The organism is Pseudoalteromonas sp. S1650, from assembly GCF_005887195.1.
Lineage (GTDB): Bacteria > Pseudomonadota > Gammaproteobacteria > Enterobacterales > Alteromonadaceae > Pseudoalteromonas > Pseudoalteromonas simplex.
This window is the reverse complement of the sequence record NZ_PNDF01000012.1, coordinates 1-57,671: the sequence shown is the minus strand read 5'-3', so window position 1 is coordinate 57,671 and position 57,671 is coordinate 1. Positions and strand designations below refer to the sequence as shown.

The window sequence follows — 57,671 nt, the reverse complement described above, 5'->3', positions numbered from 1 at the left end:
TTCGAAGAGCGTAAAAAGCGCGAGATAGACCCTACCCTTAGCCTGCTTCGCGATAACATTTTAGAAGAAGCCCACAATGATGATGAACGCTTTGCTCAGCAGCAAATGCAAGAAATTCATGACCTGCTCGAAACTGTAACCAAATGGTCTGCAGAGCTACAACGCTTAAGCCCTGAACAACTTCAAAGCCTAATGAAACTAGGCTCTGGTATTGGTAAGGTACTTGATTTTAAAGATAAGATTTTGAAAAAACCGGGGAAAGGGGAATAAGTTAGCGAGTTGCTAGGGGAAAGTTTGTAGGAGGCGTTTCAACGCCGAGTGTTTGAGGTTCACGGCTGAAGCCGTTCCTACGGGACTCACCGTAGGCGTGAAACTTGTTTCGCGCGCTCTCTTGTAGGCCGTGCTTTAGCGCGTTTTGAATGGATAGTCATAACTACTCTTGCCTTTGCTATACTAATAATTAAGCGTTTATTTACGTTCTGACTTAAATGGATATTAAGCTATGTATAAAGAGACAGAAATAAATTACTCGTTAATTATTATTTTATTAGTAATTAGTGCCTTTATAATTTTCTCGCCTGAACTGGCTGACCTCAAAATAATTATATTATCGATAAACCTGCTTGTTACTTTGTTGTTCTTTTCACTAACAATAGTCATCGATGAGCAAAAGCTTCGTTGGTATTTTGGGTTTGGGATTATTAGCAAAGATGTTGAATTATCTCAGATTGCACAGGCCTCAGCTTACAAAACAAAGTGGTATCAAGGAATTGGCATTCGTATGCTAAATGATGGCTGGTTATACAATGCATCAGTTGGACAAGCAGTTAAAATAACTTTAACTGACGGAAAAAACATATACCTCGGCTGTAAAGACGTAGAGGCACTGCAACAAGCACTCAAAGTAAAGGTTTAAAATTGTATCGAGGGGAAAGTTACAAGAGCAAAGTTAGCAAGTAAAGTTTAATAATTTTGTATTTTTCCTCTTAAGCGCAGCGCCTCTTGGCCTCTTTGTGAGTAATTCACTTAGAGATCTTTTGCAGTAGTAATATTTAACATAAAAAGCGCGAGATAAACTCGCGCTTTATGCAAATCCCCTAGTACCTAGTACCTAGTTACCTAGTTACCTAGTTACCTAGGCTCTAGTATCTAATTACTTAATCGCTGGGTAACCGATGCGGTCAGATAAGTAACCAACACTGGTTGCAAAGTAATACGAGCGATTCCAGTGCATAAGTGCTTTGTAGTTATCGTAGGCTAGGTACATACGGCCGTTTACGTCATCTGGCATTACCATTGCGGCGGTAACATCAACGTTTGGTAAGTCGCTACCATCCATTTTACGAACACCGATTGCTTGCCAATCAGCAAGGCTGCGCTCTGACTCTTTCCAATACTCTAACCATTGGCTGCGTGTTTTAGTGCCACGCTTAAGAATATTTGCGTTATCAAAGCCTTCAGGTAGTTTAACTTGGCGGCCCCAGGTTAAATCATCGTTCCAACCTGCTTGCTTAAGGTAGTTAGCAATTGAAGCAAAGGCGTCTTCTTCTGTAGTCCAAATGTCTTTGCGGCCATCACCATTGTAATCAACAGCGTAGGCGTTAAATGAGGTTGGCATAAACTGAGTTTGCCCCATTGCACCAGCCCATGAGCCTTTGAACTTATCTAGGGTAATGTGACCCTCTTTTAAGATATCAAGCGCTGCCCAAAGCTGGTTTTTATACATGGTTTCGCGGCGACCATCAAAAGCAAGTGTAACTAATGATGCAATGACACTGTGACCACCTTGGATTTTACCAAAGTTACTTTCAAGGCCCCAAAGTGCAACAATAAAGCGTGCTTGAACGCCGTATTCTTTAGCGACTTTTTCAAGAACGTCTTGATTTTCTTTGTATAGCTTACGCGCGCGGTCAATTTTCCATTGCGGCACACGTTTTGGTAAATAAGTTTCGAGGGTTTCTTTTACTTCAGGCTGATTTTTATCAGCTGAGATCACTTTCTTTTTGAATTTAGCTGTTGCAAGTGCTTGATCAACTAAGGCTTCATCATAGCCTTTTTCAAGTGCTTCTTTTTTTAATGCTGCAACGTAAACGTCAAAATCAGCTTGTGTCTTTTGTTCTGCCAATACTGAAGTACTTAGTGAAGCACTGAGTAAAATGACGGCAAGTTTTTTAATCACTCTCAACTCCCTTGTCTTTTTTAAATTGGGTTAACAAATTTTCTTCCGGCGGAGGTAATTGCAAGTAGAACCCTTGGTCAATTAACGCTTGCTTAACCGCGTCTAAGTCTGCCACACCTAACTTTTCACGGCTTGCTAGATTAATCATCATCACGTACTTAGGTTGACCAAACGTTTCTAGTAATGGTTCAGGTACGCGTGAGAAATCATCTCTTTTTTCTACAAAAAGGTATGTATCCGCTTTTTTAATACTTTTATACACCGCAGTTAGCATTATGGCCCTATAATATCTTGCTTAACGAAGGCGCACACTATAACATGAGTGATATAATAAGTTAGAAAAAATAGATTAGATTTTTAATGTATATGCCTTGTTCAGCCTGTGTTTATACTTAAATAATGCTAATCCAGACAATTCAATTGAGCGTGTATGTCGGAACAAATTTTTGAATTAAAAGGGAACCTTTTTACGTTATCTGTTTTACATTTATTTTCAGCAGATACAGCCCTTTTAAGTAAGCAGTTAGATGAGAAAATCGCCCAAGCACCTAAGTTCTTTGCCGGTGCGCCTATCGTAATCAACTTAAGCGACGTACAAGATGAAACGCTTGATTTCTCTTTCTTAAAATCAATGTTAAGCGGCCTTTCGTTAAACCCTGTTGGGGTTTGTAATGGCTCTCAAGAGCAAAACGAAAGCGCAAAAGCTGCGGGCCTGTCGGTGTTAAATTATTCACAAGACGTTAAGGGTGCAACCGCTAAACAACAAACAAATACATCTATCGTTGAAAAAACCGTTCACCTGCCTGCGCAAGTTATTCATGGCACTGTACGTTCGGGCCAGCAAGTGTATGCAAAAGACCGCGACCTAATCGTAATTGGTGCTGTAAGTCATGGCGCCGAAGTGATTAGCGATGGCAACGTGCACATTTATGGCACCCTTCGCGGCCGTGCAATTGCAGGGGCTAAAGGTTACAACGAAGCAAATATATTTTGCCAAAAATTAGAAGCAGAACTTGTTTCGATTAATGGTAGTTATTGGATCAGCGACTCTCTACAAGGTGAACACTGGGGTAGCGCAGTACAAATCCAACAAAAAAATGATTCATTAGAAATTTCAGCTTTGGTTAAAGGATAAATCTCATGGCAAAAGTGATTGTCGTTACTTCTGGTAAAGGTGGTGTTGGTAAAACCACATCGAGTGCTGCGATTGGCACAGGTTTAGCGCTTAAAGGCTTTAAAACCGTTATTATCGACTTTGATATTGGTCTACGTAATCTTGACCTTATCATGGGTTGTGAACGCCGTGTTGTTTATGATTTCGTAAACGTAATCAATGGCGAAGCTAACCTAAATCAAGCACTTATTAAAGATAAGCGCGTTGATAAGCTACATATTTTACCTGCCTCACAAACCCGTGATAAAGACGCCCTAACCCGTGACGGTGTTGAGCGCGTACTAAACGAGCTGAAAAAAGATTTTGATTACATTGTGTGTGATTCTCCAGCAGGTATCGAAGCTGGTGCAATGATGGCAATGTACTTCGCTGATGAAGCGATTGTAACAACGAACCCAGAAGTATCATCAGTACGCGACTCTGACCGTATTCTTGGCATTTTACACAGCAAATCAAAACGTGCTGAAGAAGGCCTTGAAAGCGTAAAAGAACATCTACTATTAACTCGCTATAATCCTGAGCGTGTTGAAAAAGGCGAAATGCTTTCGGTAGAAGACGTACAAGAAATCTTAGCGATTAAACTACTGGGCGTTATTCCTGAATCACAAGCTGTACTTAGTGCATCAAACTCTGGTCAACCGGTTATCCTTGATGGTGAATCGGATGCAGGCCAAGCATACACAGATGCAATCAATCGTTTATTAGGCGAAACTGTTGATTTTCGTTTCTTAGACGTAGAGAAAAAAGGCTTATTTAAACGGATTTTTGGAGGTTAATGTGTCTTTACTTGACTACTTCCGCTCAGAAAAGAAAAGCAGTGCGTCATTAGCAAAAGAGCGATTGCAGATCATTGTCGCGCACGAACGTTCACAGCGTGGTACACCAGATTACCTACCACAGCTAAAACAAGACATCCTTGATGTTATTCGTAAATACGTGAATGTAAACACTGATGCAGTTCAGGTGCAGTTTGACCAAAACGAAGATGACTTAGCCGTACTTGAGCTAAACGTCACCTTACCTGACGAAGAAAAGAAATAGTCAAAATTGGGCGCTTAGTTTTTTAACAGCGCCCTTTTTTATTTCTGCCACTGCATATGAAACTCATAGTCGTCTTCGCCTAGAGTTTTAAACCCTGCCCGTTGATAAAGCCCATAAGCTGGATTCGCTTTTAGCACCGTTAAATTTATCTCTGCTGTTTGCGCTTTAAGTGCATCTAACACCTTAGTGCCTAATCCTTTGCCCTGCTCTTTAGGTGCAATTTGTAGCTGTAATAAACTGATTGCTTGGTTACTCACGATGAACTTGGCAGCGCCTACACATTGCCCATCATTTAACACTAAATGACTGTGCTCAAAATGCTCTGCCACTCTTGCTTGATGTTGCTCAAGTGATAAAAATAACCCCTGATTTTCTAAGTGCTCAACCATGGTATTTAATCTTAAGTCGAGTAAATAGGCTTTGTCTTGCTCTGTAGCTGTTACAAATTCAATCATTATTGTCTTAAAAAAGAAAAAGGTACTTTAATAAAAGTACCTTTTTAGGTTGCAACAAACAACATGCCTATGGTTAAAAGTTATAATTTGCGCCTAAGTAAAAACGACGGCCTGAATATTGATTATAGGTAAAGCGATTACTTTGTTTCCAATAACCTTCTTCTAATTCTTCTGTTAGGTTTACAACTGACGCGGTAAACGAAAGATCCTCTGTTAAGTTATAAGAGGCATTCACATCAAGCTGACCATAGTCTTTGGTATAAAAGTTGTATCCTTTATGTATGCCATTAGCACGGTCATCTTTCCAGTTATACGACGCACGAACACTAAAGTCGTCATTCTCAAAATACACCGACACATTATATTGGTGCTTAGCGGTGCCTGGTATTTCGGCCTCTGTTTTTTGTCCGTCTGTCGAGACTTCGCTGGTGCTGGTATCTGTGTAGGTATAGTTAGTTAAAATACCAAAACCATTATCAAACGAGTGCTGGAAGAACAGCTCTAAGCCTTCTGATTTTGCATCACCGCCACCTACTTTGGTGTTCATTTCGACCTCAATTGGGCCGTTACAACAATCGTGTTCACGCTCTACAATTTCTACGGTCGAGATTGGTAAGTTAGAAATATCTTTAGAGAATAAAGTAGCACCCAGTGCAGAACCATCGCCGTAATACCATTCAATACCTAAATCGAATTGGTCAGATAACATAGGTTCAAGCCCTGTGTTTACTGAAGTTCCTCGACCCCGTCCTGTCCATGAATCAGGTGAGTTAATGTTAACAGGTGGACCATAAGTTTCAGACTGGCTTAAATCTGAATAGCTCACTCTTGCCATAGTACGCGCTGCAGCAAAACGAATAACAAGATCTTCGGTTGCATCCCATGCAAGGTTAAAGCTAGGTAATACTTCACTGCCATCGCTACTGCGTTCGTTTGGCTCAGTATCATTATCATCTTGACCAATTACTTCATCGTAGGTCAAGGTGCTCAGCTCTGTATTCACATAACGCACACCAACATTACCGCGAAAATCCTGCCATTCGAAATCAGCTTGTGTGTAAACAGACCAAATTTTCTCTTCAAGTGCATAGGTGCCCGATAGTGAAGGTACAACTGTCTTACTAAAGTTTTCTTTTAAGTAATTATCCAGCGCTCTGAAATCGAACGCTAAAAAGTTAAATGCGCCTGTATCACCCGCGCTGTTATCAACTACATGGTCGCTCACCAATGTTGGCGCATCTGGGTGAAAATCTGGATTATGGAACCACTCAGTTCCTGGTAAGTAACCGCGGTAACCGCCGTTATCAGCGATGCCGTCATCCCAACGAAAGTCGTTACGAATACCTTTAATTTCGTGGTCGCGGTATTTACCACCCACATAAACACGAGTGAAAAAGTTGCCATCGAGGTCAAATTTTACATCTGTTTGAATGTAATCTTCTGAGTCTTCATTTTCAGATGAATAAGAATCAAACCAATCATAATATTGGTACGCTTGTTTATCGGTGGCTAAATCAGTCGACACTTCGTAGCTTGGTTTCCCGCCTTTGGTTGACCAGTGCCAACTATTTACTGAACCTAAACGCGCATCTATATTGGCGTAGGTTTCTTTTGAAGTACCGCCTTCAGCTTCGGTATGACCCAGTTTTAATGTCACGCTGTAAGTATCGCCATAATAGGTGCCTTCAAAATCATAGGTATTTGATTTTGACTCGCCAAAACGCTCACGCCCTGTTAACTGCGGCGATAACAAACCTCGGCGAACAGCTACACCGCCATTTACATCGGCATCCCCCCAATTATTATCATTGAGTAGACCATTATCGCCATTACCGTAGGCAACCACGGTATCACCGTCTAGTTCAACACCAAAATAGGGGTTGTGATTATCATTCCACTCAGCAAAAAATACTTCTTGTCCAACTTGGTCATAACTTAATTTTGCGCCAAAATAATTAAAACTCAGATCTAAACGGTCTGTTGGCATCCATTGAATTGCAACTTGATAACCATCACGGTCACGGTCTTGGTCTGCATTTTTAACATGTATACCAGATGATGCCCATACATCGTCATATACCTCCCCTGTTGCTTGATCTACTATCGCAGGTTGATCTGCGTCTTCAGCTGTGTTCGAATAATATCGCCAACCAAAAGACTCGTTCGAAATAGTTACCACTTTCCTTTCCTGACGAGTATAGCCGGCAAGTACACCAAAGTTTTCGTCGTCATTTTTCCATGAATACAGCACGTTAACTTGCGGCTTAGTGTCTTCAGACACATCATCGTAAGTCACCTCTGCACTTAACGCCCCTGAATTTGCTTCCATCTCAAGCGGTTTACGGGTGTGTAAAATAACCGTACCACCAATACCGCCTTCATCGATGCGTGCTTCTGCACTTTTGTACACTTCTACACTTTTGATCATGCTTGAAGGCAATAACGTGTAATTAAAACTACGGGTAGGAGTACCAGAACCTGATGAAGCAATATAGTTACCGTTTAATTGGGTGAGAGTCCAATCCGGTGACGTACCACGAATACTAACGCGGCTACCTTCGCCACCGTCGCGGTCAATCAAAACGCCCGATACACGTTGCAAAGAATCAGCGACATTTTTATCAGGAAACTTACCAATATCCTCTGCGGTGATTGCATCAACGGTAGCCGTTGAAAGTCGTTTTATTGCTAAGTTTTCTGCAGTTGAAGAACGAATACCACGTACTTCAATCACTTCTACATCATCATTTGCTTGCTCTGCTGCATAGCTTGTATTAATTGCCGCCAGTAGCGAAATCAAAATTGCATTTCGCTTAAAATGCCTTCCCTGCCCTTTTGTTTTTATTACAGTTTGCTTGCCCATGCCTATCTCCAGTTGTGTGTTCTGTTTTGTTTAAGAGGCTTTAGCCTCTCAAAAAACGATTTATTGTTGTCGGTTTTTAAACTGATTATCGGTAGTTAACAGCTTGTTAAACTCAAACTCAGAATAGGGTGAGCGGTCAAAAAGTGATAATAAAAATTCGGTGAGAGATATGACAAAATCGGCGTTTGGAATATTTTATATTCATTTTTATAATTTCTGCTTTATAGTTAGGCCTGTCGTTGCAGAGCTAGTTCACTCATCAACACAGACTTAGTTAAAATAGTAACTAATTGATAGTAAACACCAAATTATTTTTCATTACAATTTTAAGTTTACGTTAAATTAATTAACAAATGAGTAGGTGTAATAGATATGGTAAAAACACGTCCATGAACAATGGTAAATTTCTTGAAGTATGCCTCAACGAAGGGTGCTTAAAGCAGCTTGTTAACAACATTTCAATGGCTAGTAACTTAGGTGCAAAACGCTTTGAGCTATGCAGTAATTTACACCTAGGTGGCTTAACACCAAGTGTTAATGCGATTGATTGTGCTGTAAAAAGCCTAACCAATAACGCAGAGTTAGTGGTGATGATACGCCCCAAAGCAGGTAATTTTTTTGTTAGTTCTGAATGTCACCAAGTTATGCAAAAACAAATAACAATGGCCGCTAATGCAGGAGCGCATGGCGTGGTATTTGGTGCAGTAAAACACGGCGAACTTGATTTAGAGGTGACCCGCTCTTTAGTTACCACCGCCAAACAACATGGCCTGATGGTGACTTTTCACCGTGCATTCGATACCCTTACAAACCCGTTAAGCGCACTTGAGAAACTGATTAGCTTAAAGGTTGACCGCATCTTAACAGCGGGCACGCCATGGCAAAGCGATCAAACTGCATTTGATGGTCTAAATCAGCTCAACACATACTTAGCACACAGCGCTAATCAGATAGAAATTGTTATGGGGGGTGGCGTTACTTTAGAAAACGCGGCAACACTTTGGCAATTAATAAAAAACCATTCAGCAAAGGCGGCTGTGCATGTACACTCATGCGTGCACAACGAAAATGGTGCAATTAATGCTGAGGCTATCAATAAGCTACTTTCAAAGGATTAAGCATGGCAACGTATTTTTTAGGTATTGATGGCGGTGGCAGTAAGTGTAAAGTTCGTTTAGAAAACGAAAACGGCTCATTGCTGAGTGAAGCCATAAGTGGTTCAGCAAATGTGGCCACCAGCTGTCAACAAAGCCAAGAGTCAATACTTCACGCTACTGAACTTGCATTTCTTGAGGCTGGGCTTGCATTAAGCGAGCTGAAAAACACTTATGTGCATGCAGGGCTTGCCGGAGCTAATATCGACTCTGCCTATCAAGCTATGACCAAGTGGCAGCACCCTTTTGCCAAGTTTACCCTGTCAACAGATATGCTGATTGCCTGTAAAGGCGCGCATCAACACCATGATGGCGCAGTGATTATTCTGGGCACGGGCTTTTGTGCGGGTTACCAGCAGCAAAACCAATTTAGCGAATTAGGTGGCTATGGTTTATTACTGAGCGATGGTGCCAGTGGGGGTTGGTTAGGCTTACAACTTTGCCGTAAAGCATTTGCAGTACTTGATGGTGTTGCGCAAAGTTCTGCAGCAATAAATACCCTACTCACCCAGCTTAACTGCGACTCAAGCCAAGCGTTAAGTCAGCGTTTAATATCAGCGCGCCCTGCAGAGCTTGCCAAATTTGCGCCACTCGTTTTTAGCCATTCTGACGATGCTTTTTGTCAGCAATTAATCAATGAAGCGTGCGCATACATTACCCGCTATATCACTTACTTTGAAAAACAAGGTATTGAAAAAGTCACCTTGATGGGCGGCATTGCCAGTGCCATCACGCCTTACTTAACTGATGCCAGTAAAGCGCATCTAACCCCCGCCCTTGCCAGTGCAGAGCAAGGGGCTATTTTAATGGCGAGAGAGGCAATTTAATCGCCTAATTGCGAGCGCATTTGTGAAGGGATTTCGCCAAACAAACGCCGAAATTGTTTGCTGAAGTAACTTGGCTCAGAAAACCCGCACTGGTAGGCCACTTGTGAAATGGGCAGTTGCGTTTCAATTAGCAGCTTACGGGCATTTTCAAGACGCACTTCGTTAATAAATTGATTAGGTGTTTTCGCTAAGTGCTTTTTAAAACGACGCTCTAAAGCACTTACCGACAAATGCGCAAGCTCTGCTAATTCATCAATGCTGATCTGACGATGGTAATGCTCGCGAATAAATTTTACCGGCTCTTCAATAGCCCTTACATGAGAAAGCGCTTTTGAGGTTTTTTGTAGATGTCGGGTCACTCCATAAGTGCCAATCACATTGCCATCGTGATCTTTTAAAGCATGCTTTGATGTAGAAAACCAACCAAGCTCACCTTGTTGGGTTTGGTTAAGCTCTAAACGGTCGGTTACTATGTAGCCTTCCATCACCCGTTTATCGTCATTGACGTACTGAAACGCAAGGTGCTTTGGTGAAAAATCGAAGTCTGTTTTTAGCAGTATTTGCTCCAGTGTTTTATAACCCTGATGCTCAATAAAATGCTGATTACAATGCAAGATTCTACTATCTGTGTCTTTTACCCAAAAGAGGATATCTGGCAGTAAATCAAATGCAGCAATTAGCTGATTTACGCCAGCTTTTTTTATTATATCTTGAATATCCATCGCTTAATTTTATCTCAATAAAGAACAGTCCCATATATTTTAAACGCCGATTTTGTTTCATTGTCAACCGAATTTTTATTAGCGCTTATTGGCTAAGCTTTCCTATTATCAATAACATGATATTAACAGTAGCAAACGCTATTTAAATTAGGAGCGCTTAAGATGAGCAAAGCTAAGATCCGCATGGCAATGGTAGGCGGTGGCGATGGTGCCTTCATTGGCGCTATTCATCGAATTGCAGCGCGATTAGACGGAATGATAGAGCTTGTTGCAGGCGCATTCAGTTCAGACGCAAACAAATGTAAAGCAACTGGCGAATTACTTGGGCTTGATAGCAGCCGCTGCTACGACAGTTACCATACGTTATTTACCGAAGAAGCAAAATTACCCGCTGATGAGCGTATTGATTTTGTGGCTATTGTTACGCCAAACCATTTGCATTTTCCGGTCGCGCAAATGGCGCTTGAACATGGTTTTCATGTGCTCTCAGATAAACCTGCAACGCTTACTCTCGCAGAAGCAGGGCAATTACAAAGCATTATTGCAAAGCAGCAGGTTTTATATGGGTTAACCCACACTTACACTGGTTACGCTATGGTCAAAGAAGCCAAGCATCGCGTAAAAGCTGGCGAGCTCGGCAGCATACGTAAAGTCATTGTTGAGTACACTCAAGGCTGGTTAGCACGCAGCGAAGACGAAGGTTCAAAACAAGCGAGCTGGCGTTTAGACACCAGTAAGTCTGGCATTAGTTGTTGTATGGGCGACATCGGCGTGCATGCAGCTAACTTAGCCGAGTATGTCTCTGATCTCGAAATCACTGAGCTTTGCGCCGATTTAAATCATGTGGTTGAAGGCCGAGCCCTTGATGATGATGGCACAGTGCTACTTAGATTCAATAATGGTTGTAAAGGCGTTTTACTGGCAAGCCAAATTGCTATTGGCGATGAAAACAACTTACGCCTGCGTATTTATGGCGATAAAGCCAGTCTTGAGTGGTCGCAACTTGAGCCTAATAGCTTATGGCTAAGAGGCCACAATCAAGCCGCCACATTACTTAGAGCGGGCGTGGGTGAATTACACCCTGACACGCAAAATGCCCTACGCGCCCCTGCCGGTCACCCAGAAGGCTACCTTGAAGCCTTTGCCAATATTTACCGCAATTTTGCAGCGCAGATCCACGCATTTAAGCAAGGCGATAACGCAACAAATTCAGCATTTGATGTGCCTGGCATCAATGAGGCTGTGCGGGGTATGGCGTTTATTGAGCATGTTGTTGCTTCATCGAAGCAAGATACTAAATGGCACAAATTACAGATTGGATAAAAAAGAATGAATAAAATCAAAGGGCCAGCAATATTTTTGGCGCAGTTTATTTCAGATCAAGCCCCTTTCAATAGCTTTCGTGGTTTATGTGAGTGGGTAAGTGGTTTAGGTTACAAAGCGATTCAAGTGCCAACCTCAAACCCAACTATTTTTGATTTAGAAAAAGCAGCTCAAAGCCAGCATTACTGCGATGAAGTCACTGGTATTGCCACAGAGTATGGACTTACAATTTCAGAGTTATCAACACATTTGCAAGGCCAGTTAATTGCTGTGCACCCTGCGTACGATGAAATGTTCGATAATTTTGCCGCAGAGCATGTAAAAGGTAACCCTGCAGCGCGAACAAAGTGGGCAACAGAGCAACTGATGATGGCTGCTAAAGCAAGTAAAAATCTTGGCTTAACAACCCATGCGACATTCTCGGGGTCTTTTTTATGGCATACCTTTTACCCGTGGCCACAGCGTCCACAAGGACTTGTTGAACAAGGCTTTAGTGAACTTGCTAAGCGCTGGCTACCCATTTTAGATTGCTTTGACGAGTATGGCGTGGACGTGTGTTATGAATTGCATCCGGGTGAAGACCTACATGATGGTGTTACATTTGAGCGCTTTTTAGCAGCAACCAATAATCACCCACGCGTTAATATTCTTTATGATCCGAGCCATTTTGTATTGCAACAGCTCGACTATTTAGCGTTTATCGATATCTATCATTCGCGCATTAAGGCGTTTCATGTCAAAGATGCCGAATTTATCGCAAATGGCCGTTCAGGTGTTTATGGCGGATTTCAAAACTGGCAAGACCGCCCGGGGCGTTTTCGTTCTTTAGGTGATGGCCAAGTAGATTTTAAGCAAATCTTTAGCAAGTTAACTCAATATGGTTTTGATGGTTGGGCTGTACTTGAATGGGAATGTTGCTTAAAGCACCCAGAAGATGGGGCAAGAGAAGGCGCTGAGTTTATTAAAGCACATTTAATAAACCCAACAGATAAAGCCTTTGACGATTTTGCCAGTGGGGCAACAAACACTGAGCGGAATAATCGAATTTTAGGTTTATAAAACCGACAACAATAGAACACAGGACACACAATATGGACAACAATAATTATAACCGCATTGTCTTTCGGCTTTGCTGTATAGCACTGATTGTGACCTCTATGACCTTTGCCATTCGTGCTGGCATTTTGGGTCAACTTGGCAGTGAGTTTGGCTTAACCGACACCGAATTAGGTTGGGTTAATGCCATGGCATTTTTAGGCTTTCCGGTTGCGACTATGGTCGGCGGTATTATTTATAATGCCATTGGCGCTAAGAAATTAGTGGCGTTAGCGTTTATCTGTCATTTACTTGGCCTTGTTTTGACGATAACAGCTGATGGTTTTTGGGGCTTACTGGTTTCTACCTTTTTAATTGGTTTTGCCAACGGCGCTGTTGAAGCTGGCTGTAACCCGCTGATTGCAGAAATGTACCCTAAAAACACCACCACTATGCTAAACCGTTTTCATGTTTGGTTCCCAGGTGGCATTGTGATTGGCGCACTTGCGTCGAACTTTATGTCGGGAGCGGGTTTAAACTGGCAATGGCAAGTAGCGTTAATTTTAGTTCCTACGGTTATCTATGGCGCTATGCTGATCAAAGCACAATTCCCACGCTTTGATACACGCTCTCACTCTACCAGCAGCAATATTCGCCACTTATTTACGCCGTTATACATCTTTTTAATTGCTTGTATGACGTTTACCGCAACCACTGAATTTGGCACACAACAATGGATTGAGCGTATTTTAGGTTCATCGGGTGCCTCTCCTATGGTGGTATTAGCCTTGATCACTGGCCTAATGGCGGTTGGTCGCTTCTTTGCAGGCCCTATAGTGCATAAGCTCAACCCTACCGGTGTATTACTTGGCTCTGCCATTTGTGCAAGCTTAGGTATCTTCATGATGAGCCAAGCCGAGGGCAGCATGATTTATATAGCGGCCATATTATTTGCTCTTGGGGTTACCTACTTTTGGCCGACCATGCTTGGCTGCGTTGCTGAATACATTCCAAAGTCAGGGGCGCTGGGTATGTCGTTAATGGGCGGTGCAGGCATGTTTGCAATGAGCATCTGGAACCCTGTAATTGGTAGTTGGATAGATACGGCACGCTCATCGGCACAGGCAAGTGGCGCAAGCGCTGAACAAATTGAAATTTTAGCCGGACAGGCTGTATTACAAAACCTACTGATCTTCCCAATTATTTTAATCGTCGCATTCATTGGGTTGCATTTGGTAATTAATAACAACAAACGCACCGAAAAATGTGCGTCTTAAGCAAGTAAATCGTCGAGGAACACACAATGTTTAAATCTCTTAAAGCACTGACTTTAATGCTCACCGTTAGTAGCTGTGCACTCGCTAATGCGGCTGACAATCAGCTTACACAACAAGAAAAGCAAGCTGGCTGGCAGTTGTTGTTTGACGGCAAAGATATGTCGCAATGGCGTAATTTTAAAAGCGAATCTTTAAATCCTGCATGGGTCGTTGAAGATGGCGCTATGACATTAACCAAAGGTGGTGGCGACCTGCTTACTAAAAAGCAGTACCAAAACTTTGAATTACAGATCGATTGGAAAATCTCTACCAAAGGCAATAGCGGTATTTTTGTATTAGCAGATGAAACCGGACAGATGATTTACTCTCATGCGCCTGAAATTCAAATTATCGATAACGAAGAACACCCAGATACCGAAATTGACTCGCACTTAGCGGGGTCAATTTACGATTTATTTGCAGCCCCAGTTGCGGCTCACAAACCAGCAAATAGCTGGAACCATGTACGCATTAAAATGCAAGACAACCACTTACAAGTTTGGCAAAACGGTATTAGCACCACCAGCATTGTAATTGGTAGCACAACATGGAACACCCTTGTTAAAGGCAGTAAGTTTGCAACTTGGAAAAACTTTGCAACGGCTGAACAAGGTCATATCGGGCTTCAAGACCATGGTGACAAAGTGTGGTTTAAAAATATAAAAATCAAGGAGCTATAAGATGTCTGATTTTAAACATAAGGTATTAGTTGTTGGCTCGGGTGCTGGCGGTGCAATGGCCGCTTATACGCTAACCAAACTTGGCCACAAAGTATTATTACTTGAAGCGGGCCGTAATTATGACCCGAAAACAGAAAGCCCGATGTTTCGTCGTAACAGTGAGGCTCCACTTATGGGGGCTGGTAACAAAGACAAAAACTTTGGCTTTTACGATGCAACCGTTGATGGCGGCTGGCAAGTGCCTGATGAGCCATACACCAGCGCCAAAGGAAGCGACTTTTATTGGTGGCGCGCACGTATGTTAGGTGGTCGAACAAATCACTGGGGCCGCTATTCATTACGCTTTAGTGAGCACGATTTTAAAGGCAAAAGCCGAGATGGTCACGGTGCCGACTGGCCATTTGAGTACGCTGATTTAGCACCTTGGTACGATAAAACTGAAGAACTTGTGGGTGTATGTGGCACCAATACAGGCCATGAAGATATGCCAGATTCGTCACCGGGTATTTTACAGCCACCACCAAAACCGCGTGTTCCTGAGCTTTTAATTGCCGCTTCGGCAAAGAAAATGGGCATTCAAGCAGTGCCTATGCATCGCGCGGTATTAACTCGACCTAAAGATGATCGCATGGCGTGTTTTTATGCAACACCATGTGGCTCTGGTTGTTCAATTGGTGCTGCTTTTCAAACTACGACATCGCTATTACCTATGGCAAAAGCCACTGGTAACTTAAAAGTTATTACTGATGCCATGGTTAAATCAGTCAAAGTTGATGAGCAAGGTAAAGTCACTGGCGTCACCTATGTTGATAAACACACTGTAACTGAACACGCTGTTGATGCCGATGTGGTTATCTTAGCCGCCAGCGCCTGTGAATCAGCGCGTATTTTATTAAATTCAAAGAATAAAAAGCACCCTAAAGGCCTTGCCAATTCAAGTGGCCAAGTAGGTCGAAACTTAATGGATTCGACGGGTGCATGGTTAGGTGCGCAAATTCCGGCACTTAAAGGTCGCCCACGTTATAACGAAGATGGACATACCGCTAATCACTTATTTATTCCTTGGTGGGGTCATCAAGCACAAGCTAACAATGAATTAGACTTCCCACGTGGTTATCACTTTGAAATTGGCAGTGGCTTTGGCCAGCCGGGTTCGGGTGTGTCAGGTGATAAACAAGGCTATGGCCCAGCTCTTAAACAGCAAGTTCGTGATGCATATGGCTCTTACGTTGGCTTTGCTCTGCGTGGCGAGATGTTACCGAACAAAGATACCTACATGGAAATTGACGAAAACGTTAAAGACAAATGGGGTATTCCGGTATCAAAGTTCCACTTTAAGTGGTCTGACAGAGAATTAAAGCAAATCGAGCATGGTTTAAAAACCGCGAAGCAAATCCTCGAAAACATGGGTGCGACTGTTGGCGAACTCCCGCCTGCTGAAAAAGCAATTTCAAAAGGTGGCGAAATCATTCACGAAGTGGGCACCACACGAATGGGCAGCTCAAAGAAAGACTCAGTCACCAATCAATGGGGCCAAACATGGGATTGTAATAACCTATTTGTAATGGATGCGGGGGTATTTGCTTCAAACCCTCATAAAAACTGTACGCTCACCATCATGACACTGGCAATGCGTAATTCAACTTGGCTTGCTCAACAAATTGATAACGGGGTACTTTAATTATGCATCATCGTAACGAACACGACTCATATAACTATGTTTCTAACATGAGCCGCCGTGAGTCTTTAAAATGGCTTGGTCTATTAGCTGCGGGCTCGGCGGTTAGTTTAACTGCAGGTTGCACAAAAGCACTTGAAGATGACGTTGCTGTCTCTGCAAAAGAGCATTGGCCTGATTTAGATATCAAGCCTGTAACCGCTAAAGGCTATGGTCAAGATCCTAATTTGGTGATGCCACCAGAATCACCTTGGCCACTGACCTTAACAGCAGACGAACTCACGTTAGTAGCGGTTTTAGCTGATTACATTGTGCCGCGCGAAGGTGCTATTCCTTCAGCCAGTGAGCTACAAGTACCAGCTGTTATTAATGAGTGGGTGAGCGCGCCTTATGAAGGTCAACAACGCGATAGAATTAAAATTTTAAATTCATTAGCGTGGCTTAACGATGAAGCACAGCTTCGTTTTAAAAAGCAATTTGTTGCACTTAACGAAAAGCAACATCGCGCGATTTTAGACGATATTGCGTTTTTAAACGAGCAAACACCTCTGCAATTTCAGCGTATTGGTAAAGCCTTTTTACGCTTTAAAGAGTTAGTGCTTGCTGCCTTTTTCTGTACGCCAGAGGGCTGTAAAGACATAGGTTACCTTGGTAATGTACCTATTGCAGGTGATTACCCTGGTCCTTCTGATGAAGCAAAAGCCCATTTAGATCAGGTTTTAGCTGAGCTTGGTTTAAGTGAGTACGCCTATACCGATTAACTTTCCCCCTTGTGTTATTTGTAACACAGTGCAGGGGGTCACTCCCCTGCTTTTTTAGGATTTAAGTATGTTTAAAACCCGCATTTTATTGCTCATTATTAGCCTTGTATTTAGTGGTCAATTATTCGCAAAACTGCCAGTGAGTGTGCAGCTATGGTCAGTCAAAGACACCTTAAAAAATGACTTTAATGGTACGCTTAAGTCTCTTGCCGAAATGGGGTTTGACGGCGTGGAGTTTGCCGGAGACTTTGGCCCATACTCACATAACCCAGCAGCCTTAAAAGCAAAGCTCAGTGAATTAGGCTTAGTTGCCAGTAGCGCCCATATCGGCTTTGATGCACTCAGTGAAAACACAATTGATAGCACCCTGCTGTTTTACAAGACCCTTGGCGTTACTACACTATATGTACCTTGGGATGAAAGAGCATGGCACCCTGAGGGAGTTAAGTCTCTGGTTAAAGAGCTTACTAAAGTCAGTGATTATGCGACCCGCTTTGATATGAAGATCGGTTTTCACAATCATAATAAAGAGTTTAATGCATTTAATAACGCAACGTTTTGGGATTACATTGCCAGTAATACCCCCAAGACCATGCCATTGCAGTTAGATATTGGCTGGGTCAATTACGCTGCTAAAGATCCAATCTACTTTATTAAAAAGTACCCTAACCGCACGCTTGCTACGCACATTAAAGTACGTACGATTGAGGGGAGCAACTTGAGCCCTATTATCGGCGAAAACGACATTGATTGGCCTGCCATCATCGATACTTTAGAGTCGCACGGCAACACCAAATGGTTAGTGCTTGAACAAGAAGAATACCCAAGCGGGTTAACCCCACTGCAAAGCGTTGCTAAATCAAAACAAAATTTAGATAAGATTTTACTTGGTTTGTAGGGTTATTTTAGGAATGAGCTCGCTTTAAACACGTGAGCTCATGGCTTGGCTTTAATTTAAATAGTCGTTCACTCACAGCTCTATATTAGGGTTCATCTTGCCAGGAGCTATTGCCTATAGAACGCTAGTTTGTTATGGATCAATAAGCTTTATGTACACAACTTGCCTAGGTTCTCCAACCTTAGTGCAATCTTCATCAATTTGATCAGCTAAAGCATCACCGTAGTTATCACGAATATATGACAATACTTCTGATCGACTAAATGTTGAAGAACCTTTTGACTCACCATAGTACACCTTTCCATAATCAAAATTTACTGCACCATGTTCTTGTAAAAGGGGTTTAATTTGATCTTTAAGTAATTTCTCTTGATAAAGTAGAGCCTTGATTTGACGCTTGATTCCAATTAAATCCTGAGCGAATTGCTCTATTTTATTATCGTTTTCCATAACCTAACCTTTTTATTTTTTAACACTGAAGTTTGAATGATTGTTAGCTTGGCGCGATTACTGAATATATTATTTGTAGCAGAGTCATTAACTAATTTCTAGCCAAAAGAAGTTTACCAAGCGAATATCTAAAATTCAGATAATTACGAAAAGCTTGATAAATAACATAAAAAACAAGCAGTATACTTTGATTAAAATTAGATAGATAACGTTCATTTTTTTGCTAACCAAAAATAGACACCCAAACACTTTTTCTATTTTAAATAGTCATTTCAATTCAAAAAGATAAACAAGCATTACAATACAAAATTAATAATAAAATATTAAGTACAGCGTTTACTTTCATTTTTTCGGCAGATTGTTTTATCTAAGTTGCGAAGTATTATATTAAAAAAGCCTCTCAAGGACTGAGAATGAAAGTATTGAATTTAAGAAAGACTTCTGAAAAAAGCATATGGTTGATGTTAGCTACCCTTGAGGCTGTTTTTGTATACCTTTTAAAAACCCTTTCACAGAAGCACTTTTTATATGAGCCGCTTCTTATACTATTCATGTTAATTTCGTTAGTTCTAACATTATTAATACTTAGTAGTAAAAGTGAACTCACAATCTGTCGCCACGGAGTATTTTATAGCTCGCCTTTTGGCAACGCGCATATAGAAGCAACTAAAACGAAGTTGATTAAACAATATTCTAAGTTTGGGTTTAATTGTGTAATTATTATAGGTGAAAAGTTTTTTATTTTTGCCCCTTTTTATAGTTTAACGTCTAGACAACTACAAAGATTAAAACGGTATGATTATAACTTGCTGCATTGGTTACAGGTAACTCATAAACGCAGCAAGTTTCAGGGCCTATAATGATAAGTAAATAGCAATAAAGGGCTTTATTAGTTTTGCCACTCTTTAAGTACGTCTTTCACATACTCATAGCGCCATGAGTTGAATAGATCTGGCTTTGATGCTGCTTTACGTTCATCGGCATCGAGCTTCCAATTCCAGCTGATCAGCTGGTTAATCTGTTTTTTAGAGGCCAATACATCTTCAGGAATGCCCCGCTCTTTTGCAGCTTTAGTAATTTTTTGTTTAATATCTTTTGCGGCTTTTTTATATGCCGGAAAATCAATTAATCGTTTTAATTGTGCAGGTTGTTCACTAACAGGAACGGCTTTACCACGCTCAATACATTTTAAAATTTCAACGCCCGAACGGTTAACTTCCATTGGCTCAACACCTGGCACTCTGCGTAACGCATTTAAACTTGCAGGCTTGCGCTTAGCAATTTCAACCATGTTGTGCTCTTTTACCACAAAGTTAAGCGCGAGGTTTTTGCGCTCTGCTTTTTCTCGGCGCCATGCGGCAAGTTCGCGTAATACCGCTAAGTCGTGCGGTCGTAATTGCCATGCATTTTTAATGTCTTTGTAGAGCTGCTCTGCGGGCGTTTGGTAAGCACGTTTTTGCGCGACTAACTCGCTTTCGCTGATAACAATGTCAAAAAAGCCAGCTTCATCAATTTGTTTTTTAATAATTTCAAAACAAGGCAATAAGTGATACGTATCTGCAGCGGCATAATCTAGCTGCTTTTCAGTGAGCGGGCGCTGTAACCAATTAGTACGCGATTCACTTTTATCAATTTCGATATCAAGTAACTCTTTAACCATGTGCGCAAAGCCCATGCAGTTACCATAGCCTAGTATTTGTAGTGCAAACTGGGTATCAAACAGTGGTGTTGGTACAAAGCCAGCGTATTTTTGAAACACTTCAATATCTTCTGACGGTGAATGTAGTACCTTTAACACCTCAGGGTTTTTAAGTACTTGCCAAAAATCAAAAAGCGACAGCTCAGCCAGAGGGTCGATTAACGCTAAATGCTCACCATCGTATACTTGAATAAGTGCAACTTCAGGGTAAAGCGTACGACGACGCATAAACTCGGTATCAATTGCCAGCACCGGTTTACCTGTAATTTTTTCTACAAAATCATTTAATTGATTTTGCGTTTCGATCAGTTGATATTGCACTTATACCCCTTTCTTTACCATAAAAAAGCCGGCTAATGCCGGCTTTAATTATTTTTCTTCGTCCTTTAAGGCTCTTCTTAGAATCTTACCAACGTTTGTTTTTGGTAGTTCATCTCTAAACTCAACGAGTTTAGGCACCTTATAGTTCGTTAAATTATCACGACAGTGCTTTATTATATCTTTTTCAGTTAAAGATTGATCTTTTTTCACGACAAAAACTTTAACTTGTTCGCCACTGACCTCATGAGGGATGCCGATAGCTGCTACTTCAAGCACGCCATCGTGCATAGCGACTACTTCTTCGATCTCATTAGGGAACACGTTGAAGCCAGATACGATAATCATGTCTTTCTTACGATCAACAATGTAGAAGAAGCCTTCATCATCGTAAGTAGCAATGTCACCTGTTGCAAACCAGCCATCTTTTAAGCATTCTGCTGTTGCATCTGGGCGGTTATAATAACCTTGCATAACTTGTGGGCCTTTAACCCAAAGCTCGCCCGGCTCACCTTTCGCTGCTTCTTCACCATTTTCAAGCATAAGCTTAATATCAGTGCTAGGAGCAGGTAAACCGATTGAACCGTTATAACCTTCAAGGTCGTAAGGGCTAACAGTTACAAGTGGCGCACATTCAGTTAAGCCATAACCTTCCATTAATTTTGTCTTCGTTACAGCTTGCCATTTTTCAGCAACTGGACGCTGTACCGCCATACCACCACCAAGTGACATTTTTAAGCTTGAGAAATCAAGTTCAGCAAAACCTGGGGTATTTAGTAAACCGTTAAATAGCGTATTTACACCCGTTACCGCCGTAAATTTGTGCTGTGCTAGCTCTTTAACAAAGCCCGGCATATCACGAGGGTTTGTGATAAGTACGTTTAAACCACCGTATTTCATAAATGTTAGGCAGTTCGCTGTCAGTGCAAAGATGTGATAAAGCGGCAGTGCTGTGATAACCACTTCTTTTCCGCGCTCTAATACTTTGTCTAGACAACCTGATACTTGCTCAAGGTTACCAACCATGTTGCCATGCGATAGCATTGCGCCTTTAGATACACCCGTTGTACCGCCTGTGTATTGCAAAAATGCTAAGTCGTTTAAATCAACTTCAGGTTTTTTGTAACCAGCTTCATCACCAGCAAGCGCATCTGCAAATTTGATCACATTTGGCAATGAGTAGCTAGGCACCATTTTCTTAACGTGCTTCACCACAAAATTAACGATGTGCTTTTTAAGGCCGCCAACCATGTCACCCACTTGAGTAACCACGATGTGCTTGACGTTAGTTTTTGGTAATGCTTTCTCTAGAGTATCGGCAAAGTTTGCAAGAATAAAAATTGCTGAAGACTCTGAGTCATTTAACTGATGCTCTAATTCACGCACGGTATAAAGTGGGTTTACATTCACCACTACACAGCCTGCACGAAGAATACCTAAGATAGTCACAGGCGTTTGTAGTAAGTTCGGCATCATCACCGCTACTTTATCGCCTTTTTTAAGACCAAGATCATTTTGAATGTACGACGCAACACGTTTTGTAGCACTGTCTAACTCACGATAGGTCAACTCTTTACCCATGTTGGTAAAAGCTGGAAGGTCACTAAAGTCAGCAAAACTTTTTTCAAACAAGTCGAGTAGCGAGTGATAATGCTCAGGGTCGATTGTTTCAGGCATACCTTCTGGGTAGCGTTTAAGCCAGATTTTTTCCACTCTTAGCTCCTGTTTATAATTATATTTTTTAATAACCTTAAGCTAACTAAGGCCGTTTCTCAATGGAGTAAATACTCTAATGGTGCAGATAATCCCACATTTGGTGCAATTATACAATTAACTTGCTTTATACTGCCCAATAAATGCATGAACGTGTTCTAAGGTTAATGCAGGAAATTGCATATGGCAATGGTGACCACCAGGTATCTTATGAATTTTTAACTCTTTGTAATATTTACCATATGCTTCTAAGTTTTGCTTTACAAAAGGAAACCCCTCATCGCCTAAAATAAGCTGACATGGCGCGTTAATTTGTTTAATGGTTGCAATACATTGTGCTTCATCAAAGCGAAATCCTGAGTGATTTTTAAGCTTTGGATCGGTTGTTAAGTACCACTTGCCTGCTTTTTCGTAGCTATTTCGTGTCATTAATAACTCAGCTTGTGGGTATTCAAGGTCACCACTTGCAAGCCTTGCACTAATAATGTGCGCTTTTGAGTCAAATGCACGTGGCCCTTTATTGTTTACCCGCGCTCTATTTAATATTGCCTTGCGAAGTTGGCCGCTCACTTCATTGCTATTTGTTGTAACGCAACCAACTCCCTCAATAAAGTTTACCGACGCTACCTTTTCAGGAAAACAACTAGCAAAAACCCCAGCAACCATAGCGCCCATTGAATGGCCAACTAAATGCACTTTCGTTACCTCAAGTGACCCAATAAACTTATATACATCATCAACGTAGTCAATAAAGTAATAATGGGCGTCACTACTTCGCCAATCAGATAAACCATGACCAGGAAAATCAAGGCAGTACCAACGTTGCTTTAGCTTCGCATTTTGTAACATAGGTATGTAACTATGTGCGTTATCAAGCCAACCATGTAAGGCAATCACAACCTCTTCGCCATGACCAAAGGTTAGGCCATGCATTGCCTGTGTGCCAGTTTGAAAAGAAAAAGGTTGCACAATTGCTCCTATTTATTAAGCGTTTCAACTTAAAGGCGTTTATTTATCGTCTGGCTAGTATACAATAATCCTCGCAGTATAAATAAGGGCACAATAATAAGGTTACATCAATGAAATTAAAATTAAGTCTTTTAGCATTATTATGCTCAGCAGGCTCAGTAATGGCTGAATCAGCACCAAAAAACATCATTTATATGATTGGTGATGGTATGGGCCCGGCGTACACAACTGCATATCGTTACTTTAAAGATGATCCAAATACTAAAGTTGTTGACCCAACTGTTTTCGATACTATTTTGCGTGGTATGGCACATACCTACCCTGACGATCATACCTATGTAACAGATAGCGCTGCAGGTGCAACAGCGCTAAGCAGTGGTCATAAAAGTTATAATGGCGCAATTGCCGTTGATACTGATAAAAAACCTGTAAAAACTATGCTTGAAGTTGCCAAAGAGCGCGGTATGACAACAGCACTCGTAGCTACTTCGCAAATCAACCACGCTACACCAGCAAGCTTTGCTTCACATAACGAATCACGCCGTAACTACGACGAGATTGCTAACGACTATATCGATAACAAAATCGCAGGTAGATTACCGGTTGATTTAATGTTAGGTGGCGGCACGAAATATTACGTTCGAGAAGACCGTAATCTAGTGGAAGAATTCAAAGCAGCTGGCTATCAGTACAGCGATGACTTTACAGCTATGAATGACTTAAAACAGGTTCCTGCACTTGGTTTATTCGCTGAAGTAGGTTTACCGTTTGCCCTTGACGAAAATCCAACACGCCTTACGCAAATGACGACTAAAGCGCTTGATTTACTTGATGGTCAAAACGACAAAGGTTTCTTTGTGATGATCGAAGGTAGCCAAATTGACTGGTGTGGTCATGCAAACGACATTGCATGTGCAATGGGCGAAATGGACGACTTTGCTAAATCGATTGAGCAAGCAAAAGCGTATGTAGATAAAAACCCAGATACCTTACTTGTTATCACTGCCGATCACTCAACAGGTGGCTTAACACTGGGCGCGCATGGTCAATATAAGTGGGAAACTGACGTTGTTAAAGGTGTTAAAGCAACTGCCGGCACTATCACAAAAGATCTACTTGAAAACGATGACTTAAAAGCAGTATGGCAAAAGTATTCTGATATCGAATTTACTGATGCAAACAGCATCAAGCTAAGCGAAGCTAAGAAAATGGGCGATAAAGCACTGCTACTTGCTGTAAAAGATATCATCAATCATGCCAGCTTCACGGGGTGGACTACTGGTGGCCACACCGCTATTGATGTACAAGTATTTGCCTATGGTAAACGTGCAGAAGATTTCTACGGTTCGCAAAACAATACTGCGATTGCCGACAAGCTGATAGATTTTATTAAGCAGTAATTTTATTGCTTAGAAATACTGTTCAATCATAAAAAAGCCTAAACATTTTGTTTAGGCTTTTTTGTGAATTCAGTATTAGCTTTTATTAATCATACCAGTTAGCTATGCAGATACATCAACGCCAATAAGGCTTTGCACTTCGGCGCGGCGCTCTAAGTTAGCAAATTCCGTATAGGTTGAAATCGCGCGACTGGTTTTTGGGTTGCTTGGTTTGTCATAAATTGTTTGCTGATAGCTTTGCGACTCAGCTTTAAATTCATCGGCAATAGCAACAGCTTGAGGACTTGATTTAACATACTCTGTTGACGATTTTTGCTCAGCCGTTTGGTCTGATATCGCTTTAGGCTTATCAGTAATGGTATTTTTACGGCTATATTGACCGGGAATGTCACCGGTATAAAAGCCTGAGCCAATAGGTAAAGTCAAACTCGTAATTCCACATCAAACATGACTAAATTATGTGCCATAACTGACGGGCACGCAAGTCCCGTTATTCTTTCAGTTACTCTCGGCCTGGTAGCTTTTTCCAAGTCACTGTATCACGAACATATTTAGGCTGTGCATTGGCTGCAGTCACCGTTTCACCGTGAGCGAATGCAGTGGCAACCGAGGCCAGCATGTACTTTGCATCAGGCAGTAAAATGGCTTCATTTAAACTTACATTTGCAAGTTCTGTAACAAGTGCAGGATAGGTCTGCCAACCTGTTCCCACCGCTGTTGCAGCCATTTCAGGTAGCGTTAGCAACTCAGGTTTAATGACTTGCTCTTCATCAACAAGCGTCATCAGGCCATTATCATCAGCTTTATAATGAGCGTAATAAATCTCACCCATACGTGCATCAATGGCAGAAAACACATCGCTAGCTTGGTCTTGCTCAAACGCTTGTTGCGCCATCATCTGCAATGTTGATACGCCAACCAAAGGTAAGCGCGCGGCATACGCTAAACCTTGAGCAATCGCAACACTAATACGCACGCCAGTAAAGCTACCCGGTCCTTGACCAAAGCCAATCACATCTAAGTCGGTTAGTTTACATTGTGCCTTTGCGAGTAACTCATCAATTAAAGGCAAAATCTTTTGACTGTGCTGCTGAGGGCACTCTTCAAAATGATGAAATGTTTGCCCTTGATAATGTAGCACCAGCGATAAAGCTTCAGTTGATGCATCTAAGGCAAGAATATTGTGTTTAATCATCTAAGTTACTCTAATTGATCTGTTCTAAAAACGCGTTTGCCATTGCTAAATCGCGTGTGCGGCGCATAGGTGGCAAACTTTTTAAAAATACTTGGCCGTAATGGCGTGTTACTAAGCGGTTATCACAAATAACCAACACACCTTTATCTTTACTATCGCGAATAAGTCGCCCTACCCCTTGCTTTAATGCAATGACCGCTTGGGGTAATTGAATATGCGCAAATGGGTCTTTACCTTGTAACTGGCAATCTTGCATTTTTGCTTGCAATAATGGGTCATCTGGTGCGGCAAACGGCAATTTGTCAATGATAACACAACTTAATGTACTGCCTCTAACATCTACTCCTTCCCAAAATGAGGCTGTGCCGAGTAAAACAGCATTACCGTGACGGGTAAACTTCTCAAGGATAATGCGTTTAGACATTTGCCCTTGCATATAAACCGGATAATCCATTTGTGTGGTTAAACCTTCCGCCACTAAGTGCATCATACGATAGCTAGTAAATAGCACAAAGCAGCGACCTTTTGCCGATTTAATCAACTCAAGGGTCAGCTTGATAATTGCGTGGGGCATATTATTCGCATGTGACTCAGGTAAGTAGCGCGGTAAGCAAAGTAGTGCTTGTTGTTGATAATCAAACGGACTTTCAACAATCATGCTTTGCGTTGGTTTTAAGCCAAGGCTAGCGTTAAAGTGCGCTAAGTCGTTATCGACCGATAACGTCGCCGATGTAAACACAAAGCCAGCTCCCGTGTCTTTCATCATTTGTGCGAATTTAGCCGATACATTAAGGGGTGTAATGTTTACCGTTAGGTATCGGCGAGTGGTTTCGTACCAATAACTATAGCCCGTTTGTGCGGTATCAAATACCCGCTCTAATTGACCTTTAAAGGCCAGTGTACGCTCAAACGGATGCTCTATTTTTTCGCTACGGTCTAAGCATAACTTTAAAACTTGGTATAAAAAGTCGAGGTCGCTAATAACCCGGTGCAGTGCTGCACAAATCTCTTTATCGGCCAGCTTTTCACGCCAATCACCACGACTGCCATCAATCCCAAACTGTAAGCGTAAATCTGCCACGCTGGTTTCTAACTTGTTGAGTGTTTTACCTAATTGCAGCATATCCGGGATATCTGCACGGTAAATTGCTCGTAAGTCATTAATTAAATCCACCAGCTTTTTAGTGCTAACACTTTCACCAAAATAGTCACTGGCAATTTCACTGAGCTGATGCGCCTCATCAAAAATATAGGCGTCTGCCGTAGGCATTAGTTCAGCGAAACCTGTGTCTTTCACGGCCATATCAGCAAAGAATAAATGATGGTTGATCACCACTACATCGGCTTCCATGGCATTTAAGCGGGCTTTGCGAATATAACAGTCTTGAAAATCGGGGCACTCTTTACCCAAACAGTTATCAGCGGTTGAGCTAACATAAGGCAGTACCTTGGCATCTTCTTCTATGCCGATACAATCTGCTAAATCGCCGGAACGGGTTTCACTTGCAAACTTTGCTACCATCGCGAGTTGATGCATTACATCAGGATCATCAGTTGGCACATGCGCAACATGCTGACTTAAACGATACGTACACAAATAATTCGCGCGGCCTTTTAAAAGGGCGACTTTTTTAGTGGCGCTCAGTGCTTTGACTAAATTGGGTAAATCACGGTGAAACAACTGCTCTTGTAGTGCTTTTGAACCCGTAGAGATGATGGTTTTGCCTTTTGATTTTAACGCAGGCGCTAAGTAAGCATAGGTTTTACCCGTACCTGTGCCCGCCTCAACCACTAATTGGTGACGTTTTTTTAAGGCATCGTCAACTGCAACAGCCATGTCAATTTGTGGCTGCCGAGGAGTATATCCATCAAGAGAAAGTGCAAGGGGGCCAGTGGCACTGAAAAGTTGTTTGATAAACTTCGCCAATAGATTAAAAGTGATGTTCAGATTTTACGTAACTGACTTGCCAAGGGCAAGACTAAATGAGGAAGCAAGGCTTCCTCACGGTTAAAAGTATGATTGCATTTAAATCATTGTCCTTGAATCGTTAATGTCACGCCCGATGCAGCTCGGTAACCCTGTAAATCTATGTACCAAGTTCCACTTTGTGGGTTATCAAATTGACAACTTTCTTCGTTACCATTTTTGTAAGGCCGACATAGATAATTTGAACTTGTTGACGCTGAGCCATAGTTAACATACAAATCTGCATCGCCACTACCGCCAGTAATCGTCACCGTTAAATTACTAAGGCCTGCTGGTATTTGTTGAGTAAAGCGCTGCCAACTACCGGTAGCGACACTCACGTTTGTCTCAGTTCGGTCAACGTTTTCACCGCCACCTGAGGTGCTATAACTTCCCGTGAGTGACACATTCGAAATATCATTCCACGCTTCAACCATTACATGATACGTGCCAGTTTGAACTGACGACATCACACAGCTTTCATTACTTGTTGAGGTTGTGCTTTTACAATCAAAGTCCTGTAAGGTCGGCTTACTGCCAAATTTAACGTATAAATCGGCATCACCGGAGCCCCCCTCAGTTACAAACTCAAGGTTACTGCTCATTGCAGGTACTTCAAGCGTAAAGAATAGCTGCTCTTTTGCTGCGCCCGCCAAACCGGTTTTAGCTACGCCATTTTCAAGCTGATTAGTCGGCTCAGTTACTACATCACCAGCATTTTTTGCCATTTCAGCAACATAACTCACAGCTAGTTTTGCAAATTTACTCGCGTGAGCCGCATCAAATTGGGCATCATTTGATGTGTGGATCAATGGGTTAATATCACTCATTGTTGATTCAAATGGCATTGAGGCGGCAAACCCTTGTTGATACCAAGAGGCATGATCTGAACAGCCATAACCACATTGATCAAAGCCATAGCTCACTGTGGGCTGGTAAGCATCGAGCAACTGCGATAAATACTGATTTTGCGATGAGTTTGTGTAGTCCGTCATCATCACAATATCTGTGCTACTGCCGTTATTACCAGTCATATCAAACTGCACCATGCCTACAACATTCTTACCCAGTGTTTTATAACTTTGAGCAATATCTTTTGAGCCTCTAAGGCCTACTTCTTCAGCAGCAAATCCCATAATTTGTATGGTCCGCTGAGGTTGGTAGTTATTTTCCACTATTGCTTTTAGGGTTTGTGTGAGCACTGCAATACCCGAGGCATTATCATCTGCACCAGGAGCTCGACCATTGCTTGGATTAGACTGATTGATTGAGTCTAAATGACCACCAATAATGACGATTTCATCCGCTTTTTCTGCACCAGGAATGGTCACAATAACTGATGATTGAGAAAAGCTATGGTTAAAATACTCAACAGTTATATCACTGCGGCTACTGGCTATTTGTTGCCAATGGCTCTTTAACCAATCTGCTGCATCAACACCACTTTGCACTGCATAATATCGGTTATGAAAGTTCATCATGCTATTAACCGTATCACTCAGTTCACTACTATCAATCGATGATATTAGTGCGTTAACTGTCGCGGCATTATCAATACTGTAGTTTACAAGGCTCGCATTCATAGCTGTCTGAGCTACAGCATTTAATTGCTGAGTATAGAGCTCGGCATCTGCTAATGAGTCATGAGCTACAAAACCACCGCAGCGATGATAGTTATCGTGCATAAACTCACTTAACCCAGCGATATCCTGCTTGTTAACGCGCATAAAATTAACTTGATTCAAAGCCGATTTTTGCATCGCAAAATTGCTGCTATGTTTACGTTTATTCACTGTGTCTTGTTGAAAATGTTGTGCAGCGAGGGCATCAATGGTGACCCAAATTGTTTCGTCTTGCGCTGCATAACTTACTTGGCTCAGTGATAGCGTGGCAAAACCCACGAGGCACTGCGTTAGACGGGTTGTCATAATCAATCCTTTTATGATGTGTATTTTAATAAAATAAAAAAGGGAGCCGAAGCTCCCTAAAAGGGTGGCTAGTTAGCCGAAATGGTGAGTGTTACACCACTTGCAGCGCGATAGCCGCGAAGGTCGATATACCAAGTACCCGCTTGTGGGTTTGTAAATGTACAGGTTTCGCTATTGCCGTTTTTATAAGGACGGCAGTCATAGCTAGATGTTGTCGATTGCGAACCAAAGTTCACATACAAGTCAGCATCACCAGAGCCACCAGAAATAGTCACATCCAGTGACGAGTAACCCGCATCTAGGTCTTGCGTGAAACGAGTCCAGCTATTTGTACCAACACTTAAGTTAGACTCAGTGCGGTTAATTGGTGTTACACCACCACCGCTACCCGAATCAAAGCTACCTGTAAGTGATACACCTGAAATTTGATTCCACGCTTCTACCATTACGTAGTAAGTCCCCGCTTGCACATTACTAATAGCGCAGTTTTCTGTGCTAGTAGATGAAGTGCTTTTACAATCAAAGTTGCTCAGTGTTGGTTTTGCGCCATACATAACATAAAGGTCTGCATCACCACTTCCACCAGTTGTATTGAATTGTAAATTCGTTGCACCTGCTGGCACTTCAAGAGTAAAGAACATTTGATCTTTCGCTGCACCACTGATCCCTGTGTGCGCAACGCCATTAGTTAGTTCTTCATCACCGCTTGGAGGTGGCTCAGTCGTGCCACAGCTACTACCCGCACTTAAGCTTGAAGTCACACCCACCGCAGCAAGTGCCGCTTGAACATCTGCTGGGTCATAGCTTAAATCACACGCCGCATCCATCACGCCATTACCTGCTAAATCCCAGTTTGTGCTGGCTGTCCAGTAAAGTTGGTTAGCGCGTGCCATCACAACGAACGCCTTTTGAGTATCCCAACCTGGTGTGGTTGCAAGGTTATAAAATGCCTTGTTGAATACGCCTGAGCTGTAGTGCACATCCATACCAGAGTAGTAATTATTTTGATGGTCAATCGAGCTGCCATCTTGAGTTGGGTTATTCATGTAACGAAGTGCACCGTTACCTTTGAAGATTTCCTGACCCACTAACCAGTCATTTGAGCCTTTCATATAAAACTCAGCCGCTTCACCTGCCATATCAGAGAACGCTTCGTTCAATCCACCTGATTTACCAGAGTAAACGAGGCCTGAGTTTTGTTCGGTAAAACCATGGCTTACTTCATGCGCCGATACATCAAGACTTACCAGTGGGTAGAAGGTATTTTGACCATCACCAAAGGTCATAGCACTACCATCCCAAAACGCATTTTCGTAATTACTGCCGTAATGAACGCGCATTTGCAATTGGAAAGTTAATGGCGCAGTACCGACCCAATCGTTATACATATTAAAAATTACGTTACCGAAATAATGCGCATCATTTAACGGCGAGTACGCACCGTTAATTTCTTTAAAGGTATTTTCTGGGCATGTAAACGAATACGCTGTCGAACCACTTGTACCACCATTTAAGTTAATGGTTTTCACATTGGCGTTGTTCATCGTACAAGTGCTGCCCGACTGAGCAACATCTAGGCTGTCAAAATCAGTACCGTAAATGTATTTACCCGTTTTTAAGTTACCACCTGGGCCTGTTGCACTGGCATGTTGTAAGTTATCGAAGCTAAATAAAACTTCACCGCTGTTAGCATCAATAATTTGATACGGACGAGATGGGTTGTCGCCATACGTCACATAAGATACTTCATACACTAGGTGTGCAACACTATCTTCATCTAGCCAAATAGCTAAACGTGATTGTTCATTATGCTTTTTTAACCCAACTGATTTAATTGCAGCCGGTGAGTTAGCAAGGCCTTTTGCCATTGCTTTTTTCTTGTTTAGTGCCGGAGACACTGAGTCGATGTCGGCGGCAATGTCATACACCGCTGCACCATGTGCGCGCTTTAATTGGCCATTACCATCAAATGTAAGGCTAACCGTATCGCCGATGACAGGTAGACCTTGATACATCTGCTGATAACGGCGCGTGGTGTTGCCGTTACTGGTTTTGATTTCTTTTAATACAACTAAATCATTCCCTGCACCTAAACCAACTAACTGATTTGGATTTGCACTCAATACAGATGATGCATTGGTTTGCAAAGCTTGGTTAATCCCTGTTTGTTCGTTTAGGTATTTCTTGTTCGCAGCTACTGCACTTGTTGCTTGAGTCAAAGCAAAAGCAGCAAGAGTTGCTAGTGTGATTTTAGATAAATTCACGTTTACGCTCCGTTAGATTGTTATGTATTTAATATTTTCCTAGTAACCGGACTGCACTGTTCCCGATTAGTGACCAGCCTAGATTGATTGGAACGAAATTGAAAATGAAACAAAAAATTTACAAATAAAGTATTAACTCTAAACTAAAACCCTATAATTAACAGTAGGATAAGAAAATTAAAGTTTATCAATTGTTAACAAATAAAATGAAAGTGTAAAATTATTGATACAAAATAATAACATTTGGTATACATTTGTACCTTTTATTTGCATTTAATATTGCTCATTTCATTATTTGTGGTTCAAAGCTGAAGGCTTAAATATCCACAAAAAGCCTGGGTACATAATTTGCAGCAATACCAAGTACCTAGAATTTAAGGACTAAGCATGAATACTGAGTTGATACAAAATGAATGGCTAAATGAGCCTTGGCTGGTTGTCATTGGAGGCACTGCACTAGCCGCTATCGCTTTGTTCTTATTGAGGTTTGTAATTATCTATTGTTTAAAAAAATGGACTCAACGCACTGACTTTGTGTTCGACTCTTTATTGGTTGACTCACTCTCTACACCATTGACCTTGTGCACAATGATGGTGCTTGTGATCATTTTTGGTCAGTTATTAAACACCAGCGGCTTTATGGCTGAGCACCCCTTACCTATTGCGGCCACCGCTAAATCCATTTGTATTATTGCCTTAGTGTTATTTTTAGATCATTTCTTATTTGGTACCGTTGATTATTACAGTGCCCGCTCGGTGGTGGTTTCGAATAGTCATAGCATCATTAAAGGCTTGATCCGCTGTGCAATTGTGTGTGTTGGATTATTGGTGTTATTAGGCACGTTAGGCATATCAATCACCCCAATTATTGCCTCATTAGGCATTACCTCTCTTGCCGTCGCTTTGGCTTTGCAACCGACACTCGAAAACTTTTTTTCTGGCGTGCAGTTGGTGATTGATAAACCAATTCGGGTCGGCGACTTTATAGAGCTTGAAAGTGGCGACCAAGGGTTTGTTGAGAAAATTGGTTGGCGCTCAACCTGGGTGAGAATGTTGCCTAACAACATGATAGTCATCCCCAATAGTCAGCTGTCTAAATCACGCATCATTAACTATTTTTACCCTGAAAAAGAGCTCAGCGTCCCCGTTGAGGTGGGTGTTCATTATGGCTCCGACCTTGAAAAAGTTGAGCAAGTAACTTTGGATGTAGCAAGACAGATCTTAAAAAGCCATGAATGGGGCATCGATGATTACGAGACCTTTGTGGTCTTTCATACTTTTGACCAATCAAGCATCAATTTTACGGTGATGTTAAGAGCAAAAGAGTACTTTAACCGCTTTTGGGTAAAATCTGCGTTTATCAAAGCATTACATCAACGTTACGCAAAAGAAGGAATTGTGATCCCTTACCCAATCAGAGCTATAAATACCAGCCAAGAATCGGCTCACTTTAAACAGGCTGATTGACCTAACTGAAGTTATCATAATTGCACATTCATCAGGTTTTTTTTGTCTCTTTTGAGACATTATTAACAGCGATTATACATATGCTATCAGCACCTTGAATTTTTACTCTAAAATGTCATAAAAATCGCATAAACACTGTGACATACCTATTTTAGAGGCGTACTATATGCGGCCAGAAAGTGACTGCTTTCTGCGTCTTGTTATAAAAATATTTAAGGTCAAACAATGAATGCTTGGTACCTCATTTGTTTTCTTTCAGCATTAGCTATTTTTATTGCTTTTGCTAACCAATTCATCCTCAAAATGCAAACTACAATTGCTATAACAACAGGTTCTGTTGTTATTTCTCTACTTCTTATACTTGCCGTTAAAATGCTTGGTGATACCACCGCCCTCGAAATGACTCAAGTTGTCTCCAGTATCAACTTTAATCAGTTGCTATTAAAAGGGATGCTCGGCTTTTTGCTGTTCGCGGGTGCGCTAGAAATCAACTTAGCAGCCCTGCGAAAGCAACGGTGGGAAATTACCGCATTAGTGTTATTTTCAACCATAACCTCAACGGTCATTGTTGGTTACTTGAGCTATTATTTGTTTGCTTTTGTTGGCTGGCCAGTACCGTTTATTTACTGTTTATTGTTTGGTGCTTTGATCAGCCCAACCGACCCGATTGCAGTGTTAGCCATTATTAAACAAATGCGAGCCCCAGAAGGTATTTCTGTGCAAGTTGAAGGTGAGTCTTTGTTTAATGATGGTATTGGTTTAGTGATTTTCACAACGATATTTTCAGTGGCCTTTTATGGCACCGAAGCTACCTTTACTGACGTTGCAGAATTGTTTTTAGTTGATGCAATTGGCGGTATCGTGTTTGGTCTGGTGATTGCGTTAGTCGGGCATTTTTTAATTATTAATAGCCGCGATGTGAACATTCGTTTGCTACTAACCCTGACCATTCCAACAGCCGGCTTTGCAGCAGCAAATATTTGGGAAATCTCAGGTGCCCTTGCTATGGTCACCAGTGGTATCTTACTTGGCAATATTACTCGTTCAAAAGCAACAGAGCGTACCGGGCCTGAAGATACTCGCTACGTGAAAGACTTTTGGCATGCCACAGATAGCTTTTTAAATGCCTTGCTGTTTTTGATCATCGGAATGCTAATTGTCACTATGCCCATTACTCTTGAAGAAATTGGCTTAGGTTTACTCATGGTGCCTGTGGTGTTGCTGGCTCGTTTTTTAAGTGTAGGCACGCCATTTGTATTCTTTAAAAAGTACCGCCAGTACGATAAGCACTCAGTGAAAATACTCACTTGGGGTGGCTTACGGGGTGGTTTAGCGCTGGCAATGGCAGCTGCCATCCCACGCGATCAAGTAATGATCGCAGGCTCTGATTTACATGACTTGATTGTTATTGTCACTTATGTGGTGGTGATCTTTTCGATTATCGTACAAGGTTTGACAATATCGCCGTTGATCCAAAGCAGTATTCAATCAGCAGAAGCGAAAAATTAAGCACTGATTTTTACTTTAAAGGCTCGATTATCGAGCCTTTTTTTGTGCTTTATCGGAATACATTCGTGCGTCTGCAACAGCAAGTAATTTAGTCAGCGAGCAAGGCTGCTGATCTGAAAAATCGGCAATGCCATAGGAAAAGCTAAGTTCAGCCTGGTTATTAAAACTATTAGGTAAGTGACTGAATGACAAAAATAAACGCTGCATAATAGCCTCGCAATCACTGGTATTTAAATCTGTAAACAAAATTACAAACTCATCACCGCTCAACCGCGCATATAAATCCGCTTTGCGACAGCAGCTTTCCAGCAACCTTGCAAAATCTTTTAGCAACCGGTCGCCTGCAGCATGACCGAACTGGTCGTTAATTGCTTTTAAGTTATCTAAATCTATAAATACCAATTTTGCTTTTAAATGCTGGCGAATGCATAAATCAAGGTAATGTTCAGCTGTGCTAATAAAACCCCGACGATTGGGTAATAAGGTAAGCTCATCTGTGGTTGCTAATTGCATAACCGCAAACTCACGCTCGACAATTGCTGCAAAGTCTTTTAAAACTTTAGTATCTTTATTGTTAAAACTGCGAGGTTGGTGATCAATAAGGCACAAAGTGCCAATTCTATTTCCTGATTTAAGTGTGATTGGGCAACCTGCATAAAAACGAATATTTGGGTCACCCATTACCAGCGGGTTATCTGCAAAACGTTTATCGTTTAAGGCATTTTCAACCACTAGGGGGTCTTTATATAAAATTGCATGGGCGCAAAAAGAAATGTCTCTTGCAGTCTCTGTCACATCTAACCCCACACATGACTTAAACCACTGTCTATGCTCGTCAATTAAGCTAATGACACAAATTGGCACAGAGAAAAACTGTTGGGCAAGGCGAGTGATTCGGTCAAAGGCGGGGTCGCTCTGAGAGTCTAATACATCCAAAGAGCGAAGCTCTTCAAGCCTTGCTTGCTCATTTAACGGCACTGCTGGTCGTTCCATTAGATTGCCTTTTGATCAAAATCACATGTATTTCTTAACCCTAGCAGAAAAAAATGGTCTATTGCATACAAACAATTTCTTAAATTTCTGCTATGCCCATGTATCTAGGTGTTTATTACCCTCTTCATCTTCTTCTATGGCATTTTTACCGCTTTTATCATCTTTTTTAGCAGCTTTTTTTCGTCGCTCTATTTCTCGTTTTTGGCGTTTTTCAAGTTCAATTCGCTGCACGTTCGCATCTTTTACGCCCGCAATGTGAAATGCGCCTTTACTTTCTAACTGTAGCCGTGTAATTCGACCTAAAAAGGGGATCATGATATCCATTTGTACCTCCTATCTATCCATTTATTATCGGCAGTTATAGCATATACTTTAATTTCGCAAAAAAATGCTTGCCAAAGATTAGCAAAGCATGTTTATCTATATACGTGACTTATTTAAACAGATTAACGCACTGGTTTACATAAACGAGTGCAATACAGGAAAAATTATGCGCTTCAATCTGACAACTATCCATCATCACCATCATTCACCGGAATAGCCTGTCAGGTTTTTCGCTGAGAGGTTATTCCTAAAAGGAACCTCTGGCGAGCAATCAACCAAATTATTTATTTTCGCCCTGAGGTTCCCTCGGGGTTTTTAGTTTTTGAATTAAAGGAAAATGAATAATGAGCAATACCAACCGTTTACGAATCGCCATCCAAAAAGGCGGCCGCTTATCAAAAGACTGCCAAGAGTTGCTAAAGCAACTTGGTGTGAAATTAAATCTTCGTGAACAACGTTTAATCGCACACTCCACCAATATGCCAATTGATGTACTGCGTGTACGCGATGACGATATTCCGGGCCTAGTAATGGACGGTGTGTGTGATCTGGGTATCGTTGGTGAAAACGTACTTGTTGAAGTACAAGCCGAACGCAAACGTCAAGGTGTGGAATTCGAAGTAAACAAACTTTCTAAGCTTGATTTTGGTTACTGTCGCCTTGCACTTGCATGGCCGCAAGAACTTGGTCCACAAGATAAAAGCTGGTTCGAAGGTAAACGCATTGCCACTACCTACCCAGAAATCTTAAGCCAATACCTAAAACGCGAAGGTATTAACGCAAGCACAGTTATGTTAACGGGCTCTGTTGAAGTTGCGCCGCGTGCTGGTTTAGCTGATGCAATTTGTGACTTAGTATCTACAGGTGCAACGTTAGAAGCAAACGGCTTAATGCAAGGCGATACCATCTTAGAATCAAACGCATGTTTAATTCAAAACAAGAATCTAACTGATCAAAGCAAACTTGATTTAATCAATACGCTAATGCCGCGTTTACGTGGTGTACGCCAAGCAAAAGAAAGTAAATACATCATGCTACACGCACCAAAAGCAAAGCTTGATGAAGTATGCGACTTACTACCTGGCACAGGTCAACCAACTTTACTATCGCTTGCTGGTAGCGACGATTATGTTGCGCTACATATGGTTAGCAGCGAAACCCTTTTCTGGGAAACAATGGAACAGTTAAAAGCACTAGGTGCTAACTCAATTCTTGTTATGCCAATTGAAAAAATGATGGAGTAATTATCCATGTTTCGCTGGAATGAGGAAAATCAACAAGCACAGCAGGCGGTACTTACCCGCCCTGCTGTTACTGCAAGTAAAGAGGTTGAAGCAATTTGTATCGACATCTTAAATGCAGTTAAAGCACAAGGTGACGCAGCGTTATTAAAGATGGCAAAAGAGTTTGATAAGCGCGAAACACCTCGCTTATTAGTGCCAGTTGAAGAAATAAACCAAGCTGAGCAGTTATTATCAAACGAGTTAAAAGCTGCCATCGAAACGGCCTATGCCAATGTAAAACGCTTTCACCAAGCACAATTACCTAAAGATATTAAGTTAACAACGCAACCTGGCGTATTGTGTGAACTTAAATATCAAGCCATTGAAGCGGTAGGTATTTACGTGCCAGGTGGCAGTGCGCCACTGCCATCGTCAGTAATTATGCAAGGGGTGCTTGCACAGTTGAGTGGTGCACAAACCGTTGTGCTTACTACACCTGTGAAAGCCGATGAAACTATCAACCCTGCCATTTTATATGCGGCAAAACTATGTGGTATTAAAACCATTGTAGAAAGTGGCGGCGCCGGAGCGATTGCAGCGATGGCTTACGGTACAGAATCAGTGCCTAAAGTGAACAAGATTTTTGGCCCGGGAAATAGCTTTGTCACCATGGCAAAACAACTTGTTGCGCAAACTATTCCAGGTATGGCGATTGATATGCCAGCGGGCCCTTCTGAAGTGCTAGTGATTGCTGATGAGCGTGCAAACCCAGAGTTTATTGCGGCAGATTTATTATCGCAAGCGGAGCACGGTGCTGATTCACAGGTTATTTTACTGTGTAACAGCGAGCGTATTATTGAAAAAACACAGCAAGCATTAACAGAGCAGCTAGCAAAATTAAGTCGTAAAGACACTGCCGAGCAAGCCCTAGCAAACTCAAGCTTGATATTAGTCGACTCGGTTGAGCAAGCCTTTGCAGTGTCTGCGCAATATGGTCCTGAGCACCTTATTCTACAGCTTGCTGATGCGCAGCCTTATTTAAGCTTAGTGAAAAATGCCGGTTCAGTATTTGTGGGTGATTACACTCCGGAGTCTGCCGGAGACTATGCATCGGGTACGAACCACGTACTACCAACGTATGGTTACAGTGCGACCTATTCGAGCTTAAACTTACTGGACTTCTTTAGAACTTTCACAGTGCAAACCATAAGTAAAAATGGCTTACGTGAATTATCTAAAGCAATTTTACCTTTAGCTGCAGCAGAGGGGCTTGATGCTCACGCTAATGCTGTTTCAATTCGTCTTGAGGCTATGAATAATGAGCGATAATTCAAAAATAACAACGCTGTTGCCAGACAACATTGCAGCGCTTACAGCCTACAGTTCGGCGAAAAGTGAAAAGCTGACAGGCACAACCTGGTTAAACGCCAATGAAAGCCCTTATTCACGTACGCCAAATATCAATTTAGCTGATTTAAACCGCTACCCAGATCCGCAGCCTCAGCAAGTGATCACTCGTTACGCTTGCTATGCTAATTTAGAGCCAGAGCAAGTACTGATGACTCGCGGCGCTGACGAAGGTATTGAGCTATTAGTACGTACTTTTTGTAGCCCAGCTAAAGATAGCATCGCACTCTTTTTGCCAACTTACGGCATGTACAAAGTCACTGCTGATACCCACAACATTGCGATTAACGGTTTAACTCAAGAGCTGTTATTAAAAGGCACGGTTGATGAGATTGTAACTGCTGTTGCTGATTCAAAGCTGGTGTTTATTTGTAATCCAAATAACCCTACCGGCAGCATGACAAGCTTAGACAAAATCAGAAAAGTCACTCAACAACTTGCGGGTAAAGCGATTGTCGTGGTGGATGAAGCTTATATAGAATTTTGCCCAGAACAAACAGCGGCAAGCCTGATCAACGAGTTTAGTAACCTTGTGGTACTAAGGACTTTATCAAAAGCATTTGCACTAGCGGGTTTAAGAACAGGCTTCACATTAGCCAACAGCGAGCTACTTGCGCCTATTCGTAAAGTGATTGCGCCTTACCCTGTATCAACGGTGGTTGCGAGCATTGCCGCAGATGCATTAAGTAGTGACAACATCGCTTCAATGCGCCGTCAGGTAACGATTTTAAATAGCTTAAAAGCCAAACTGAAAAGCTGGCTTGAGCAATCACCTGCTGTTATCAAAGTACTGAGCGGTGAAGGTAACTTCGTCACTTTAAAATTAAAAGACAAGCAATCATTTAATATCGCACTTGAGCAAGGACTCGTAATGCGTGCCTTCACCTTATATGGCGAAGATGATTGGTTACGAATTTCTATCGGTAACGAGCAAGAACTAGAACAAGTAAAACTTTGGTTAGATGGCTTATCACTGACCAGTAAAACAGTAGAACAGGAATTATCATGAGCAACCCGTATTTATTTATTGACCGCGATGGCACGATTATCGAAGAGCCTATCACCGACAAACAGGTTGATAGCCTCGAAAAATTAGTGTTTTTGCCGAATGTGATCCCTGCTCTATTACAACTTCAAGCGGCAGGTTACCGCCTTGTTATGGTTTCAAACCAAGATGGTTTAGGCACTGATAGCTTCCCGACGGCTGATTTTGATATTGCTCAAGACAAGATGATGGATATCTTAAATAGCCAAGGGATTAAATTTGATGAAGTTCTGATCTGCCCTCACTTTGATGAGCAAAATTGTGACTGCCGTAAACCAAAAACGGGTTTACTTACTGAGCTGATGCGCTCAGGTAAAGTCGATTTATCACGCACATTTGTGATTGGCGACCGCCAAACTGACATCGGGCTTGCCAATAACTTATGCTGCGAAGGCATTTTGTATGACGGCAGCTGGGATGCCATTGTCACTAAGCTGACAACAGCAAACCGTGAAGGTCGTGTTACTCGCAACACCAAAGAAACGCAAATCGATGTGCAAGTTAATTTAGACCAAACAAAAAATGGCGAAATTAGCACTGGCCTTGGCTTTTTCGATCACATGCTTGACCAAATTCGTACACACGCCAATATCGGACTTAATATTCAAGCCACTGGCGACTTACACATTGATGAGCACCACCTAGTTGAAGATATCGGCATTGCACTTGGCCTTGCCCTTAAACAAGCGCTAGGAACAAAAACGCAAATTGGTCGCTATGGTTTTGCACTCCCTATGGATGAATGTAAAGCAGAAGCGCAAATTGATTTATCGGGCCGCGCCTCGTTTGTATTAAATGCCGATTTTAGCCGTGAAAAAGTCGGCGACTTAGACGTGCAAATGGTTGAACACTTCTTTAAAAGCTTAAGTGATAATGCCGCCATGAGCCTTATTTTGTCGGTTAGCGATGGTAACTGTCATCACCAAGTTGAAGGCCTTTTTAAAGCGTTTGCAAGAGCACTTCGCGCTGCGATTGCAAAAGATGCCTCGCAACAAACTGCCAGCTCTAAGGGGTGTTTATGATTGCCATAATTAATACCGGTTGTGCCAACATTAACTCAGTTCGTTTTGCCTTTGAGCGCTTAGGGAAAACGCCTGAGGTGATCACCTCACCTGAGCAACTAAAAGACTTTGAACGTGCGATTTTACCCGGCGTAGGTCATGCTTCTGTTGCCATGAAACGCTTAAAAGACGGTGGTTGGCAGCAAGCCATTGATGAATATCAGCGCCCGCTAATGGGCATTTGTTTAGGCATGCAATTGCTTTGCGACAGCACAGAAGAAGGCAATGTTGATTGCCTTGGCAAAATTCCGGGTGTTGTTAAGCACTTAGATGTGGGCACATTAACCTCACCACACATGGGGTGGAATGACCTAAGCGTGTTAAAAGAGCATGCCCTTACCAAAGGGTTATCGGCGCAAGATCAAGTGTACTTTGTGCATAGCTTTGCTCACACAGTGAACGATGCCACCCTAGTTAGCGGTGAATACGGGCAAGCTTTTTCAGCAATTGTTGCTAAAGATAACTACGCAGGCATGCAGTTCCACCCAGAGCGAAGCGCCAAAGTAGGCACGCGACTTTTACAAAACTTTTTAGATTGGCAGCTGTAAGCGCAGCAAAAAATAAGAGAAATAAACGTGATTATTCCAGCACTCGATGTATTACAAAACCAAATTGTGCGCTTATACCAAGGTAAGTATGATACAGCACAATTTTACCCTTACGAACTTAGCGCTCGCCTACAAGAGTATGCAAACAGCGGCGCAGGCAAACTGCACTTAGTTGATTTAGAAGGCGCGCGCGATCCAAATAAAAAACAGTGGCAGCATATTCAAGCTGCAACCAAAGCGCTTAATGTGCCTTATCAAGTGGGCGGTGGTATTCGCTCAGAGCAAGATGTTGCTGACTGGCTTGAAGCCGGTGCTAATCAAGTCGTGATCGGCTCAATGGCCGTTGAAAAGCGCGAACAAGTAAAGGCGTGGATTGAAAAATTTGGCAGCTCTCACTTTGTTATCGCACTAGATGTAAATAAAACTGACAACGGCTGGGCACCCGCAACACATGGTTGGTTAAGTGAATCTGAGTTTGGTTTGTTCGAACTTGTTGATTTTTACGTGGCACTGGGTGTAGTTGATTTTCTGTGTACTGACATCAGTAAAGACGGCACCATGACCGGTCCTTCGTTTGCACTTTATGAAGATTTAACCAACCACAACAGCGAGATTAAAGTTCAAGCTTCAGGTGGTGTAAGCTCACTGGATGATATTGCAAAGCTGAAAAAACTGGGCGTTGGCGGTGTTATCTTAGGTAAATCATTGCTCGATGGTGCCTTTCATGTTGAGGAGGCGTTAGCATGTTATCAAAACGCATAATCCCTTGTTTAGATGTAAAAGACGGCCAAGTCGTTAAAGGTGTTAAATTTAAAGGCCATGAAGTGGTTGGTGATATTTTAACGCTTGCTAAAGCTTACAGCGATGCCGGTGCGGATGAACTGGTGTTTTATGAAATCAGTGCCAGCGTCGAAAAACGCCTACTTGATGTCAATTGGGTTGAGAATATTGCACGCCACATTGATATTCCATTTTGTGTGGCAGGCGGCATTAAATCTGTTGCTGATGCAGCACGTGTTTTAGAACGTGGTGCAGATAAAATCAGTATTAATAGCCCTGCAATTGCTCGCCCAGAGCTTATCAAAGAATTACACGATGAGTTTGGTAAACAATGCGTAGTTGTGGGTATTGATAGTTTTTATGATGAAACCACTGGCGAGTATTTAGTCTACCAGCTGACTGGCGACCCAAATGCATCAAGCCGTACTCGCTACAAAACCGAAGAATGGGTTAAGCGCGTGCAAGACCTAGGTGCTGGTGAAATCGTGCTCAATTGTATGAACCAAGACGGCGTGCGTAAAGGCTACGACAATGTTCAGCTATCAAAAATGCGTGCACTGTGCGATATTCCTCTGATTGCATCGGGCGGCGCAGGTACGATGCAAGACTTTGTTGATGTGTTTCAACAAAGTCAAGTTGATGGCGCACTCGCTGCCAGCGTATTTCACAAGAACGTCATTGATATTGGCGAACTAAAACAATTTTTAACTGATAATAATGTAGCGGCAAGACTATGCAATTAACCAAAGACACTCTTTCTCAAGTCGATTTTGCCAAAAGCGAATTGATCCCAGCTATTGTGCAAGACGCACGCACTGGGGTGATTTTAATGCAAGGCTTTATGAATCAAGATGCATTAGCTGCCACTTTCGACAAACAAAAAGTAACCTTTTACTCGCGTTCTAAAGAGCGTTTATGGACCAAAGGCGAAACATCAGAAAACTACCTTGAAGTCGTCTCTGTACACACCGACTGCGATTACGACTCACTATTAGTACTGGCAAACCCACTTGGGCCAACATGCCACCTTGGTACACAAAGCTGCTTCGGCGATGATGCTAAACCTAGCTTATCGTTTTTAGCTGAGCTTGAACAAGTGATTGTCTCACGTAAAGACGATGATCCAAGTAAAAGCTACACAGCGTCTTTGTTTGCAAAAGACTTAAGCCGTAGTTGCCAAAAAGTGGGTGAGGAAGGCGTTGAAGTTGCCCTTGCAGCCATGAAACATGATAACGATGAATTAACCAATGAATCGGCAGACTTACTGTATCATTTAACTGTGTTATTGCAGCGCCAAGGCCTATCGCTGGCTGATGTGGTGAGCTGTTTACAAGGTCGCCATAAGTAAATTAAGTTCAGTTAGATGCACCTTTTTAGGTGCATCTTTTTTAGTGTTTCTTAAATCCACTCTTATCTACCCTGTGCTTTAAAACATCACGGGTAAAGTCATGTTCACTAAAGCCTTTAAGTCCTGCAAGGTCACCTCCTCACATATAGTGTGATTTTAGAATCCATTGCAACAACAGTAAAAACGTGAATTGATGTCAACTTAAAATAAATGCAATAAATTCAACAATATATATAATTTCATTATTTGATTAGTAAGTCTAATTATGGTCTAATTCAATTGAAAAGGACAAAGAAGAAGGATTCTTATCATGAATAAAATTTCATTATCAATTGCTACCCTTTTAGCGATTGCATCAACATCAGCATTTTCACAAACAATTACTTTTACTGGCTCTGCGCATTGTAGTGAAGATACTGTGAAAAAATCTTCAGCTTTAAACGAGCTAATTGCTACAAATGGCGATTTATCAGCACTAAAAGAAGTCTCTTTAGAAAATGTTGGCGCAACCGCTAACGGATACTTTATTTTCAACCCAACATTTTCAAGAACTTCACGTTACTTCAATTGTGCAATTCCATTGAACGATAACATTGGTCAATACCAACTAACAGTTCACGGTACTACTCAAGGTTTAAATAACTCTTTTGGTGGTTGCTCAATTTCACAGATTAAAAAAGTAAATGATGGCAACAGTGAAGTATGGCTTAAATATGGGACTGGACAGGGTTTTGATTGGATTAGCATATCTGATCTAAATAACTCATCTAAACAAAGTGTTAATTTCACAACAAGTTTAGATAATAATTATCAAGACAATTCTATTCTTTCATTGACATGTAGAACAACTTGGCAGCAAGGAACTGTTTCAGTTGGTCAAATAGAAATAAATTATTAAACTAAAAAATTTGTCCTTTTTAGTAGGGCTTGATGATTCAAGCTCTACTTAATCGTGTATATCAGAATGTTAGTCTTATTAAATGTTCTATTTCGTACATAGAAAATACAGGTGCATTTATTAATCCCACTTATCGCATTACTTTGTAATTATTAGCCTTAACCTTAGAATTCATAAGTTCAGCCTATTATTTTTATAAAAAATTTTTAAACCCTTTAAACCTTTTTTATCAGCACCTGCGACTAAGCTAATAACACCACAGATATGAAAGGGAAGAACCATGTTAAGTACAGTAAAAACACTCTCACTCATTGCCGCAGGCTTATTATCAGCACAAACATTTTCTTGGGGTGATATGTCACTACAAGACACGAAAAACCTAACGCTAGATGCAGCCTCATTAAGCGCTTTAAAAGTAGAAGCCGGCTCTGGTTTTTTACATATAACCGGTAGTGACAGTGATGAAGTAACCGTTAAAGCCGAGATTTATCAAGAAAAGCCTCATGATGAATACTGCTTAAACCTTGAAGCCAAAGGCAATAACGCAGCACTTAGTGCAGGCCAGTGCGATTACCACACCAATAAGCAAACCCGCATTGATTTAACTGTTGCGATCCCTCGTTCATTTAATGTTGATGTACACGATGGCTCTGGCGAAATTATTATTAGCAAAGTCGCTGATACTGTGATCAACGATGGTTCAGGTTCAATTACCGCAAATGACATTACAGGCACATTAGAAATCAATGATGGTTCGGGTAGCATAGAGGCACGTAATATCAGCCGTGATATTAAAATTCATGACGGCTCAGGTAATATTGATGTTGCCAACGCACAGGGCAATATTGAAATACACGATGGTTCTGGTGGCATCGACTTAAATGATATTTCTGGTGATGTTGTCGTTTCAGATGGCTCAGGCAGCATTCGCGTTGATACTGCAGCAAACTTTGAGTTACTAAGTGATGGTTCTGGCTCAGTAAAAGTGACCAACATTGCTGGTAAAACTAAAATGTAAGCCTGCGCTTTTACCATATACGCAACTAAAATGCCCTCCTTTACGAGGGCATTTTGCTTTGTAATCACCAATCTTTATTAGCATTTTTACAAGGGCTTAGGTATCCTTTAGGAAACGTTTAAGGAACTGCTATTTAAAAGGATAGCCTGATATGAAAAAGCCACTCGCCGCCTTACTAACTGGCCTTGTTTTAACAGGTTGTACAGGACTAACAACTGAACAACAAACAGCCATTGATAACTTAACCCCTTGCGAGAAAATTAACGCCCTATTAGGTGCTTACGATAACCGCTTTGAAGGCTTAAAACGTAGCCGTGTAAATACAAAATACATGGAAACATGGACAGCAAAATACAACCTTATTGCCGATAACTGTCAAATCACGGCGCTTGATAAAGACAATGTTACCTACCGCTGTGTAGGCAACTACGAGCAACAGCAACAAGCTGTTGCCGATCACACCCGTGCGGTTAATTTTACCCAAGCTTGTTTAGCAAGTAATAACTGGCATCAAACACAAAAAGAGTCAGCTGAATCGTTACGCACCACGTTTGTGCTTGACGAAAACAACCCTGTTATCTCAATTCATTCGGGTAAAACCCTATCACGCAAACAGCCTTGGTCTACCACTCTTGAAATTGGTAAGCCAATTGAAGGCAAGTAATACACTCATGAAGGCTATATTAGCCTTCACATCACTATGACAAAATCAAAAAAACCAACCAGCCAATTTAAAACAGATTGCATCGGTCAATGTCATCGCCTAAATGGCTATTGCACTGGCTGTGGTCGCAGTAATGATGAAATTTTTGATTGGATCATTTTATCCGAGCAAGAAAAGCAAGCGATTTTAAATACTCCTCGCCCTGACATAAAAGCGAAATAGTTCTGACACCCAAGCGTCATTAAAGCTTGTTAGCCTGACTCAAACTGACCATCAGGTAACGATAATGACCGCTATTTTTGTAATTAACTTAGCAAGCTCTACTGAACGATTAAACGGTGTTAGCCATGAGCTAAATGTACAAAATTTGGCATTTGAACGCCTTGATGCAATTGATGGTAGAGAGCTGTATGATACAGAGATAGCCAAGCACTATAGTGCTGATTTAAACCTAAAAAAATACCACAAGCCATTGAGTAAAGGTGAAATTGGCTGTTACCTGAGTCACAGAAAAGCATGGCAAACCATTGTCGATAGGCAATTAGATTACGCCATTATTTTAGAAGATGACTTTGTTCTCGACCGCTCTATTCACAGTGCAATTGAAAACATTAGTACATTAAAGCAGCCTTGGCAGCTAATAAAATTGGCCGCTTATAAAGACCGAAGTCGGGAAATTGCCTTTACTAAACCCCTTGCCGATGAGCAACATTTAGTTATTCATAAAAAGCTTATGTCTGGCTGCTGTGCAACTGCTGTTAGTTTTGAAGGTGCAAAAGCGTTGTTAAAAGCCACAGCCACATTTGGCCGCCCCGTTGACTGCGATTTACAGCATGTGTGGGAAACCGGTGTTTATGGATACTCTTTGCTGCCCTACCCGGTATCACAACCCGATAATTCACAAAGCGATATTCGTGATAGATCAAGCAAAGTTAAAAAGTCGTTTTGGCGACGTAAAAAGCAGCAACTTCGCAGTGCACTATTAAACGCACAATACACTAAGCAATTTGTAAAAGCGCAGCAAGTACCAAGCAAAAAGAAAGGAGCCGCAGCTCCTCTCTTACCAATCAAAAATCATTAACGATTTATTTAGCTTGGCTGTTATTTAGCTTGATTTGGGTGGTCAACACCCATCCATGCTTTAAACAATGCCATTTGCGCTGGTGTTGCATCTTTTAATGCTTTGACCTTTTTCTCTTTATCAAAATCTTCGCTAAGTGTTAGCGTTGTGCTTTGCAGTGCATCGCGTCGAATGAAATCAACAGTCACTGTGTCGCCTGCTTTGAACGTTTCGAGGCTGGCTGTTAAATCTTTACCCACATGCTTTTTGTTAAACGCGACGATTTTATCATCCGTTGTTAAGCCCGCTTGCCATGCAGCGCCACCACGGCGAACATGAGTTAGGGTGAGTAACTCACCGCTGTTTTTAGCAAACGAATCAATACTCGGTACTGATTTTGCGCCTTCTGGGCGAATTAAACCTAAGCCTACTTTTGCAAGTAGCTCATCAAAGTCGATAGCAGCTGGCTCGTCCACATTCGATTGCCACCAAGCACTGTAATCACGACCAGTTAGCTCTTTTAAAATCGCTTTAACATCATCTGGCGTAAAACCATCTGGTAAACGGTGCTTGTTATAAAGCGCACGGTGTACATCGCGGTAACTAATTTTGCCATCGCTTTTTTCTAGCAAATCAATATCGAGTGCCATTGAAATCAACGCACCTTCTAAATAGATATTAGTGCTATAGTTGCGAGCGTGGTCGCCGCCTTGGTTAATCCACTTATCAAAGCTTGTTTCAGTTGCACTTTGTACTTCGCGACCCGGTGTTTGTAAGTGACGATTAATGGTTTTCGTTAACGTACCGAAGAACTCATCAGTTGTTTCAATGCCAGCACGCACCATTAAGTGATCTTCAAAGTAGCTTGTTGAGCCCTCTGCAATCCATAATGTTTTCGCGTAGTTAATATTGGTGTAGTCATACGGCGCGATACCTTTAGGGCGGTATGCTTTTACGTTCCAAGTATGAATGAATTCGTGAGCTGCGGTGCTGATAAACGCAAGGTAATCTTTACGAGAACCAAAACGGTCACGTGGGCGCTGGATAATGGTTGAGTTTAAATGCTCTGTTGCACCGCCTGCACCTGACGTAGCATGTACCATAAATACATAACGCTCATACGGGTAGTTATCCCAAATTACGTTGCCCGTTGTCACTAGCTTTTTAAGGTCAGTTAGCATTTGATCTACATCGTAGTTGCCTTCACCCCAAATAACGAGCTCATATTCACGACCATCAACAGTGAACTTGTGTAGTTCATTGATACCCGTTTCGATTGGTGAATCAACTAAAATATCGTAATCAGCGGCCTTAAAGCTGTGTTTAGAGCCCGCATTTTCCATACCCGATACTGAGCGCCATGCTTTTGGTACATTTAGCTCAACTTTAACTGGGTCTTGGCGGAATGATTCGCTGAACATGAAAAAGCCAGAAGCATCAATGAAGGCATGGCTATCATCAATATGACGAGCACGTTTACCTAGCTCGTTAGCGTAAACTTGGTAATCTACATTGACTTGAGTAGGTTCGTTTAGGTGAACACGCCAAGTGCTGTGGTCAATTTTTTCCCACTCTAACGCCTTACCATCATCATCTTTTGCTTCGAAAAAGCGCACGCCATTGGCAAGATTTAAAATTTCGTAGCGACCAGTACGCCAAGCAGGAAGTTTAATATCTAAATGTGCTTGTGCTGTTTGCGGAAACTCAACACTTACATTACCTAGGTGGTGTTCAGGCTGAGTAATAGACAGTGAGTAGTTTACATCTGCAAACGCACTGCTAGAACAGGCCGCCAAAATAGACATGGCCAAAAACTTTTTCATAACAACTCTTTTTATTACTATCAAAATTACGAAATAGACTAACAATTGCGATAAAAAATGTGAATTAAAAACCGATAAACAGCCATTGCAACAAGTTTGATAGACAAAATGGCTAAGTTTTTGACTTGGAACCTACATTTCGTACTATTTTGTTGTAAACTTAGCTTATAGACAGTTGATTAATAACGGCGGTATTACTCGGTGCAGCAACAGCATGATCTTCTTAATAAAAAGTTAAAACAAGCAATCGATGCCCGGACGGTTGTTGAGGATGCACGCAAACACCAAGTTGAGGTTCTTTCTCAGTTTGCTGCAAAGTTATCTCTAAGTTGTAAGGGCTTAGATATTGAGTTAGATAATCGCCTCGCTAAGTTTAGAAGTGCTCTGAAAAAAGGGGTTGATTTTAACCTTCTTTCACCTTTTATTGATGATGTTCTAGGGCTATTAAAACACCAAGAAGCAAAGCAAATTGCTTTACAACGCGAGCTTAACAACAGTGTCACTGATGCAGGAAAGCAGCTACAAAAAGTAAAAGGTTTACCGGATGATGCCCGTCGTTCTTTACGCCATTTGCTTGATCATGAGTTAAATAACATCCAATCTAACCATGACTTTATCCCTTTATTATCTAAACTGGTAATAATTTATCATCAAGCTTTACAGGCAAAGCTTTCGACAAAAAGTGAAACTGAATCACAAATTAAACCCGAGCTTGCAGCCGAACTACTTAACCTAGCAAATGATCTCGTTTTAGAGGATGAAAGCGCAGAACAAATCAAAGCAGTAAAGAATAACATTACACATAACGACTGTATTGATGATTTACTTGATTCTGCTCTAAAAATTATCACGATTATTACTCGTAATATGAGTAAAGAGCGTCAATCAGCACAGAGTTTTTTGATCTCTTTAAATCAAACAATTGAAGATTTACATCACTCAATTGTTTCAACCAGTAAACATTCTGAGTCACTTAGCGCTGAGTACGAGTCACTAAATAAGCAAATAGAAGCAAAAATTAAAAACCTTAATACTCAGACTCAACAAGCAACGTCAATATCGTCCCTCAAAGAGCTAGTCGAAGAAGAGTTAAAATCATTAAGTGATGATTTAATTGCAAAAGAAAAATTAGAACAGAGTGAAAGAGAGCATTTATTAAATAGCTTTAACGACATTAATAAAAGAATAAGTCATTTAGAAAGCAAACTCTCAACTTACAAAAAACGGTTAAATGAACAACGCTATAAAAGCTTACTTGATGGTTTAACAAAGCTACCAAACAGAGCCGCTTTCGATGAACGTTTTAATCATGAATTTCATTTATTTAACATCCAAGAGTCTGATGTGACATTTGTGGTGCTTGATGTCGATCACTTTAAATCTATTAATGATAGGTATGGCCACAGTGCTGGCGATAAAACATTGCAAGTTATTGCTAAAGCACTACAAAAATCAATTCGTAAATCAGACTTTATTGCCCGTTACGGTGGTGAGGAATTTGTGTTATTAATGACAGGCATGTCTATTGAAAATGCAGTTAGCTCTCTTGAAAAACTGCGCAAAAATATTCAGGCAATACCGTTTAAATTTAAAGATAAGCAAGTAGAAATCACTATTTCTCTTGGTGCTACCCAACTTAAAAAAGGTGATACCCCGCTGATTGCTTTTGATCGTGCCGACGATGCTCTGTACAAAGCAAAAAATGAAGGACGAAATAAAGTTTGCATTAGCAAATAAAGCCCTTATCTCAATGGTGAGGTCTTTGACACACAATGATAAAGGCTCATAGATGAGCCAGGAGAGTGCTTATGTTAAAACAACTGAATCCTACAGGTGTACTGGATTTACTATCGCAACTAGAAGTTGATCTACTCGAACAGTCATCCACCAGCGAGCGCTATAAATTATTTAGGAACTGTGTGCTCGCGGTTCTCAATGTGGGCAGCCACACCGATTCAAGCTCTGAAATTTACAATAAATACGAAGACTTTGATATTCGCTTATTAAGTCGCGAGCGTGGTATTAAAATTGAACTTGAAAACCCACCCGAATCCGCTTTTGTTGATGGCGAAATTATCACTGGTATACATGAACATATCTTCTCGGTTATTCGCGATATTCTGTTTATTTGTCAAAAATACGAAAAAGACTTAACAGAGCAAAAAACCATTACTCATATGGTCTTCGACATGCTGCGAAATGCAGGCGCACTGAGAGTGAATAGTGATCCGAGCATGATAGTTTGCTGGGGCGGCCACTCAATTAACGAAGTTGAATACAAATATACTAAACAGGTTGGCTACGAACTCGGCCTTCGTGGCTTAAACATTTGTACTGGTTGTGGCCCAGGTGCAATGAAAGGCCCAATGAAAGGTGCCACCATCGGCCATGCTAAACAGCGTATTACAGATAATCGTTACTTAGGTTTAACCGAGCCAAGTATTATTGCCGCTGAGCCACCTAACCCGATTGTAAATGAATTGGTGATTTTACCCGATATCGAAAAGCGCTTAGAGGCATTTATTCGTACCGCACATGGCATTATCATTTTCCCAGGTGGTGCAGGCACTGCAGAAGAGTTGTTATACCTTTTAGGTATTTTGTTGCATCCTGATAACGAAAAACAATGTTTACCAGTGATCTTAACTGGACCTAAAGAAAGTGAAAACTACTTTATTGAGCTGTGTAAATTCGTTGAGAAAACACTCGGTAAAGCGGCGCTTGAGAAATTTGAAGTAATTATTGATGACCCTGAACGTGTGGGTAAAACACTCAAAGCGAAAATGGCTGATGTGCGTGAATACAGAAAGAGTCAAGGTGACGCTTACTACTTTAACTGGACGCTAAAAATCGACCATGATTTCCAACAGCCGTTTGCACCAACTCATGCTAATATGTCGGGCTTAGATTTACATTTAGATCAACCAACTCAGCAACTCGCAGCTAACTTACGCCGAGCATTCTCAGGCATTGTTGCAGGTAATGTTAAAGACGAAGGCCTACAAGCCATCAAACAACATGGCCGCTTTGTACTCAGTGGTGAGCCTTCGTTAATGGCTGATATGGATAAGCTGCTGGCAGCATTTGTAGATCAAGGTCGTATGAAGTTGCCTGGCAGTAAGTATATCCCTTGCTATGAGATCAAAGCTTAACAGGAGACTATGTGACAACCCAATTACTTTTAATAGATGCGCTAAATCTTATTAGGCGCATCTATGCTGTTGATAGTAATCAGAGTCATCACAGTGAAGAGCATATGATAAAAGCAAGCTGTGCCCGAGTGGCACATGCTTGCAAAAAGTTACGCCAGCAATGTAATGCAACTCACGCGATTGCCGTGTTTGATGGTGAAAGAAGCTGGCGTTATCACTACTTTGAGGCCTACAAAAGCACTCGTTCACCAATGCCTGACACCCTCAAGCAAAACTTATCACGCTTTAAACAAGCAATTGAAGACACTGGCATTGTGGTGTTTTCACCTGATAATGACGAAGCCGACGATATCATTGCCACCCTTGCTCACAAAGCAGCTACAAATAATGTAGCTTCGACTATCGTGTCTACTGATAAAGGCTTTTTACCGTTTTTATCTGAACAAATAGCTATCTATGACTACTTTAAAAAGCAATACATTGAAGTTGAAGATATTAAACAGCGCTTTAATGTACCCAGGCATCGACTTGCTGATTTTTGGGCTTTGGCAGGCGATAAAACCAATGATATTCCTGGTGTTAAAGGGATCGGTAATAAGTCGGCACAGCAATTAATTAATGATTATGAGTCGATAGAAGCGGCCATAAACGACGATGAGCTAAACCCTACTCTTAAACGCAAGCTAAGCTCAGAAATGGAGATGTTTGTGATATCAAAAAACCTCGTCATGCTGCGTACTGATATTAACTTAGGCTTTAGTTTAAAGCAGTTAAGGCTCAATTAGTCGCAATCTCGTAGCACAGTTGGCCAACTGAGCGTATACTGAAAATTCGCGTTAATTTTATAGAGTTACACATGTTTAAAAAGGTTTTCCAATATCTGGTACTTGGGTTAGGTGTTTATGCACTGATAGCAACCCTCGTGATCACTTTTTATAAAGATGATCCGCAAGCCATGATCTGGCAAGACCGTGAAGCCTTCAATAAGCGATATATTGCAAAGCTGTCTGTTGATAAACCTGAAAATCTAAATGCGGTGCTTGATTATTTAGGCAGCCCCGATCTAACCTATGCAAAACGCACCGAAGACAATGTTTGGCAAATAATTTTTTACCGCACTCAGCACGTTAAATCCGATGGAATAACGACAATAGACGAGTGCACGGGCCTACTTTTTAAGAATGGTCAGTTGGTGTTATGGGGGCCAAGTGCCTATGAAAGCTATCAACAAGAAACCTAAACGCTTATGATGGAAAATGTAACCCCTCGGGAGCTAGCGCGCTTATTTGATAGTACGCACCAATTACTTAAACTTTACCATCAAAAGCAAAAATGGTCTCAAATCTTCCCTTTATTAAGTAACCTTGCTGAGCGGTACTACCTATTATACCAAGCCTACCCAAAAGGGATGCAAGCGCAATTAAGCTTGTATGTAGCGAACCACGGCTACACCACAAATTTAGTCGTAAACCAATGTGTTGTAGCCTGTATTTTATGCCGTAGTCTTAATTACAACCAAGCTATTAGTGAGCAAATTATTAGTTGCTGCTTAGCTAATTACCTGTGCGTGCAATCGCAAAGTAATAAATTAGCAGCAAGTAAAGCACTCACCCCGCAAGATAAAAAACTATGGCAATGCCGTCATCAATTAGCGGCAAAACTACTAAAAGAGTCAGGCTCGCATACGCTACCTATTCAGCACTTATTAGCGCGTTTAAATAAGTATAAACAAGCACTACTAAGTGCACCAAAAATTATGATTTACGATGGTGCAACAACCTTAGTTGCTTTGGCTAATATTATTGCGATGAATACGACTTATCGCGAGTCAGGTGGGCATATAAGCGTGTACAAAGCCTTAGCTGATATATATTTGCGTACACTGAACGAATTTGCACAAAATGCCATAAAAGCTCTGATTGCGCATATTGGCCCTTACATTCCGGCCAGTGAAGTAAAATATGCCGAACAAGTACTTATCTATTTAGCGACAGATGAACATGGTCGTCATATTTTAGTCGATGTGAGTCGTCCTGAAAAAATTCGTTGGCATCGCATCAAGGCAAGCTTAACGACTTGCGCTAAGCAAAGGCCTTGTAAAGATACTCGCTTGCTCTACACAGTATGGTTTAGTGAGAACATAAGTTTTGCTGAGCCACAATCAATAAATGAGCAACGTAGGCAACAATATTTAACGTTAATTAGTGCATTAAAAGTATCAAAAGAATATAGCTATCAAGGCTTAAATAAGCTTTTAAGCCCCTACCCTGAATTAATAACACAGCTCACTGTTGCCGCTAAACCCTATAATAAAGAGCAGCAAAGAGCTAAAGACTTGCGCCATTGTTTATCTATGGTCGGATACGATAACGCCCCTGCGATTATTCAAAAAGTATTGTTTCAACGCTTAGTCGCAACCACCTCTCACCCACTTTTTCAGCATATATCTAAGCGGCTTGAAAACATGGTACGTATTATCCAAGCGTTATTTAAACACACCGATTCAATTCAATTTGAGCAGGTTGCTTTGCCATTGTATGCCTATGTTCTTTATCTTTGTGAACATCAAGCAACCAGTATTTCCCGTAAAACGGTATTTGAGCAAGCTGAAAAACAAGTGATTAGCCCTCCTCTTGGCTGTTTGTTTGGGATTAGTCAGTTAAACCAAGAACCACTAACGGCCTATTTAAATCAACTGATTGGCGATAACAGTTGGACACAACATTTACTTGGTAGTGAGCAACATGATAAACAAACACTTGATATCAATGAAAAGCATTGGGTCGCGATTAAGCTATTTACTTATTATGTTTTTCAGCCAAAAGCACTTTTTAGTAGTTGGCAGGAACAAATTATTTTCGATAGTTTATCGGCCGCTGGATGGCAATCAAAAGCAGATTTTTATGCATATCTCAAAAGCTGTGAATTTGCAGACAATTTTTAGATTGTGTTGTTAAAAAGTGCGAAAACGTTAAATAAATATGAACTTTAGTCTATTTATAGTCAGTATTCACAGGATAAACTGGCAAAAAGCTGAATAAATTGCTATAAAAGCCGCTTAAATTTTCAAACACATCCACGTAAACCCTCTAACAAGTAAATCGCATGCTATTTCGCGATAAGTTTACGTGTTTATCTACTCATAAATAGGAAAAGTAAATGGCTAAACAAACCATCACAGTGATCAAAGGCGACGGCATTGGTCCTAGCATTATTGATTCAGCACTTGAGATCCTTAAAGCTGCAGGTTGCGATTTTGATTATGAATTCGTTGATGCTGGCCTTGCTGCCCTAGAAAAAACTGGTGAGTTACTTCCGCAAGAAACAATTGATACAATCGCGCGTAACAAGATCACTTTAAAAGGTCCATTAACAACACCAGTTGGTGAAGGTTTCACTTCGATCAACGTAACTTTACGTAAAAAGTTTGGCCTTTACGCTAACGTTCGTCCTGTTAAGTCATTTGCAGGTACAAAAGCTCGTTACGATGACATCGACATCATCACTATTCGTGAAAACACGCAAGGTATGTACTCAGGTCTTGGCCAAGTTGTTTCTGAAGATGGTAACGAAGCTGAAGCAATGTCAAAAATCACCCGTGAAGGTGCAGAAAAAATCGTTACTTTTGCATACGAGCTAGCGGTACGTGAAGGCCGTAAAAAAGTAACTGCTGTACACAAAGCGAATATCCTTAAATCTACATCTGGTTTATTCTTAAAAGTGGCACGTGAAGTAGCTGAGCGTTACCCACAAATCGAATCAACAGAAATGATTGTTGATGCAACTTGTATGAAACTAGTTATGACTCCTGATGAGTTTGATGTAATCGTTACTACAAACTTATTCGGTGACATCCTATCTGACCTATGTGCTGGTCTTGTTGGTGGTTTAGGTATGGCTCCTGGCGCAAACATCAGTGAAGATGCTGCTATCTTCGAAGCTGTACATGGTAGTGCACCAGACATTGCAGGCAAAAACCTTGCAAACCCAACTTCAGTGATCTTAGCATCTATCCAAATGCTGGAGCACTTAGGTATGAGCGACACTGCAGAGCGAATCCGTAGCGCAGTTGCTGATGTTATCAAATCAGGCGACCGTACAACTCGTGACCTAGGTGGCAGCCACGGTACTACAGACTTCACTCAAGCTGTAATTGAGCGTCTATAATAGAACACTTGTTTGGGGCTAATAAACTTAGCCCTTAACCACCTAGTAAAAGCCAGTCTACGACTGGCTTTTTTATTACCCCACTTAACCAGACACCCACTTTATCTAACAAGATTTAAAAACATAAAACTAGACACCCACATTTATTCTTTCAAAATACTAACCAGACATCCAATTTAATATTTCTCACTTCTCAAAATTATGACTAAACTTACATTGTTCAACTCATGGAGGAGAAGAGCATGGCAACCCCTCGTAGAAACTTAATTAGCGTTTCAAGCACACCTTACTATCACTGCATTTCACGCTGCGTTCGTCGCGCTTATTTATGCGGGCAAGACCCACTAACTGGTCGTTCATATGAACACAGACGCGATTGGGTTGAAAAGAAACTACTTCAACTTGGTCGTATATTTTGTATTGACGTTTGTGCTTACGCAGTTATGAGTAACCATACTCATCTAGTACTTCATATTGATATAGCAAAAGCAAAGCGTTTGAATAATAAAGCGATTCTGATTAGATGGCACAAGTTATTTAAAAGTACATTCCTTTGCCAACGATTCTTAGATGGTGACTTACTTACACAAGCAGAAGTCACTGCGGTTAATACCTGAGTAAATTTATATCGAGAGAGGCTCAGCATAAAACTAGACACCCATATTTATTCTTTCAAAATACTAACCAGACATCCAATTTAATATTTCTCACTTCTCAAAATTATGACTAAACTTACACTGTTCAACTCATGGAGGAGAAGAGCATGGCAACCCCTCGTAGAAACTTAATTAGCGTTTCAAACACGCCTTATTATCACTGCATTTCACGCTGCGTTCGTCGCGCTTTTTTGTGCGGGCAAGACCCACTAACTGGTCGCTCATTTGAACACAGACGCGATTGGGTTGAAAAGAAACTACTTCAACTTGGTCGTATATTTTGTATTGATGTTTGTGCTTACGCAGTTATGAGTAACCATACTCATCTAGTACTTCATATTGATATAGCAAAAGCAAAGCGTTTGAATAATAAAGCGATTCTGATTAGATGGCACAAGTTATTTAAAAGTACATTCCTTTGCCAACGATTCTTAAATGGCGAATTGCTAACAAAAGCAGAGCTCGCTGCGGTTAATGCCAGAGTAAATTTATATCGAGAACGGCTCAGCAGTATTAGTTG

At 41.4% G+C, this 57,671-nt stretch carries 54 protein-coding genes and 1 pseudogene (1 of these 55 running past the window's edge); 38 read left to right on the top strand and 17 right to left on the bottom strand.

Annotated elements, in window-relative coordinates; translation table 11 throughout:
- Both CWB80_RS03410 and CWB80_RS03405 read left to right on the top strand, forming a co-directional pair.
- On the top strand, window positions 1–270 hold the 3' portion of the coding sequence (locus tag CWB80_RS03410; RefSeq protein WP_054552053.1) for a GbsR/MarR family transcriptional regulator. Its footprint begins 288 nt before the window's first position; only the last 270 of its 558 coding nucleotides appear in the window; the start codon falls outside the window, past its left edge; it ends in the stop codon at window positions 268–270.
- A 232-nt stretch (window positions 271–502) separates the two neighbouring features.
- Window positions 503–916, top strand: a complete 414-nt coding sequence (locus tag CWB80_RS03405) for a hypothetical protein (RefSeq protein ID WP_138600806.1) — start codon at window positions 503–505, stop codon at window positions 914–916.
- Between the two features lie 237 nt (window positions 917–1,153).
- Here the strand turns inward: CWB80_RS03405 and CWB80_RS03400 are convergent, their stop codons facing one another.
- Together CWB80_RS03400 and CWB80_RS03395 are read right to left on the bottom strand one after the other, a co-directional pair.
- Window positions 1,154–2,179 carry a lytic murein transglycosylase gene (locus tag CWB80_RS03400; protein WP_138600804.1) on the bottom strand — a complete coding sequence of 342 codons (1,026 nt, stop codon included), beginning with the start codon at window positions 2,177–2,179 and terminating at the stop codon, window positions 1,154–1,156.
- The gene (locus tag CWB80_RS03395) at window positions 2,172–2,453 is read right to left on the bottom strand and encodes a YcgL domain-containing protein (protein ID WP_054552050.1); all 282 of its coding nucleotides are present in this window, start codon (window positions 2,451–2,453) and stop codon (window positions 2,172–2,174) included. The genes CWB80_RS03400 and CWB80_RS03395 overlap by 8 nt, the downstream gene beginning before the upstream one ends.
- Window positions 2,454–2,609: 156 nt before the next feature.
- Here CWB80_RS03395 and minC point away from each other — a divergent pair, with 156 nt between their 5' ends.
- The 3 genes from minC to minE are packed head-to-tail and all read left to right on the top strand — an operon-like array spanning window position 2,610 to window position 4,394.
- Complete coding sequence (gene minC / locus CWB80_RS03390; RefSeq protein WP_138600802.1) at window positions 2,610–3,314, top strand: septum site-determining protein MinC; 705 nt, start codon at window positions 2,610–2,612, stop codon at window positions 3,312–3,314.
- A 5-nt stretch (window positions 3,315–3,319) separates the two neighbouring features.
- The gene (minD, locus tag CWB80_RS03385) at window positions 3,320–4,129 is read left to right on the top strand and encodes a septum site-determining protein MinD (protein WP_054552048.1); all 810 of its coding nucleotides are present in this window, start codon (window positions 3,320–3,322) and stop codon (window positions 4,127–4,129) included.
- Window position 4,130: 1 nt separating this feature from the next.
- Entirely contained in the window at window positions 4,131–4,394 is a 264-nt protein-coding gene (gene minE, locus CWB80_RS03380) for a cell division topological specificity factor MinE (protein WP_054552047.1), read from the top strand.
- Between the two features lie 38 nt (window positions 4,395–4,432).
- Here minE and CWB80_RS03375 read toward each other — a convergent pair whose 3' ends face one another.
- Window positions 4,433–4,849, bottom strand: coding sequence for a GNAT family N-acetyltransferase (locus tag CWB80_RS03375; RefSeq protein ID WP_138600800.1), 417 nt, complete (start codon window positions 4,847–4,849; stop codon window positions 4,433–4,435).
- Window positions 4,850–4,922: 73 nt separating this feature from the next.
- Window positions 4,923–7,712 carry a TonB-dependent receptor gene (locus tag CWB80_RS03370; RefSeq protein WP_138600798.1) on the bottom strand — a complete coding sequence of 930 codons (2,790 nt, stop codon included), beginning with the start codon at window positions 7,710–7,712 and terminating at the stop codon, window positions 4,923–4,925.
- A 389-nt stretch (window positions 7,713–8,101) separates the two neighbouring features.
- Here CWB80_RS03370 and CWB80_RS03365 point away from each other — a divergent pair, with 389 nt between their 5' ends.
- Window positions 8,102–8,830 (top strand): copper homeostasis protein CutC, encoded by a 729-nt coding sequence (locus tag CWB80_RS03365; RefSeq protein ID WP_171041483.1) that lies wholly within the window; start codon window positions 8,102–8,104, stop codon window positions 8,828–8,830.
- Between the two features lie 2 nt (window positions 8,831–8,832).
- The gene (locus CWB80_RS03360; RefSeq protein WP_138600794.1) at window positions 8,833–9,693 is read left to right on the top strand and encodes a glucosamine kinase nucleotide-binding domain-containing protein; all 861 of its coding nucleotides are present in this window, start codon (window positions 8,833–8,835) and stop codon (window positions 9,691–9,693) included.
- Here CWB80_RS03360 and CWB80_RS03355 read toward each other — a convergent pair.
- Entirely contained in the window at window positions 9,690–10,415 is a 726-nt protein-coding gene (locus CWB80_RS03355) for an AraC family transcriptional regulator (protein ID WP_138600792.1), read from the bottom strand. The two genes, CWB80_RS03360 and CWB80_RS03355, sit on opposite strands and share 4 nt — an antisense overlap.
- A gap of 162 nt (window positions 10,416–10,577) precedes the next feature.
- On the opposite strand from CWB80_RS03355, the gene CWB80_RS03350 reads away from it, so the two are divergent.
- The 7 genes from CWB80_RS03350 to CWB80_RS03320 all read left to right on the top strand — a co-directional run bounded on the left by CWB80_RS03350 (window position 10,578) and on the right by CWB80_RS03320 (window position 18,106).
- Window positions 10,578–11,738, top strand: a complete 1,161-nt coding sequence (locus tag CWB80_RS03350; protein WP_138600790.1) for a Gfo/Idh/MocA family protein — start codon at window positions 10,578–10,580, stop codon at window positions 11,736–11,738.
- Between the two features lie 6 nt (window positions 11,739–11,744).
- Complete coding sequence (locus CWB80_RS03345) at window positions 11,745–12,797, top strand: sugar phosphate isomerase/epimerase family protein (RefSeq protein WP_138600788.1); 1,053 nt, start codon at window positions 11,745–11,747, stop codon at window positions 12,795–12,797.
- 32 nt (window positions 12,798–12,829) lie between these two features.
- Window positions 12,830–14,050 (top strand): MFS transporter, encoded by a 1,221-nt coding sequence (locus CWB80_RS03340; RefSeq protein WP_138600786.1) that lies wholly within the window; start codon window positions 12,830–12,832, stop codon window positions 14,048–14,050.
- Window positions 14,051–14,076: 26 nt separating this feature from the next.
- A complete protein-coding gene (locus CWB80_RS03335; RefSeq protein ID WP_054552038.1) occupies window positions 14,077–14,769 on the top strand; it encodes a 3-keto-disaccharide hydrolase in 693 nt (230 codons plus the stop codon).
- 1 nt (window position 14,770) lies between these two features.
- Window positions 14,771–16,450: a GMC family oxidoreductase gene (locus tag CWB80_RS03330; protein WP_138600784.1), complete on the top strand. Its 1,680-nt coding sequence runs from the start codon at window positions 14,771–14,773 to the stop codon at window positions 16,448–16,450.
- A gap of 2 nt (window positions 16,451–16,452) precedes the next feature.
- Window positions 16,453–17,208 (top strand): gluconate 2-dehydrogenase subunit 3 family protein, encoded by a 756-nt coding sequence (locus CWB80_RS03325; protein ID WP_138600782.1) that lies wholly within the window; start codon window positions 16,453–16,455, stop codon window positions 17,206–17,208.
- A gap of 67 nt (window positions 17,209–17,275) precedes the next feature.
- Complete coding sequence (locus CWB80_RS03320) at window positions 17,276–18,106, top strand: sugar phosphate isomerase/epimerase family protein (RefSeq protein WP_138600780.1); 831 nt, start codon at window positions 17,276–17,278, stop codon at window positions 18,104–18,106.
- A gap of 132 nt (window positions 18,107–18,238) precedes the next feature.
- Here the strand turns inward: CWB80_RS03320 and CWB80_RS03315 are convergent, their stop codons facing one another.
- The 4 genes from CWB80_RS03315 to CWB80_RS03300 all read right to left on the bottom strand — a co-directional run bounded on the left by CWB80_RS03315 (window position 18,239) and on the right by CWB80_RS03300 (window position 23,255).
- Window positions 18,239–18,556 (bottom strand): hypothetical protein, encoded by a 318-nt coding sequence (locus CWB80_RS03315; RefSeq protein ID WP_138600778.1) that lies wholly within the window; start codon window positions 18,554–18,556, stop codon window positions 18,239–18,241.
- An 889-nt stretch (window positions 18,557–19,445) separates the two neighbouring features.
- Window positions 19,446–20,576 (bottom strand): ribonuclease D, encoded by a 1,131-nt coding sequence (gene rnd, locus CWB80_RS03310; RefSeq protein ID WP_138600776.1) that lies wholly within the window; start codon window positions 20,574–20,576, stop codon window positions 19,446–19,448.
- Between the two features lie 48 nt (window positions 20,577–20,624).
- On the bottom strand, window positions 20,625–22,286 hold the full coding sequence (gene fadD / locus CWB80_RS03305; RefSeq protein WP_054552030.1) for a long-chain-fatty-acid--CoA ligase FadD: 1,662 nt from the start codon (window positions 22,284–22,286) through the stop codon (window positions 20,625–20,627).
- 117 nt (window positions 22,287–22,403) lie between these two features.
- Window positions 22,404–23,255: an alpha/beta fold hydrolase gene (locus CWB80_RS03300; RefSeq protein ID WP_138600774.1), complete on the bottom strand. Its 852-nt coding sequence runs from the start codon at window positions 23,253–23,255 to the stop codon at window positions 22,404–22,406.
- A 110-nt stretch (window positions 23,256–23,365) separates the two neighbouring features.
- Here CWB80_RS03300 and CWB80_RS03295 point away from each other — a divergent pair, with 110 nt between their 5' ends.
- Entirely contained in the window at window positions 23,366–24,655 is a 1,290-nt protein-coding gene (locus CWB80_RS03295) for an alkaline phosphatase (RefSeq protein WP_138600772.1), read from the top strand.
- A gap of 102 nt (window positions 24,656–24,757) precedes the next feature.
- Here CWB80_RS03295 and CWB80_RS03290 read toward each other — a convergent pair whose 3' ends face one another.
- The 5 genes from CWB80_RS03290 to CWB80_RS03270 all read right to left on the bottom strand — a co-directional run bounded on the left by CWB80_RS03290 (window position 24,758) and on the right by CWB80_RS03270 (window position 32,008).
- Window positions 24,758–25,081: a hypothetical protein gene (locus tag CWB80_RS03290; protein WP_138600770.1), complete on the bottom strand. Its 324-nt coding sequence runs from the start codon at window positions 25,079–25,081 to the stop codon at window positions 24,758–24,760.
- Window positions 25,082–25,157: 76 nt separating this feature from the next.
- The gene (gene tsaB / locus CWB80_RS03285; RefSeq protein WP_138600768.1) at window positions 25,158–25,850 is read right to left on the bottom strand and encodes a tRNA (adenosine(37)-N6)-threonylcarbamoyltransferase complex dimerization subunit type 1 TsaB; all 693 of its coding nucleotides are present in this window, start codon (window positions 25,848–25,850) and stop codon (window positions 25,158–25,160) included.
- A 10-nt stretch (window positions 25,851–25,860) separates the two neighbouring features.
- On the bottom strand, window positions 25,861–27,777 hold the full coding sequence (gene yoaA, locus CWB80_RS03280) for a DNA repair helicase YoaA (protein WP_138600766.1): 1,917 nt from the start codon (window positions 27,775–27,777) through the stop codon (window positions 25,861–25,863).
- A gap of 104 nt (window positions 27,778–27,881) precedes the next feature.
- Entirely contained in the window at window positions 27,882–29,744 is a 1,863-nt protein-coding gene (locus tag CWB80_RS03275) for a M28 family metallopeptidase (RefSeq protein ID WP_138600764.1), read from the bottom strand.
- Window positions 29,745–29,812: 68 nt separating this feature from the next.
- Entirely contained in the window at window positions 29,813–32,008 is a 2,196-nt protein-coding gene (locus CWB80_RS03270; RefSeq protein ID WP_138600762.1) for a M4 family metallopeptidase, read from the bottom strand.
- 387 nt (window positions 32,009–32,395) lie between these two features.
- Here CWB80_RS03270 and CWB80_RS03265 point away from each other — a divergent pair, with 387 nt between their 5' ends.
- Both CWB80_RS03265 and CWB80_RS03260 read left to right on the top strand, forming a co-directional pair.
- Window positions 32,396–33,475 (top strand): mechanosensitive ion channel family protein, encoded by a 1,080-nt coding sequence (locus tag CWB80_RS03265; protein WP_138600760.1) that lies wholly within the window; start codon window positions 32,396–32,398, stop codon window positions 33,473–33,475.
- 225 nt (window positions 33,476–33,700) lie between these two features.
- Entirely contained in the window at window positions 33,701–34,984 is a 1,284-nt protein-coding gene (locus tag CWB80_RS03260) for a cation:proton antiporter (RefSeq protein WP_054552023.1), read from the top strand.
- Between the two features lie 27 nt (window positions 34,985–35,011).
- Here CWB80_RS03260 and CWB80_RS03255 read toward each other — a convergent pair whose 3' ends face one another.
- Both CWB80_RS03255 and CWB80_RS03250 read right to left on the bottom strand, forming a co-directional pair.
- Window positions 35,012–35,977, bottom strand: a complete 966-nt coding sequence (locus CWB80_RS03255; RefSeq protein ID WP_138600758.1) for a sensor domain-containing diguanylate cyclase — start codon at window positions 35,975–35,977, stop codon at window positions 35,012–35,014.
- 90 nt (window positions 35,978–36,067) lie between these two features.
- The gene (locus CWB80_RS03250; protein WP_054552021.1) at window positions 36,068–36,301 is read right to left on the bottom strand and encodes a hypothetical protein; all 234 of its coding nucleotides are present in this window, start codon (window positions 36,299–36,301) and stop codon (window positions 36,068–36,070) included.
- A gap of 344 nt (window positions 36,302–36,645) precedes the next feature.
- Here CWB80_RS03250 and hisG point away from each other — a divergent pair, with 344 nt between their 5' ends.
- The 13 genes from hisG (at window position 36,646) to CWB80_RS03185 (ending at window position 47,374) form a co-directional block, all read left to right on the top strand.
- Window positions 36,646–37,545, top strand: coding sequence for an ATP phosphoribosyltransferase (gene hisG, locus CWB80_RS03245; protein ID WP_138600756.1), 900 nt, complete (start codon window positions 36,646–36,648; stop codon window positions 37,543–37,545).
- 6 nt (window positions 37,546–37,551) lie between these two features.
- The gene (hisD, locus tag CWB80_RS03240; RefSeq protein ID WP_138600754.1) at window positions 37,552–38,853 is read left to right on the top strand and encodes a histidinol dehydrogenase; all 1,302 of its coding nucleotides are present in this window, start codon (window positions 37,552–37,554) and stop codon (window positions 38,851–38,853) included.
- A complete protein-coding gene (gene hisC / locus CWB80_RS03235; protein ID WP_502704997.1) occupies window positions 38,843–39,940 on the top strand; it encodes a histidinol-phosphate transaminase in 1,098 nt (365 codons plus the stop codon). The genes hisD and hisC overlap by 11 nt, the downstream gene beginning before the upstream one ends.
- Window positions 39,937–40,998: a bifunctional histidinol-phosphatase/imidazoleglycerol-phosphate dehydratase HisB gene (gene hisB / locus CWB80_RS03230; RefSeq protein ID WP_138600750.1), complete on the top strand. Its 1,062-nt coding sequence runs from the start codon at window positions 39,937–39,939 to the stop codon at window positions 40,996–40,998. The genes hisC and hisB overlap by 4 nt, the downstream gene beginning before the upstream one ends.
- Window positions 40,995–41,585, top strand: a complete 591-nt coding sequence (gene hisH, locus CWB80_RS03225) for an imidazole glycerol phosphate synthase subunit HisH (protein WP_138600748.1) — start codon at window positions 40,995–40,997, stop codon at window positions 41,583–41,585. The genes hisB and hisH overlap by 4 nt, the downstream gene beginning before the upstream one ends.
- A gap of 27 nt (window positions 41,586–41,612) precedes the next feature.
- A complete protein-coding gene (locus CWB80_RS03220) occupies window positions 41,613–42,347 on the top strand; it encodes a 1-(5-phosphoribosyl)-5-[(5-phosphoribosylamino)methylideneamino] imidazole-4-carboxamide isomerase (RefSeq protein ID WP_138600746.1) in 735 nt (244 codons plus the stop codon).
- Window positions 42,329–43,108 carry an imidazole glycerol phosphate synthase subunit HisF gene (hisF, locus tag CWB80_RS03215; protein WP_054563887.1) on the top strand — a complete coding sequence of 260 codons (780 nt, stop codon included), beginning with the start codon at window positions 42,329–42,331 and terminating at the stop codon, window positions 43,106–43,108. The genes CWB80_RS03220 and hisF overlap by 19 nt, the downstream gene beginning before the upstream one ends.
- Complete coding sequence (hisIE, locus tag CWB80_RS03210; RefSeq protein WP_138600744.1) at window positions 43,099–43,713, top strand: bifunctional phosphoribosyl-AMP cyclohydrolase/phosphoribosyl-ATP diphosphatase HisIE; 615 nt, start codon at window positions 43,099–43,101, stop codon at window positions 43,711–43,713. Before hisF ends, hisIE begins: the two co-directional genes overlap by 10 nt.
- A 310-nt stretch (window positions 43,714–44,023) precedes the next feature.
- Window positions 44,024–44,611 (top strand): hypothetical protein, encoded by a 588-nt coding sequence (locus CWB80_RS03205; RefSeq protein WP_138600742.1) that lies wholly within the window; start codon window positions 44,024–44,026, stop codon window positions 44,609–44,611.
- A gap of 280 nt (window positions 44,612–44,891) precedes the next feature.
- Entirely contained in the window at window positions 44,892–45,629 is a 738-nt protein-coding gene (locus tag CWB80_RS03200) for a DUF4097 family beta strand repeat-containing protein (RefSeq protein ID WP_138600740.1), read from the top strand.
- A gap of 151 nt (window positions 45,630–45,780) precedes the next feature.
- A complete protein-coding gene (locus CWB80_RS03195; protein WP_054552010.1) occupies window positions 45,781–46,293 on the top strand; it encodes a hypothetical protein in 513 nt (170 codons plus the stop codon).
- A gap of 36 nt (window positions 46,294–46,329) precedes the next feature.
- Window positions 46,330–46,515 (top strand): DUF1289 domain-containing protein, encoded by a 186-nt coding sequence (locus tag CWB80_RS03190; protein ID WP_138600737.1) that lies wholly within the window; start codon window positions 46,330–46,332, stop codon window positions 46,513–46,515.
- 64 nt (window positions 46,516–46,579) lie between these two features.
- Entirely contained in the window at window positions 46,580–47,374 is a 795-nt protein-coding gene (locus CWB80_RS03185) for a glycosyltransferase family 25 protein (RefSeq protein ID WP_138600735.1), read from the top strand.
- A gap of 20 nt (window positions 47,375–47,394) precedes the next feature.
- On the opposite strand, the gene CWB80_RS03180 is transcribed toward CWB80_RS03185, so the two are convergent.
- Window positions 47,395–49,176, bottom strand: a complete 1,782-nt coding sequence (locus CWB80_RS03180) for a M61 family metallopeptidase (RefSeq protein WP_138600733.1) — start codon at window positions 49,174–49,176, stop codon at window positions 47,395–47,397.
- Between the two features lie 201 nt (window positions 49,177–49,377).
- Here CWB80_RS03180 and CWB80_RS03175 point away from each other — a divergent pair, with 201 nt between their 5' ends.
- The 8 genes and pseudogenes from CWB80_RS03175 to CWB80_RS03140 all read left to right on the top strand — a co-directional run.
- On the top strand, window positions 49,378–50,913 hold the full coding sequence (locus CWB80_RS03175) for a GGDEF domain-containing protein (protein ID WP_138600731.1): 1,536 nt from the start codon (window positions 49,378–49,380) through the stop codon (window positions 50,911–50,913).
- A gap of 71 nt (window positions 50,914–50,984) precedes the next feature.
- On the top strand, window positions 50,985–52,328 hold the full coding sequence (gene ppnN / locus CWB80_RS03170; protein WP_138600729.1) for a nucleotide 5'-monophosphate nucleosidase PpnN: 1,344 nt from the start codon (window positions 50,985–50,987) through the stop codon (window positions 52,326–52,328).
- A gap of 11 nt (window positions 52,329–52,339) precedes the next feature.
- Complete coding sequence (gene xni / locus CWB80_RS03165) at window positions 52,340–53,113, top strand: flap endonuclease Xni (protein ID WP_138600727.1); 774 nt, start codon at window positions 52,340–52,342, stop codon at window positions 53,111–53,113.
- Window positions 53,114–53,184: 71 nt separating this feature from the next.
- Complete coding sequence (locus CWB80_RS03160; protein WP_054552003.1) at window positions 53,185–53,568, top strand: DUF3192 domain-containing protein; 384 nt, start codon at window positions 53,185–53,187, stop codon at window positions 53,566–53,568.
- A gap of 6 nt (window positions 53,569–53,574) precedes the next feature.
- Window positions 53,575–55,272, top strand: a complete 1,698-nt coding sequence (locus CWB80_RS03155; protein ID WP_138600725.1) for a hypothetical protein — start codon at window positions 53,575–53,577, stop codon at window positions 55,270–55,272.
- A gap of 215 nt (window positions 55,273–55,487) precedes the next feature.
- Entirely contained in the window at window positions 55,488–56,495 is a 1,008-nt protein-coding gene (locus tag CWB80_RS03150; RefSeq protein ID WP_138600722.1) for an isocitrate dehydrogenase, read from the top strand.
- A 242-nt stretch (window positions 56,496–56,737) separates the two neighbouring features.
- Window positions 56,738–57,041: pseudogene (locus CWB80_RS03145) on the top strand (transposase); the annotation flags it as partial.
- 217 nt (window positions 57,042–57,258) lie between these two features.
- A partial coding sequence (locus CWB80_RS03140; RefSeq protein WP_138686272.1) for a Mobile element protein occupies window positions 57,259–57,671 on the top strand: 413 nt, incomplete at its 3' end.

Coding starts and splice junctions, on each gene's coding strand:
- CWB80_RS03205 (WP_138600742.1), top strand. CDS start 44,024: ATGAATAAAATTTCATTATCAATTGCTACCCTTTTAGCGATTGCATCA.
- CWB80_RS03345 (WP_138600788.1), top strand. CDS start 11,745: ATGAATAAAATCAAAGGGCCAGCAATATTTTTGGCGCAGTTTATTTCA.
- CWB80_RS03180 (WP_138600733.1), bottom strand. CDS start 49,176: ATGAAAAAGTTTTTGGCCATGTCTATTTTGGCGGCCTGTTCTAGCAGT.
- CWB80_RS03405 (WP_138600806.1), top strand. CDS start 503: ATGTATAAAGAGACAGAAATAAATTACTCGTTAATTATTATTTTATTA.
- CWB80_RS03275 (WP_138600764.1), bottom strand. CDS start 29,744: ATGACAACCCGTCTAACGCAGTGCCTCGTGGGTTTTGCCACGCTATCA.
- minD (WP_054552048.1), top strand. CDS start 3,320: ATGGCAAAAGTGATTGTCGTTACTTCTGGTAAAGGTGGTGTTGGTAAA.
- CWB80_RS03150 (WP_138600722.1), top strand. CDS start 55,488: ATGGCTAAACAAACCATCACAGTGATCAAAGGCGACGGCATTGGTCCT.
- hisIE (WP_138600744.1), top strand. CDS start 43,099: ATGCAATTAACCAAAGACACTCTTTCTCAAGTCGATTTTGCCAAAAGC.
- CWB80_RS03360 (WP_138600794.1), top strand. CDS start 8,833: ATGGCAACGTATTTTTTAGGTATTGATGGCGGTGGCAGTAAGTGTAAA.
- CWB80_RS03375 (WP_138600800.1), bottom strand. CDS start 4,849: ATGATTGAATTTGTAACAGCTACAGAGCAAGACAAAGCCTATTTACTC.
- tsaB (WP_138600768.1), bottom strand. CDS start 25,850: ATGATTAAACACAATATTCTTGCCTTAGATGCATCAACTGAAGCTTTA.
- CWB80_RS03155 (WP_138600725.1), top strand. CDS start 53,575: ATGATGGAAAATGTAACCCCTCGGGAGCTAGCGCGCTTATTTGATAGT.
- CWB80_RS03195 (WP_054552010.1), top strand. CDS start 45,781: ATGAAAAAGCCACTCGCCGCCTTACTAACTGGCCTTGTTTTAACAGGT.
- CWB80_RS03335 (WP_054552038.1), top strand. CDS start 14,077: ATGTTTAAATCTCTTAAAGCACTGACTTTAATGCTCACCGTTAGTAGC.
- CWB80_RS03340 (WP_138600786.1), top strand. CDS start 12,830: ATGGACAACAATAATTATAACCGCATTGTCTTTCGGCTTTGCTGTATA.
- CWB80_RS03325 (WP_138600782.1), top strand. CDS start 16,453: ATGCATCATCGTAACGAACACGACTCATATAACTATGTTTCTAACATG.
- hisH (WP_138600748.1), top strand. CDS start 40,995: ATGATTGCCATAATTAATACCGGTTGTGCCAACATTAACTCAGTTCGT.
- CWB80_RS03320 (WP_138600780.1), top strand. CDS start 17,276: ATGTTTAAAACCCGCATTTTATTGCTCATTATTAGCCTTGTATTTAGT.
- CWB80_RS03265 (WP_138600760.1), top strand. CDS start 32,396: ATGAATACTGAGTTGATACAAAATGAATGGCTAAATGAGCCTTGGCTG.
- CWB80_RS03330 (WP_138600784.1), top strand. CDS start 14,771: ATGTCTGATTTTAAACATAAGGTATTAGTTGTTGGCTCGGGTGCTGGC.
- hisB (WP_138600750.1), top strand. CDS start 39,937: ATGAGCAACCCGTATTTATTTATTGACCGCGATGGCACGATTATCGAA.
- hisC (WP_502704997.1), top strand. CDS start 38,843: ATGAGCGATAATTCAAAAATAACAACGCTGTTGCCAGACAACATTGCA.
- CWB80_RS03260 (WP_054552023.1), top strand. CDS start 33,701: ATGAATGCTTGGTACCTCATTTGTTTTCTTTCAGCATTAGCTATTTTT.
- CWB80_RS03395 (WP_054552050.1), bottom strand. CDS start 2,453: ATGCTAACTGCGGTGTATAAAAGTATTAAAAAAGCGGATACATACCTT.
- CWB80_RS03355 (WP_138600792.1), bottom strand. CDS start 10,415: ATGGATATTCAAGATATAATAAAAAAAGCTGGCGTAAATCAGCTAATT.
- hisF (WP_054563887.1), top strand. CDS start 42,329: ATGTTATCAAAACGCATAATCCCTTGTTTAGATGTAAAAGACGGCCAA.
- CWB80_RS03190 (WP_138600737.1), top strand. CDS start 46,330: ATGACAAAATCAAAAAAACCAACCAGCCAATTTAAAACAGATTGCATC.
- minC (WP_138600802.1), top strand. CDS start 2,610: ATGTCGGAACAAATTTTTGAATTAAAAGGGAACCTTTTTACGTTATCT.
- CWB80_RS03370 (WP_138600798.1), bottom strand. CDS start 7,712: ATGGGCAAGCAAACTGTAATAAAAACAAAAGGGCAGGGAAGGCATTTT.
- CWB80_RS03250 (WP_054552021.1), bottom strand. CDS start 36,301: ATGGATATCATGATCCCCTTTTTAGGTCGAATTACACGGCTACAGTTA.
- CWB80_RS03315 (WP_138600778.1), bottom strand. CDS start 18,556: ATGGAAAACGATAATAAAATAGAGCAATTCGCTCAGGATTTAATTGGA.
- CWB80_RS03160 (WP_054552003.1), top strand. CDS start 53,185: ATGTTTAAAAAGGTTTTCCAATATCTGGTACTTGGGTTAGGTGTTTAT.
- CWB80_RS03350 (WP_138600790.1), top strand. CDS start 10,578: ATGAGCAAAGCTAAGATCCGCATGGCAATGGTAGGCGGTGGCGATGGT.
- CWB80_RS03255 (WP_138600758.1), bottom strand. CDS start 35,977: ATGGAACGACCAGCAGTGCCGTTAAATGAGCAAGCAAGGCTTGAAGAG.
- CWB80_RS03295 (WP_138600772.1), top strand. CDS start 23,366: ATGAAATTAAAATTAAGTCTTTTAGCATTATTATGCTCAGCAGGCTCA.
- CWB80_RS03365 (WP_171041483.1), top strand. CDS start 8,102: ATGAACAATGGTAAATTTCTTGAAGTATGCCTCAACGAAGGGTGCTTA.
- ppnN (WP_138600729.1), top strand. CDS start 50,985: ATGTTAAAACAACTGAATCCTACAGGTGTACTGGATTTACTATCGCAA.
- hisG (WP_138600756.1), top strand. CDS start 36,646: ATGAGCAATACCAACCGTTTACGAATCGCCATCCAAAAAGGCGGCCGC.
- hisD (WP_138600754.1), top strand. CDS start 37,552: ATGTTTCGCTGGAATGAGGAAAATCAACAAGCACAGCAGGCGGTACTT.
- CWB80_RS03200 (WP_138600740.1), top strand. CDS start 44,892: ATGTTAAGTACAGTAAAAACACTCTCACTCATTGCCGCAGGCTTATTA.
- CWB80_RS03185 (WP_138600735.1), top strand. CDS start 46,580: ATGACCGCTATTTTTGTAATTAACTTAGCAAGCTCTACTGAACGATTA.